Source organism: Streptomyces sp. NPDC048590 (assembly GCF_043199535.1).
GTDB lineage: Bacteria > Actinomycetota > Actinomycetes > Streptomycetales > Streptomycetaceae > Streptomyces.
In genome coordinates, this window is the sequence record NZ_JBICWC010000018.1 from 1 (window position 1) to 56737 (window position 56737).

50 protein-coding genes, 4 tRNA genes, 1 other RNA gene, 1 pseudogene and 1 riboswitch (1 of these 57 cut by a window edge) are annotated in these 56737 nt (G+C 71.8%); of the genes and pseudogenes, 24 read left to right on the top strand and 32 right to left on the bottom strand.

Going from position 1 to position 56737, the window contains the following annotated elements:
- The first annotated feature begins 158 nt into the window (after positions 1-158).
- The gene (locus ACGFNN_RS33545) at positions 159-1622 is read left to right on the top strand and encodes a sulfatase (RefSeq protein ID WP_393561686.1); all 1464 of its coding nucleotides are present in this window, start codon (positions 159-161) and stop codon (positions 1620-1622) included.
- Positions 1623-1664: 42 nt separating this feature from the next.
- On the opposite strand, the gene ACGFNN_RS33550 is transcribed toward ACGFNN_RS33545, so the two are convergent.
- From ACGFNN_RS33550 to purS, 7 genes are all read right to left on the bottom strand, one after another.
- Entirely contained in the window at positions 1665-2135 is a 471-nt protein-coding gene (locus ACGFNN_RS33550) for an META domain-containing protein (RefSeq protein ID WP_393561688.1), read from the bottom strand.
- A gap of 52 nt (positions 2136-2187) precedes the next feature.
- Positions 2188-2991: a sterol carrier family protein gene (locus tag ACGFNN_RS33555; protein ID WP_393561690.1), complete on the bottom strand. Its 804-nt coding sequence runs from the start codon at positions 2989-2991 to the stop codon at positions 2188-2190.
- A gap of 10 nt (positions 2992-3001) precedes the next feature.
- A complete protein-coding gene (locus ACGFNN_RS33560; RefSeq protein ID WP_393561692.1) occupies positions 3002-3844 on the bottom strand; it encodes a M23 family metallopeptidase in 843 nt (280 codons plus the stop codon).
- 52 nt (positions 3845-3896) lie between these two features.
- Positions 3897-4433, bottom strand: a complete 537-nt coding sequence (locus tag ACGFNN_RS33565) for an ArsR/SmtB family transcription factor (RefSeq protein ID WP_393561694.1) — start codon at positions 4431-4433, stop codon at positions 3897-3899.
- A 102-nt stretch (positions 4434-4535) separates the two neighbouring features.
- Complete coding sequence (gene purL, locus ACGFNN_RS33570; protein WP_393561696.1) at positions 4536-6785, bottom strand: phosphoribosylformylglycinamidine synthase subunit PurL; 2250 nt, start codon at positions 6783-6785, stop codon at positions 4536-4538.
- A complete protein-coding gene (gene purQ, locus ACGFNN_RS33575; RefSeq protein ID WP_362551673.1) occupies positions 6782-7462 on the bottom strand; it encodes a phosphoribosylformylglycinamidine synthase subunit PurQ in 681 nt (226 codons plus the stop codon). Before purQ ends, purL begins: the two co-directional genes overlap by 4 nt.
- On the bottom strand, positions 7459-7710 hold the full coding sequence (purS, locus tag ACGFNN_RS33580) for a phosphoribosylformylglycinamidine synthase subunit PurS (RefSeq protein ID WP_033296931.1): 252 nt from the start codon (positions 7708-7710) through the stop codon (positions 7459-7461). Before purS ends, purQ begins: the two co-directional genes overlap by 4 nt.
- Positions 7711-8097: 387 nt before the next feature.
- Between purS and ACGFNN_RS33585 the strand changes: the two genes are divergently transcribed.
- The 8 genes from ACGFNN_RS33585 to ACGFNN_RS33620 all read left to right on the top strand — a co-directional run bounded on the left by ACGFNN_RS33585 (position 8098) and on the right by ACGFNN_RS33620 (position 12830).
- On the top strand, positions 8098-8433 hold the full coding sequence (locus ACGFNN_RS33585) for an Lsr2 family protein (RefSeq protein WP_393561698.1): 336 nt from the start codon (positions 8098-8100) through the stop codon (positions 8431-8433).
- A 140-nt stretch (positions 8434-8573) separates the two neighbouring features.
- Positions 8574-8645 (top strand) — tRNA-Gly (locus tag ACGFNN_RS33590).
- Positions 8646-8724: 79 nt separating this feature from the next.
- Positions 8725-8797 (top strand) — tRNA-Gly (locus ACGFNN_RS33595).
- A 144-nt stretch (positions 8798-8941) separates the two neighbouring features.
- Positions 8942-9973 carry an ABC transporter ATP-binding protein gene (locus ACGFNN_RS33600; RefSeq protein WP_393561700.1) on the top strand — a complete coding sequence of 344 codons (1032 nt, stop codon included), beginning with the start codon at positions 8942-8944 and terminating at the stop codon, positions 9971-9973.
- A complete protein-coding gene (locus ACGFNN_RS33605; RefSeq protein ID WP_393561702.1) occupies positions 9970-10803 on the top strand; it encodes an ABC transporter permease in 834 nt (277 codons plus the stop codon). Before ACGFNN_RS33600 ends, ACGFNN_RS33605 begins: the two co-directional genes overlap by 4 nt.
- Before the next feature lie 19 nt (positions 10804-10822).
- Positions 10823-12118, top strand: coding sequence for a sensor histidine kinase (locus ACGFNN_RS33610; RefSeq protein ID WP_393561703.1), 1296 nt, complete (start codon positions 10823-10825; stop codon positions 12116-12118).
- On the top strand, positions 12115-12735 hold the full coding sequence (locus ACGFNN_RS33615; RefSeq protein ID WP_393561705.1) for a response regulator: 621 nt from the start codon (positions 12115-12117) through the stop codon (positions 12733-12735). The genes ACGFNN_RS33610 and ACGFNN_RS33615 overlap by 4 nt, the downstream gene beginning before the upstream one ends.
- Before the next feature lie 22 nt (positions 12736-12757).
- Positions 12758-12830, top strand: a tRNA-Gly gene (locus ACGFNN_RS33620).
- Positions 12831-12873: 43 nt separating this feature from the next.
- On the opposite strand, the gene ACGFNN_RS33625 is transcribed toward ACGFNN_RS33620, so the two are convergent.
- The 11 genes from ACGFNN_RS33625 to ffs all read right to left on the bottom strand — a co-directional run bounded on the left by ACGFNN_RS33625 (position 12874) and on the right by ffs (position 26587).
- The gene (locus ACGFNN_RS33625) at positions 12874-13800 is read right to left on the bottom strand and encodes a phosphoribosylaminoimidazolesuccinocarboxamide synthase (protein WP_393561707.1); all 927 of its coding nucleotides are present in this window, start codon (positions 13798-13800) and stop codon (positions 12874-12876) included.
- Positions 13801-13914: 114 nt separating this feature from the next.
- On the bottom strand, positions 13915-15096 hold the full coding sequence (locus ACGFNN_RS33630) for an ABC transporter permease (RefSeq protein ID WP_393561778.1): 1182 nt from the start codon (positions 15094-15096) through the stop codon (positions 13915-13917).
- Positions 15097-15185: 89 nt separating this feature from the next.
- Complete coding sequence (locus ACGFNN_RS33635) at positions 15186-15908, bottom strand: ABC transporter ATP-binding protein (protein ID WP_393561709.1); 723 nt, start codon at positions 15906-15908, stop codon at positions 15186-15188.
- Complete coding sequence (locus tag ACGFNN_RS33640; protein ID WP_393561711.1) at positions 15905-17284, bottom strand: peptidoglycan-binding protein; 1380 nt, start codon at positions 17282-17284, stop codon at positions 15905-15907. The genes ACGFNN_RS33635 and ACGFNN_RS33640 overlap by 4 nt, the downstream gene beginning before the upstream one ends.
- Before the next feature lie 25 nt (positions 17285-17309).
- The gene (locus ACGFNN_RS33645; protein WP_393561713.1) at positions 17310-18272 is read right to left on the bottom strand and encodes a hypothetical protein; all 963 of its coding nucleotides are present in this window, start codon (positions 18270-18272) and stop codon (positions 17310-17312) included.
- Between the two features lie 3 nt (positions 18273-18275).
- Complete coding sequence (locus tag ACGFNN_RS33650; RefSeq protein WP_393561715.1) at positions 18276-18500, bottom strand: hypothetical protein; 225 nt, start codon at positions 18498-18500, stop codon at positions 18276-18278.
- A 189-nt stretch (positions 18501-18689) separates the two neighbouring features.
- Positions 18690-20153 carry a N,N-dimethylformamidase beta subunit family domain-containing protein gene (locus ACGFNN_RS33655; protein WP_393561717.1) on the bottom strand — a complete coding sequence of 488 codons (1464 nt, stop codon included), beginning with the start codon at positions 20151-20153 and terminating at the stop codon, positions 18690-18692.
- Between the two features lie 332 nt (positions 20154-20485).
- Positions 20486-22189, bottom strand: a complete 1704-nt coding sequence (locus ACGFNN_RS33660) for a hypothetical protein (protein ID WP_393561719.1) — start codon at positions 22187-22189, stop codon at positions 20486-20488.
- A gap of 437 nt (positions 22190-22626) precedes the next feature.
- Positions 22627-23880: a phosphoribosylamine--glycine ligase gene (purD, locus tag ACGFNN_RS33665; RefSeq protein WP_393561721.1), complete on the bottom strand. Its 1254-nt coding sequence runs from the start codon at positions 23878-23880 to the stop codon at positions 22627-22629.
- A 191-nt stretch (positions 23881-24071) separates the two neighbouring features.
- On the bottom strand, positions 24072-26354 hold the full coding sequence (locus tag ACGFNN_RS33670) for a DNA polymerase III subunit gamma and tau (RefSeq protein ID WP_393561723.1): 2283 nt from the start codon (positions 26352-26354) through the stop codon (positions 24072-24074).
- 136 nt (positions 26355-26490) lie between these two features.
- Positions 26491-26587, bottom strand: an RNA gene (ffs, locus tag ACGFNN_RS33675) — signal recognition particle sRNA small type.
- A 131-nt stretch (positions 26588-26718) separates the two neighbouring features.
- Here ffs and ACGFNN_RS33680 point away from each other — a divergent pair.
- From ACGFNN_RS33680 to ACGFNN_RS33690, 3 genes are all read left to right on the top strand, one after another.
- A tRNA-Ser gene (locus tag ACGFNN_RS33680) sits at positions 26719-26806 on the top strand.
- Positions 26807-27319: 513 nt separating this feature from the next.
- Positions 27320-27535 carry a type II toxin-antitoxin system VapB family antitoxin gene (locus tag ACGFNN_RS33685; protein ID WP_099173112.1) on the top strand — a complete coding sequence of 72 codons (216 nt, stop codon included), beginning with the start codon at positions 27320-27322 and terminating at the stop codon, positions 27533-27535.
- Positions 27532-27954, top strand: coding sequence for a PIN domain nuclease (locus tag ACGFNN_RS33690; RefSeq protein ID WP_393561725.1), 423 nt, complete (start codon positions 27532-27534; stop codon positions 27952-27954). Before ACGFNN_RS33685 ends, ACGFNN_RS33690 begins: the two co-directional genes overlap by 4 nt.
- On the opposite strand, the gene ACGFNN_RS33695 is transcribed toward ACGFNN_RS33690, so the two are convergent.
- Positions 27908-28456, bottom strand: a complete 549-nt coding sequence (locus ACGFNN_RS33695) for a DUF4287 domain-containing protein (protein ID WP_393561727.1) — start codon at positions 28454-28456, stop codon at positions 27908-27910. The genes ACGFNN_RS33690 and ACGFNN_RS33695 overlap by 47 nt on opposite strands.
- Before the next feature lie 104 nt (positions 28457-28560).
- Between ACGFNN_RS33695 and ACGFNN_RS33700 the strand changes: the two genes are divergently transcribed.
- The gene (locus ACGFNN_RS33700; protein WP_393561729.1) at positions 28561-32517 is read left to right on the top strand and encodes a hypothetical protein; all 3957 of its coding nucleotides are present in this window, start codon (positions 28561-28563) and stop codon (positions 32515-32517) included.
- 179 nt (positions 32518-32696) lie between these two features.
- Here the strand turns inward: ACGFNN_RS33700 and ACGFNN_RS33705 are convergent.
- The 7 genes and pseudogenes from ACGFNN_RS33705 to ACGFNN_RS33735 all read right to left on the bottom strand — a co-directional run.
- Positions 32697-32978 (bottom strand): annotated as a pseudogene (locus tag ACGFNN_RS33705) (site-specific integrase); the annotation flags it as partial.
- A gap of 43 nt (positions 32979-33021) precedes the next feature.
- Complete coding sequence (locus tag ACGFNN_RS33710; protein ID WP_393561730.1) at positions 33022-33510, bottom strand: GNAT family N-acetyltransferase; 489 nt, start codon at positions 33508-33510, stop codon at positions 33022-33024.
- 174 nt (positions 33511-33684) lie between these two features.
- Positions 33685-34179, bottom strand: coding sequence for a DUF4234 domain-containing protein (locus tag ACGFNN_RS33715; protein ID WP_393561732.1), 495 nt, complete (start codon positions 34177-34179; stop codon positions 33685-33687).
- 419 nt (positions 34180-34598) lie between these two features.
- A complete protein-coding gene (locus ACGFNN_RS33720; protein WP_362551238.1) occupies positions 34599-35009 on the bottom strand; it encodes a VOC family protein in 411 nt (136 codons plus the stop codon).
- 10 nt (positions 35010-35019) lie between these two features.
- Positions 35020-35463, bottom strand: coding sequence for a helix-turn-helix transcriptional regulator (locus ACGFNN_RS33725; protein ID WP_362551235.1), 444 nt, complete (start codon positions 35461-35463; stop codon positions 35020-35022).
- A gap of 131 nt (positions 35464-35594) precedes the next feature.
- The gene (locus ACGFNN_RS33730; protein WP_393561734.1) at positions 35595-36206 is read right to left on the bottom strand and encodes a glyoxalase; all 612 of its coding nucleotides are present in this window, start codon (positions 36204-36206) and stop codon (positions 35595-35597) included.
- A 101-nt stretch (positions 36207-36307) separates the two neighbouring features.
- On the bottom strand, positions 36308-37231 hold the full coding sequence (locus ACGFNN_RS33735) for an SDR family oxidoreductase (protein WP_393561736.1): 924 nt from the start codon (positions 37229-37231) through the stop codon (positions 36308-36310).
- A gap of 87 nt (positions 37232-37318) precedes the next feature.
- Between ACGFNN_RS33735 and ACGFNN_RS33740 the strand changes: the two genes are divergently transcribed.
- Positions 37319-37918, top strand: coding sequence for a TetR/AcrR family transcriptional regulator (locus tag ACGFNN_RS33740; RefSeq protein ID WP_393561738.1), 600 nt, complete (start codon positions 37319-37321; stop codon positions 37916-37918).
- Positions 37919-38183: 265 nt separating this feature from the next.
- Here ACGFNN_RS33740 and ACGFNN_RS33745 read toward each other — a convergent pair whose 3' ends face one another.
- Both ACGFNN_RS33745 and cobN read right to left on the bottom strand, forming a co-directional pair.
- A complete protein-coding gene (locus tag ACGFNN_RS33745; RefSeq protein WP_393561740.1) occupies positions 38184-38936 on the bottom strand; it encodes an IclR family transcriptional regulator in 753 nt (250 codons plus the stop codon).
- Between the two features lie 98 nt (positions 38937-39034).
- Positions 39035-42634, bottom strand: a complete 3600-nt coding sequence (cobN, locus tag ACGFNN_RS33750; protein ID WP_393561742.1) for a cobaltochelatase subunit CobN — start codon at positions 42632-42634, stop codon at positions 39035-39037.
- An 83-nt stretch (positions 42635-42717) separates the two neighbouring features.
- A riboswitch (cobalamin riboswitch) is annotated at positions 42718-42792 on the bottom strand.
- A 196-nt stretch (positions 42793-42988) separates the two neighbouring features.
- Here cobN and ACGFNN_RS33755 point away from each other — a divergent pair.
- From ACGFNN_RS33755 to cobJ, 3 genes are all read left to right on the top strand, one after another.
- A complete protein-coding gene (locus ACGFNN_RS33755) occupies positions 42989-44347 on the top strand; it encodes a cobalamin biosynthesis protein CobG (RefSeq protein ID WP_393561780.1) in 1359 nt (452 codons plus the stop codon).
- Between the two features lie 65 nt (positions 44348-44412).
- Entirely contained in the window at positions 44413-45039 is a 627-nt protein-coding gene (locus ACGFNN_RS33760) for a precorrin-8X methylmutase (RefSeq protein WP_393561744.1), read from the top strand.
- Positions 45036-46562, top strand: a complete 1527-nt coding sequence (gene cobJ / locus ACGFNN_RS33765) for a precorrin-3B C(17)-methyltransferase (protein ID WP_393561746.1) — start codon at positions 45036-45038, stop codon at positions 46560-46562. The genes ACGFNN_RS33760 and cobJ overlap by 4 nt, the downstream gene beginning before the upstream one ends.
- Positions 46563-46575: 13 nt before the next feature.
- Here cobJ and ACGFNN_RS33770 read toward each other — a convergent pair whose 3' ends face one another.
- Positions 46576-47331 carry a cobalt-precorrin-6A reductase gene (locus ACGFNN_RS33770; RefSeq protein ID WP_393561748.1) on the bottom strand — a complete coding sequence of 252 codons (756 nt, stop codon included), beginning with the start codon at positions 47329-47331 and terminating at the stop codon, positions 46576-46578.
- Positions 47332-47346: 15 nt separating this feature from the next.
- Between ACGFNN_RS33770 and ACGFNN_RS33775 the strand changes: the two genes are divergently transcribed.
- Complete coding sequence (locus ACGFNN_RS33775) at positions 47347-48465, top strand: cobalt-precorrin-5B (C(1))-methyltransferase (protein ID WP_393561750.1); 1119 nt, start codon at positions 47347-47349, stop codon at positions 48463-48465.
- Positions 48466-48504: 39 nt separating this feature from the next.
- Here ACGFNN_RS33775 and cobM read toward each other — a convergent pair whose 3' ends face one another.
- Positions 48505-49254 carry a precorrin-4 C(11)-methyltransferase gene (gene cobM, locus ACGFNN_RS33780; RefSeq protein ID WP_393561752.1) on the bottom strand — a complete coding sequence of 250 codons (750 nt, stop codon included), beginning with the start codon at positions 49252-49254 and terminating at the stop codon, positions 48505-48507.
- On the bottom strand, positions 49251-50669 hold the full coding sequence (gene cbiE / locus ACGFNN_RS33785; protein ID WP_393561754.1) for a precorrin-6y C5,15-methyltransferase (decarboxylating) subunit CbiE: 1419 nt from the start codon (positions 50667-50669) through the stop codon (positions 49251-49253). Before cbiE ends, cobM begins: the two co-directional genes overlap by 4 nt.
- Before the next feature lie 186 nt (positions 50670-50855).
- Between cbiE and ACGFNN_RS33790 the strand changes: the two genes are divergently transcribed.
- The 6 genes from ACGFNN_RS33790 to ACGFNN_RS33815 all read left to right on the top strand — a co-directional run bounded on the left by ACGFNN_RS33790 (position 50856) and on the right by ACGFNN_RS33815 (position 56248).
- Positions 50856-51263 carry a YciI family protein gene (locus ACGFNN_RS33790; RefSeq protein ID WP_362551195.1) on the top strand — a complete coding sequence of 136 codons (408 nt, stop codon included), beginning with the start codon at positions 50856-50858 and terminating at the stop codon, positions 51261-51263.
- Positions 51264-51283: 20 nt separating this feature from the next.
- Entirely contained in the window at positions 51284-52570 is a 1287-nt protein-coding gene (locus ACGFNN_RS33795) for an RNA polymerase sigma factor (RefSeq protein ID WP_393561756.1), read from the top strand.
- Positions 52571-52603: 33 nt separating this feature from the next.
- Entirely contained in the window at positions 52604-53215 is a 612-nt protein-coding gene (locus ACGFNN_RS33800) for an HhH-GPD-type base excision DNA repair protein (RefSeq protein ID WP_393561758.1), read from the top strand.
- Between the two features lie 213 nt (positions 53216-53428).
- Positions 53429-54976 (top strand): M28 family metallopeptidase, encoded by a 1548-nt coding sequence (locus ACGFNN_RS33805; protein ID WP_393561760.1) that lies wholly within the window; start codon positions 53429-53431, stop codon positions 54974-54976.
- A 219-nt stretch (positions 54977-55195) separates the two neighbouring features.
- Entirely contained in the window at positions 55196-55492 is a 297-nt protein-coding gene (locus tag ACGFNN_RS33810) for a type II toxin-antitoxin system VapB family antitoxin (RefSeq protein ID WP_003955420.1), read from the top strand.
- A 159-nt stretch (positions 55493-55651) separates the two neighbouring features.
- Entirely contained in the window at positions 55652-56248 is a 597-nt protein-coding gene (locus ACGFNN_RS33815; protein ID WP_393561782.1) for a LytR C-terminal domain-containing protein, read from the top strand.
- 78 nt (positions 56249-56326) lie between these two features.
- Here the strand turns inward: ACGFNN_RS33815 and upp are convergent, their stop codons facing one another.
- On the bottom strand, positions 56327-56737 hold the 3' portion of the coding sequence (gene upp / locus ACGFNN_RS33820; protein ID WP_030929764.1) for a uracil phosphoribosyltransferase. The gene runs 225 nt beyond the window's last position; the window shows 411 of its 636 coding nt (coding positions 226-636); the start codon falls outside the window, past its right edge — the gene reads right to left on this strand; it ends in the stop codon at positions 56327-56329.

Consider the following 56737-nt stretch of genomic DNA (forward strand, 5'->3'; position numbering starts at 1 on the left):
CACCCCGTGTTTATTTCGCCTTTTTTACCCCTTTCCCCCCCCCCCCCCCCACCCGCCCCCCCCCCCCCCCCCGCCCCCCCCCCCCGGCGCCCCCCCCCCCCCCCCCCCCCCCCCCCCCCCCCCCTCGCGCCCTGGCCGAGGCATGCCCAGGAGACCTCATGACCTCCCGCAATTCGAACATTCGTTCTGACGGATCGTCCGGTGCGCCCCTGAGCCGTCGCGCGTTCACCACCGCCGTGGGCGCGACCGCCGCGACCGCCGCCGTAGGCGTCCAGACCGCGGGTCCCGCGTCCGCGGCCCCGGCGAACGGGACCACGGGCACCCACGAGCGCCCCTTCCGCGCCGCACGCGGCAGACACTCCCGCCGGCCCAACATCCTCTTCATCCTCGGCGACGACCTCGGCTGGGCCGACCTCTCCTCGTACGGGGCTCCGCACATCCGCACCCCGCACCTGGACGAGCTGGCCCGGCAGGGCGTGCGGTTCACGGACGCCTACTCCGGATCGGCCACCTGCTCCCCCACCCGCTTCAGCCTCTACACCGGGCGCTACCCGGGGCGGACCAAGGGAGGACTGGCGGAGCCGATCGCGAACAAGTCCGCGGGGCTGGAGCCCACGCACCCCACGCTCGCGTCCCTGCTGAGGGGCGCCGGTTACGCGACCGCGCTCATCGGCAAGTGGCACTGCGGCTACCTGCCCGACTACAGCCCCACCAAGTCGGGCTGGGACGAGTTCTTCGGCAACTTCGGCGGGGCGCTGGAGTACTACTCCAAGCTAGGTCTGGGCGGCGAGTACGACCTGTACGAGGGCGACGCCGAGTACAAGGACCTGCGCTACTACACGCGGATCCTGACGGAGCGGGCGAGCGAGTACGTGCAGCGCGATCACGACAAGCCGTGGCTGCTCAACCTGAACTTCACCACCCCGCACTGGCCGTGGATCGCCGACGGGGACACCGAGGCGAGCGCCGAGATCGTCCGCCGGATCAAGGCCGGGGACCCGTCCGCGCTGTGGCACGCCGACGGAGGGTCGGTCGAGAAGTACAAGGAGATGGTCGAGGACCTGGACCGCTCGGTGGGGCAGGTCCTGAAGGCGCTGAAGCGCTCGGGGCAGGAGGAGGACACCCTGGTCTTCTTCGCGAGCGACAACGGGGGCGAGCGGTTCTCCTACAACTGGCCGCTCTCCGGCAACAAGAGCTCGCTCCAGGAGGGCGGGATCCGGGTCCCCTCGGTGCTGCGCTGGCCGGCCCGGATCGACGGCCATCAGGTCAGCGACGTCCCCGTCTACTCACCCGACTGGACGGCGACCCTGCTGGAGCTCGGCGGTGCCCGGCCCGACCCCGCGTACCCGCTGGACGGCGTCAGCCTCGCCGGGTACCTGCTGCGGGACGAGGCGCCGAAGGAACGCGATCTGTTCTGGCGGGTGCGCGGGGAGCGCGCCCTGCGGCGCGGTGACTGGAAGTACTACCGGGGGAAGGGCGGCGCCGACCAGCTCTTCAACCTGGCCGACGACCGGCGCGAGCAAGCGGACCGGGCGACGGCCGAACCGGAGCGACTGGCCTCGCTGCGGGCCTCGTGGGAGCGGACGAACTCCGGACTGCTCCCCTATCCGACGGCTTCCTGAGCCCCTCCCCGTCCCACGGGCCCCCGGCCGCGTGGGACGGGGTCAGCCTGCGGCCGGGGCCGTCGCGCGCAGCCCCTTGCCGTCCTCCGCCTCGACGGACAGCGAGTTCTGCTCGATCGCGTAGCGCGTCGTGCCCTTGAGCACTCCGAGCAGCGCCCGCTCCACCTCCATCTCGGGGCCCGGGCACATCTTCTTGGTGGAGACGAGCGGACCGAAGGTGATGCCGGCGCCGGAGACCTCGGCGGTGCCGTGGAAGGAGTTGCAGCCGAGGCTGCCCTGCACCGAACCGTCCTCGCCGAAGGTGAGACGCGCCTTCTCCTCCGCGCCCGCCGGTGCGGGCGTACGTTTCCCGTCGGTGGTCAGGGCGGACACCGTCCACCTGACATCGGTCAGGGCCGGCTCGGTCCGTACGGTGCCGCTGCCGCCCTCGGAGTCGTCCCCGGATCCCGTTCCGGAACTCGTCTCCGTACCGCAGGCGGCAAGGGTGAGGAGGGTCAGGACGCTGACTGCCACACGTTGTGTACGCATGCGGATGGGACGGACCGGGTGGCCGATCCGGTTCCCCTCAGCCCATGAGCGGGAGCAGCGGGGCGAGATCGGCCCGCTCCCCGCTCGCGCTGACCTGCGCGGCGTCGAGCGCCTCCGCCCACCCCGTACGTCCGGTGGCCAGCCGGATCCAGGTGAGCGGGTCCGTCTCCACGACGTTGGGCGGGGTGCCACGGGTATGCCTGGGGCCGCCGATGCACTGGACGACGGCGAAGGGCGGGACACGCACCTCGACGGCCCCGCCGGGCGCCCGGTCCGCGAGCGCGTCGGCGAGCAGCCTGGTACAGGCGGCGAGCGCCTGCCGGTCGTACGGGATACCGAGGCCCGTCGCCCGGTTCAGATCGTCGGTGTGGACGACGAGTTCGACGGTACGGGTGACCAGGAAGTCGCCCAGCCGCATCGTGCCCGCCCGGGTGGACACCAGCCGGTCGGCCGCGGCCGTGACAGGCACCAGTTCCTCGAACCTGGCCGTCGTCTCCTCGTACAGCGCGTCGAGTCCGGGGTGGTCCGCCGCGAGCGAACGGGTGTGCGCGGCGATGTCATCGGCGCTTCCTCCGGTGGAGAACGGCCACTCCAGGAGGGTGAGCCGGGGCGCCGGTCCGCCGGCCGGTTCCGGCAGTTCCATCGACCGGCTGACCCGCTCCGGCGCCATGGTGATGTGGGCCGCGAGCTCCCGCACGCTCCACTCCCCGAGGCCCGGCAGAGCCAGCTGCTCCGCTGTCAGTGCCCTTACGGCCGACCGGACGTGGCCGAACTGGGCGAGGACCGCGGTCCTGGTACGGGACAGGTCGTAGGCGCGGGGGCGTTTCTTGGCCGGTGGCATGGAGGCGAGACTAACCGGCCCGTCCGACAGCCCCCTCCGCCATGAACACCTCGCCGTTCGCCGGTACGCCGATCCCCCGCCAGCTGAACGGGATTCCACGGGCCCTCTCCAGCTCCGGGCGGTCCATCAGCTGGAAGTGCACATGCGGCTCGGTGGAGTTGCCGGAGTTCCCGCAGCGGGCGAGCCGCTGCCCCGCCCGGACGGTGTCGCCTGCGCGCACCTCTATGGAGCCGTTCTGGAGGTGGGCGTAGGCCGCGTACGTACCGTCGCCGAGGTCGAGCACGATGCGGTTTCCGAAGACCCGGTGCGCGCCCGCCAGTCCGCGCAGCTCACCTTCGGCGAGCAGCAGATACGCGAGGCCCGGCAGGGAGTTCCGGGTGAGATGGTCGCGCTGACTGTCGTCGGTGGTGACGACCGTCGCGTCCGCGACCGCGACCACGGGTGCGCCGAAGGCGGGGAAGACCTGAGGCCGCCGGGCGAGGGGCCACAGCCAGGCGAAGCGGGGCCTCTCGGCTGCCGCTGTCCCCGTGCCCCCTTCCGCCACGATGTCGATCGCCCACGTCTGCCCGAAGGTGTGGAGTCCGTGGCTCGGCACCCGGTCGGACGGGCTGTTCAACGCGGACCAGCGCCCGGCCACCGGTGGCAGCACCTCCACGGGTTCGCGGGGAGCGGCCTTGAGGTCACGATCGGCCAGCCTGCCCCCCACGGCCCCCGTCGCCCAGGCGAGCACGACCGGGAGGAAGACCAGCCACGACGGGAACGGGTACTCGACGAAGAGACCGATGACGACGAGTGCGAAGAAGGTGAGGAGAAGCACTCGCGTGAGCAACCCGGGCCACCTGCGTGCGGACATGTCGGTCTCCTCCTCGTCGTGTCTCCGGGTCTCTCCCGGAGGCTGCCGTCTCTCAGGGCCGAGCCGCCGCGAGCACCACCAGGAGCGGCACCACCCGGGCGCCGGGCACCTCGTAGCGCCCGCGTTCCTTGGTGTGGAGCCAGCCGGCGCCGGTCAGCAGGCGCAGATGGTGGTAGATCTGGCCGGTCGTGCCCGTGTCGTCCAGCTCAGCCAGCTCGGCTGCCGTACGGCGGCCGGCGAGGATCTCGCGCAGCAGCCGCAGCCTCACCGGATGACCGAGCGCGGCCAGGGGTTCGGCGGCCTCCGCCCAGTCGGGCCGGTTCTCTTCCGTGGTCCCCAGCAGCCCGCTGGTGAGCACGCCGTACTGCCACTCGTACCGCTCACCGGCCGGCAGCTTCACCGCGCCCGTGAAGAGCACCCCGCCGTCCGCGGCGGCCTCCCCCGCTTCGTCGAGCTGCTCCTTCAGCCCGTGCAGCGCCCAGAAGTCCCCGGCGTCCAGCTCGAGCCTCGCGCCTCCGGCTTCCGCGGCGGCCGACTCCAGCGCCGCGAGGCGGCGCTCCAGGTCGGCGACCCGGTCTTCGAGCTCCATGGCATCCACCTTACGTAATTACGTAATTTTAATCAACAGGTCTCGGGAACGCAGGAGCCCCCGCCCGGTCGACCCGGGCGGGGGCTCCTGAACAGGTGGAACTCAGGCGAAGAGGCCCTTGAGGGTCCCCTCGTGCGCCGTACGCAGCTCGCTCAGCGGGATGCTGAACTCGCCCTGGATCTCGATCTCCTCGCCGTCGACGACACCGATCCGGGCGACGGGCAGACCCCGCGCACCGCACATGTCGTTGAAGCGGAGCTCCTCGCTGCGCGGAACGGACACGACCGCGCGGCCGGCCGACTCCGAGAACAGGAAGGTGAACGCGTCCAGCCCGTCCGGCACGACCAGCCGGGCACCCTTCCCGCCGCGCAGGCAGGACTCGGTGACCGCCTGGATCAGGCCGCCGTCGGAGAGGTCGTGCGCCGCGTCGATCATGCCGTCGCGGGAGGCCGAGATGAGGATCTCGGCGAGCAGCTTCTCGCGGCCCAGGTCCACCTTGGGCGGCATGCCGCCGAGGTGGTTGTGGACGACGTCGGACCAGGCCGAGCCGCCGAACTCCTCGGCGGTGTCGCCCAGGAGGTACAGCAGCTGCCCCTCCTCCGCGAACGCGACGGGCGTACGCCGGTTGACGTCGTCGATCACACCGAGGACGGCCACGACGGGCGTCGGGTGGATCGCCGTCTCACCGGTCTGGTTGTACAGCGAGACGTTGCCGCCGGTGACCGGCGTACCGAGCTCCAGGCAGCCGTCCGCGAGACCACGGGTGGCCTCGGCGAACTGCCACATGACGTCCGGGTCCTCGGGCGAACCGAAGTTGAGGCAGTCCGAGATGGCGAGCGGCTTGGCGCCGGACGCCGCGACGTTGCGGTAGGACTCGGCCAGCGCGAGCTGGGCGCCCGTGTAGGGGTCCAGCTTGGCGTAACGGCCGTTGCCGTCGGTCGCCATGGCCACGCCCAGGTTCGACTGCTCGTCGATCCGGACCATGCCGGCGTCCTCGGGCATCGCCAGCACGGTGTTGCCCTGGACGAAGCGGTCGTACTGGTCGGTGATCCAGGACTTCGACGCCTGGTTCGGGGAGCCGACCAGCTTGAGGACCTGCTCGCGCAGCTCGGCGCCGTTCGCCGGGCGGGCCAGCTTCGCGGCGTCGTCGGCCTGCAGCGCGTCCTGCCAGGAGGGGCGGGCGAACGGCCGGTGGTAGGTCGGACCCTCGTGGGCCACGGACCGCGGCGGCACGTCCACGATCTGCTCGCCGTGCCAGAAGATCTCGAGCTGCGAGCCCTCGGTCACCTCACCGATCACGGTGGCGATGACGTCCCACTTCTCGCAGATCTCCAGGAAGCGGTCCACGTGCTGCGGCTCGACGATCGCGCACATGCGCTCCTGCGACTCGCTCATGAGGATTTCCTCGGGCGAGAGGGAGGAGTCGCGCAGCGGCACCGTGTCCAGCTCGACGCGCATACCGCCGGAGCCCGCGGAGGCCAGCTCGCTCGTGGCGCAGGAGAGCCCGGCGCCGCCGAGGTCCTGGATGCCCGCGACGAGCTTCTCCTTGAAGATCTCCAGGGTGCACTCGATGAGGAGCTTCTCCTGGAACGGGTCGCCCACCTGTACGGCGGGGCGCTTCGCGGGGCCGGTCGACTCGAAGGTCTCCGAGGCGAGCACGGAGACACCGCCGATGCCGTCGCCGCCGGTGCGGGCACCGTAGAGGATCACCTTGTTGCCGGGGCCGGAGGCCTTGGCGAGGTGGATGTCCTCGTGCTTCATCACGCCGATGCAGCCGGCGTTGACGAGGGGGTTGCCCTGGTAGCAGGGGTCGAAGACGACCTCGCCGCCGATGTTCGGCAGCCCGAGGCAGTTGCCGTAGCCGCCGATGCCCGCGACGACGCCGGGCAGCACGCGCCGGGTGTCGGGGTGGTCCGCCGCGCCGAAGCGCAGGGGGTCGACGACCGCGACCGGGCGGGCGCCCATGGCGAGGATGTCGCGGACGATGCCGCCGACCCCGGTCGCCGCGCCCTGGTAGGGCTCGATGTACGAGGGGTGGTTGTGCGACTCGACCTTGAAGGTGACCGCGTAGCCCTGGCCGACGTCGACCACACCGGCGTTCTCGCCGATGCCGACGAGCATCGCGTCGTTGGCGGGGACCTTCTCGCCGAACTGCTTGAGGTGGACCTTGCTGCTCTTGTACGAGCAGTGCTCGGACCACATCACGGAGTACATGGCGAGCTCGGCGCCGGTGGGACGGCGGCCCAGGATCTCGCGGATCCGGGCGTACTCGTCCTCCTTGAGGCCGAGCTCCTTCCAGGGCTGTCCGGCGTCCGGGGTTTCGGCCGCGTGCTTGACCGTGTCCAGGCTCATGCGTTGACCAGCTTCTTGATGATCGAGGTGAAGAAACCGAGGCCGTCGGTGCGACCGGTGCCGATCAGCGGCTCGACGGCGTGCTCCGGGTGCGGCATCAGACCGACGACGTTGCCCGCCGCGTTGGTGATGCCGGCGATGTCACGGAGCGAGCCGTTGGGGTTGCCGTCCAGGTAGCGGAAGGCGACGCGCCCCTCGGCCTCCAGCTCGTCGAGCGTGCGCTCGTCGGCGGTGTACCGGCCGTCCATGTTCTTCAGCGGTACGGAGATCTCCTGGCCGGCCGTGTAGTCCGAGGTCCAGGCCGTCTCCGCGTTCTCCACCCGCAGCTTCTGGTCGCGGCAGATGAAGTGGAGGTGGTTGTTGCGCAGCATCGCGCCGGGCAGCAGGTGCGCCTCGGTCAGGACCTGGAAGCCGTTGCAGATGCCGAGGACCGGCATTCCGGCCTTCGCCTGCGCGATGACGGTCTCCATCACCGGCGAGAAACGCGAGATGGCGCCGGCGCGCAGATAGTCGCCGTAGCTGAATCCGCCCGCCAGGATGACCGCGTCAACCTGGTGGAGGTCCTTGTCGCGGTGCCAGAGCGATACGGGCTCCGCGCCCGCGATCCGCACGGCCCGCAGACCGTCCTGGTCGTCGAGCGTGCCGGGAAAAGTGACGACTCCGATACGAGTGGTCACTTCTCCTCCTCCACCTTCACGGTGAAGTCCTCGATGACTGTGTTGGCCAGGAACGTCTCGGCCATCTCGTTGATACGGGCGAGGGCGGCGTCGTCGACCGGCCCCTCGACCTCGAGCTCGAAACGCTTCCCCTGACGAACGTCCGCGATTCCGTCGAAGCCGAGACGAGGCAGCGCGCGCTGCACAGCCTGTCCCTGCGGGTCGAGGATCTCCGGCTTGAGCATGACGTCGACTACGACGCGTGCCACTGGCACTCCCGGTGGTGTGGTGCGGCTGTGTCTCCGATGGGGTTCCCCAGACCCCCACGGGTCCACTCAGCGTACCTGGCCAGAAATTCTACGCGGGTAGATATGCACTTCCCCAGATCACGGCGAGATATCGGCCCGCGCCAACCCCGGCAGAAAGTCCGCGAAAGAATCTTCACGTGGATTGACCGGTCCGGACGGCCGGGCAACACGCGGACGCAATTGGGCGGACTTCACAATGCGGCGCCTTCCGCTGTACAAATGAATACCGGGGAAAGCGTGATTGCCCCGGAACTGTCGACGCAAGTCGACCCCTATCCGCCCCGCCTCCACAAGGCCGGCATCAGCGCACGTCAGGTGCGAAGACGCCGTAGGAAAGGACCGGCATCCGTGGCTCAGCGCATCGTGGTCACACTCTCCGACGACATCGACGGCGGAGAAGCGGCGGAAACGGTTTCCTTCGCCTTGGACGGGAAGTCGTACGAGATCGACCTCAATCCCGCCAATGCGGAGAAACTACGTAAGACACTTGCCCCGTACGTCAGCGCCGGCCGAAAGCAGGCGAATAGCGGCAAGCGCGGCAAGGCTCCGGCGGCGTACCACCACACCTCGCTCGCGCCCGACCCCGCGGCGGTGCGCGCGTGGGCCCGCTCGCACCGGATGGAGGTGCCGGCCCGCGGCCGGATCCCGAAGAAGGTCTACGAGGCGTTCGCGGCGTCCAGTTGAGGCCGCTGTCCGGAATGTTCCATTCCGGTCCGACCCCCGGCGACTCCCCGGGGAGCCGACTTGCACAACACCCCTGCAGGTCGGCTAGAGTCTGGAGCACGCCGAAGGGCAAGGCCGAAAAGCCGAACCCCCAGCAGCGTGCGGGTGTAGTTCAGTAGTAGAACATCCCCCTTCCAGGGGGAAGGCGCAGTGTGCAATTCCTGTCACCCGCTCTGCATCGCCTTACCGGATCACTCAGTGGATCAGGTAGAGTGGTGAGCGCTCCACCGGTGAAAGCCGAGTGGCAGCAATGCGGACGTAGCTCAGTTGGTAGAGCGCAACCTTGCCAAGGTTGAGGTCGCCAGTTCGAACCTGGTCGTCCGCTCTTGATTCAAAGGCCCCGGTCGATTCCGACCGGGGCCTTTGTTCGTCGCCCTCCACCCTCGCCGCAAAACCTCATGACGTTTGTCATGAGGAGTGGTGACAGCGCGCACTGCTCTTCGGCATCTCCCGCCGGAAAGCTGGAAGCATGACCAGCGACGACATTCCCAGCGGCCGTGCGAACGGCCCCGTGATCGAGGTGGACGGAGTCCACCGGCGTTACGCCGGCGGCTTCGAGGCGGTGTCCGGGATCTCCTTCTCCGTGGCCCGCGGTGAACTCTTCGCCCTGCTCGGGACGAACGGCGCGGGCAAGACCTCCACCGTGGAACTGCTGGAGGGTCTGGCGCTCCCGACGTCTGGAAGCGTGAGGATCCTCGGCCACGATCCGTACCGCGAACGCGCCGCCGTCCGGCCCCGGACCGGGGTGATGCTCCAGGAAGGCGGCTTCCCCTCCGACCTGACCGTCCTGGAGACCGCGCGGATGTGGTCCGCGTGCACCACCGGCGCTCGCCCCGCGGCCGAGTCCCTGGAGATCGTCGGCCTCACCGGCCGTACGGGGGTACGGGTCAAGCAGCTGTCCGGCGGGGAGAAGCGCCGCCTGGACCTGGCGCTCGCGCTGTCCTCCCGCCCGGAGGTGCTCTTCCTCGACGAGCCGACGACGGGGCTGGACGCGGAAGGCCGGCGGGACACCTGGGAACTGATCCGGGCTCTCCGCGACGGCGGCACGACCGTCCTGCTGACGACGCACTACCTGGAGGAGGCCGAGGCGCTCGCGGACCGGCTGGCGATCATGCACCAGGGGCGGATCGTGACGGCCGGGACGACCACCGAGGTCACCGCCTCCCAGCCCGCCAGGATCAGGTTCACCTTGCCCGACGACGTGCCGGCGGGGCACCTTCCGCTCTCCCTGCGGGCGGGCGGAGAAGGGCAGCGGATCGAGATCCGTACCACCGAGCTCCAGGAGGCGCTGCACGAACTCCTGGGCTGGGCGAGGGAGTCGGGCGTACAGCTGCTCGGGCTCGACGCCCGCTCCGCCTCACTGGAGGAAGCCTTCCTCCGGATCGCGAACACCCAGCTCCGCTCCCGCGCCGACGACCCGCGGCAGACGGGGTCCGGGCGCGCCGGGACCGGCGCACCCGCGGAGGGCACCCGGAACGACACGAAGAAGGTGACGGCATGACCACGCCCACCGTCCTCCCGGACGACCGCACCGCTCCCGGCCGCTCCACCGCACCCGCGTCGAAGGCCTCCGCCTCCGCCCGGCGGCTGACCGCTCTCGCCAGGGCGGAGCTTGTGCTGCTCATCCGCAACCGGTCGGCGATCTTCATGGCACTGGTGCTTCCGGTCGTCATGGTCTTCTCGATCCGGGCCTCCCTGAAGCAGGTCGACCTCTCAGGCACCGGGCTCTCCATCGCCGGCGCCGCCCTGACCGGCGGTATCGGCATCGTGCTCGTCCAGGTCGTCTACATGAACCTCGTGACCGGGTACGTCACCCGGCGCGAGGAGCTCGTCCTCAAGCGGCTGCGCACCGGGGAGATCACCGACCGGGAGATTCTGGCCGCCACCGCGGTGCCCTCGCTCGCTCTGGCGCTCCTGCAGTGCGTGCTGCTGGTCGTGGCCGGCGCGATCGCCTTCGATCTGACGGCCCCCAAGCATCCCGCGCTGTTCCTGGTGGGTCTGGTGGTGGGCCTGCTGATGATGTCCGCCCTTGCGGCCGCGACCTCCGCGATGACCCGCACGGTCCAGACCTCGCAGCTCACCACGTTGCCGCTGTTCTTCGTCTCGCTGTTCGGCTCCGGGATCTTCGTCCCGCTGGACGTCTTCCCGGACAAGCTGGCCTCGGTGCTCGAACTGCTGCCTCTGACGGGTGTGATGACCCTCGTGCGGCACGGCTGGCTGGGCGGGGCGGAGGGCGGCGAACTGCTGACGGCCGCCGCGGCGGCGCTGGCCTGGACCGCCTTCGCGGTGTTTGCTGTGCAGCGGTGGTTCCGCTGGGACCCGCGCGGCTGACGTGAGAGGGCTGAGGGGCGTGATCGGTCGGGTACGGGCCTGGAGAAACGACTGGCACGGGCGCAGCAAGCTGCAGCGCATCGACCTCTACACCCGGGCGACCCTCTACTCCCTGGTCTGGATCTTCACCCTCTCCTGGGGGCTGCTGCCACTACGCACGACCCTGGACAGAGGGGCGGGGGCAGCGGTACTCGGCGGGGCGTTCCTCGCCGCCAACGTCGTCCAGTCCGTACTGAGCAACCGCAATCTGGCTCCGGCCTTGGCGCACTACCGCGGGACCGGTCCGTTCCCGATGCGGCGGTTGCGGCTGCCCGTCGCGGTACAGGTGGTACTGACCTGCCTCCTCGTGGCCCTCGCGGCGGTCGGCGCCGTCGAGGACGGCGGGCTGGGGCTGCTGGTGCTGAACCTGCCCGTGGCCTTCGCCATCCCGTGCACCGTGCTCGTACCGGTGCGGACGTATCTGCTCCGGGCCGGTGCCTATGCCGCGGCCGTCGTGGCGCTCCTGGCGGCTGTGGGGGTACCGGGCGGGTTGTTGCTCGGGGTGATGATCACGATTCTCTTCGGCCTCCTGTTGGTCCTCCTGTCGGCCAGACCCAGCATCTGGAGCCTGACCGTGATGTGGCAGGCCGAGGAGGCCCGGCACATGCAGGCCCGGCTGGCGGTGGCGGAGGAGCGCCTGCGGTTCGGCCGGGACATGCACGACGTGCTGGGCCGGAACCTCTCGGTGATCGCGCTCAAGAGCGAGCTGGCCGTGGAGCTGGCCCAGCGCGGCAACCCGGCGGCGGTGGACCAGATGATCGAGGTGCAGCGGATCGCGCGGGCCTCCCAGCAGGAGGTCCGCGACGTCGTACGGGGCTACCGCGAGGCGGACCTGCCCACCGAACTCATGGGAGCGCGGGGCGTGTTGCAGGCCGCCGGCATCGCCGTCACGGTCGAGGGCGCCGACGGCCCCGCGGGCATCGGGGCCCCGGCCGCCGTACAGGCCGCGCTCGGCTGGGTGGTGCGTGAGACGGCGACGAACGTGCTGCGCCACGGCGATCCGAGCCACTGCTGGATCCGGCTTTCCCACACCCGGGACGCGGTCGTGCTGGAGGTGGAGAACGACGGGGCCGGCGGCGGTCCCGGCCCGGACGGCGGCAGCGGATCCGGCCTCGCCGGGCTGAGCGAACGGCTCGGCGGGATCGGCGGCTCGGTCAGCGCCGGCCCCGCCGGGGACGACCGCTTCCGGGTGACGGCCACGGTCCCGCTCGACGCACCCGCCCCCGACGCCCCTTCGGGGCTCACCGACCCCACCGACCACACGGAGGAACGATGACCGGCGCCCAGCCGCTGAGAGTCCTGCTCGCCGACGACGAGCACCTGATCCGCGGGGCGCTCGCCGCGCTGCTCGCCCTGGAGGAGGACCTCGTCGTGGTCGCGGAGGCGGCGAGCGGCCCCGAGGCCCTGGCGATGGCACTGGCGCACCGGCCGGACGTGGCTGTCCTGGATCTCCAGATGCCGGGCGCCGACGGTGTGAAGGTCGCCACATCCCTGCGGGACGAACTACCGGGGTGCCGCACCATGATCGTGACCGGTCACGGCCGCCCCGGACACCTGAAACGGGCCCTGGCGGCCGGGGTGCGGGGGTTCGTACCCAAGACGGTCAGCGCCCGGAAGCTGGCCGAGATCATCCGCACCGTGCACGCCGGAAACCGTTACGTGGACCCGGAGTTGGCGGCCGACGCGATCTCCGCGGGTGACTCCCCGCTGACCGCGCGCGAGGCCGAGCTCCTCGAACTGGCGGCGGACGGCGCGTCGATCGCGGAGATCGCGGAGCGGGCGTCGCTGTCTCAGGGGACGGTGCGCAACTACCTGTCGGCCGCCGTCTCCAAGGTGGGCGCCGAGAACCGTCATGCGGCGGTGTGGCTCGCACGGGAGAGAGGTTGGGTATAGTAGGCATCGCGTTACGGCGCACGCGGACGTAGCTCAGTTGGTAGAGCGCAACCTTGCCAAGGTTGAGGTCGCCAGTTCGAACCTGGTCGTCCGCTCAAGTGAGAAGGCCCCGGTCCTCAGGACCGGGGCCTTCCTGCGTCACATCCCCTGGGGCGGCCAGCTCAGGCCGGTCAGGAGCTCGTACGCCTCCAGGTACTTGGCCCGGGTCGCGTCGACGATCTCCTGCGGGAGCGCGGGGGGCGGCTGCTCGCTGCGGCGGTCCCAGCCGGAGGCCGGCGAGGTCAGCCAGTCCCGCACGAACTGCTTGTCGTAGGACGGCTGGGCGCCGCCCGGCTTCCAGGCGTCGGCCGGCCAGAAGCGTGAGGAGTCGGGGGTGAGCACCTCGTCCGCGAGGATCAGTTCCTCGCCGCCGTCCGCGGTCGGCGCGAAGCCGAACTCGAACTTCGTGTCGGCGAGGATGATCCCGCGCTCGCGGGCGATGTCCCGGGCGCGGCCGTAGACGTCGAGCGTGGTGCGGCGCAGCAGGGCGGCGGTCTCGGGGCCGACCTCGCGGGCGACCTCCTCGTAGCTGACGTTCTCGTCGTGATCGCCGACGGCGGCCTTGGTGGCCGGGGTGAAGATGGGCGCCGGGAGCTCGGAGCCGTCCACCAGGCCCTCGGGCAGACCGATCCCGCAGACCGTACGGGACGCGTCGTACTCGACCAGGCCGGAGCCCGTCAGATAGCCGCGAGCCACGCACTCGACCTGGACCATCCGCAGCGAGCGGCAGACCAGGGTGCGCCCGGCCCAGTCGTCGGGGGCCCCGGCGGGGAGCTCCGTCGACAGCACGTGGTTGGGGACGAGATCGGCGAGCTGGTCGAACCACCACAGCGAGAGCTGGGTGAGCACGCGCCCCTTGTCGGGGATCTCCGTGGGCAGGACCCAGTCGTACGCGGAGATGCGGTCGCTGGCGACCATCACGAGGTCGCCCGCCTCGTTCCGGTACAGGTCGCGCACCTTGCCGGTGTGCAGATGGGTGAGCCCCGGCACCTGCACAGGCTCGGGCTTTTCTACGAAACCGGACACGCTGCCTCCGCGTAGGTTGATCCAGGAGTCGTTCCGATTGTCGCGCATGCGTCGTGGTCACGCGGACACGGGTGCCCGGAGGGGGCCCGCCCCTGCCGCCGGCCGGCACGGCTCTCAGCGGCGCAGGGCCTCCGCGGGTTCGACCCGGCTGGCCCGCCAGGCCGGGTACGCACCGGCCAGCAGCCCCGTCATCAGCCCGATCAGGGGCGCCGCCACGAGCGTGGCCGGGTGGACCACCGGGGTCCACTGCCGTGCCACGGCGACGGACACGACGGTCAGCGCACCCGCCGCCGTCCCGACCAGGCCGCCCAGGACACCGAGGGCGGCGGACTCCGCGAGGAACTGGCCGGTGATGTGCCGCCCCCTCGCTCCCAGGGCACGGCGCAGCCCGATCTCCCCGGTCCGTTCGAGGACGGCCACCAGAGTCGTGTTCGCTATGCCCACCGCTCCGATGACCAGGCAGACGACGGCGAGCAGCAGGAAGAGCTGGTTCAGGTCGGCGCCGACCGTGGTGCGCAGTGTCTTGGGGTCCGGCGGTGGAACGGACTTGAAGCGGTCGGGATGTGCCGGGTCCAGGGCGAGCGGTGCCTCGTCGGCGATCTGTGCGGCCGCGCCGAGCTCGGTGGAGACGAGCATCCTGGCGGGCGCCTCGGCCCCAGGCTCCCCCCACGCCTCTTTCGCGGCGCTGCCCGGGATCACGACGGACAGGAGGAGATCCTCCTTGCGCCGCACCTCGGCGATGATGCCGATCACCGTGAAGGGCCGCTCCCCGATGAAGACGACGGGGCGGCTCTCCAGCGTGGTGATGCCCAGCCTCCTGGCCATACCGGAACCGACGACAGCCACGGGCACGGCGCCCCGTTCGTGGTAGTCGTCGTAGAGCCGCCCCGCCCGGAGAGTCGGCTTCACCGCCTCGAGGGCCCCCGGGGTCGCCGCCACGACCTGCGACTCCTGCTCGGTGACGGACGCGCCCACCGGTGACGAGCGCACGCTCTCGGAGTCGGTGAGTCCCACGGACCAGTACACACCGGCGTGCGTCACCCCGTTCAGCGCCTCGATCCGGTCCGCGGCATCGGACGGGAAGGACATGCCGGTGAAGGACCCGTCGGCGGCCCCGACGTCCTCCACCGTCACCTCGGTGGCGGTCAGTGCGTCGAAGCGGCTGTTGACCTGGGACGAGGTGGTCGCCGTCAGACCGAGCACGGCCACGAAGGCGCCGATTCCCAGCACCGTGCCGAGCGTGGTCAGGGCAGACCTGGCGGGGCGCTGGAGCATGCCGGCCACTGCCTCCGCCATCAGGTCGCGGAAGGCGAGACGCGACACGTCCGTCCCGCCCGCCCGGTCACGCCGCTTCCTACCTCTCCGTCCGGCACGCCGGTGGGCCGTCACGATGCCGTCCGGAGATCCGAGGCGGGGGAGCCCTCCGCGAGACGGCCGTCCCTGATGGAGAGGGTGCGGCCGCCTCTGTCCGCGACGGAGGGGTCGTGAGTGATGATCAGGATGGTCATGCCGTCCCTGTGCAGGCCGTCGAGGAGTTCCAGCACCGAGTCGGCCGTCGCGGTGTCGAGATTGCCGGTGGGCTCGTCGCACAGGAGCAGCGACGGACGTGCGACCAGGGCGCGGGCGATGGCCACACGCTGTCGCTCCCCGCCGGAGAGGGTGGTCGGGGTCGCGTCGATGCGGTGCCCCAACCCGACCCTCCGCAGCGCGTCGCGGGCCCGTCCGGGCCGCAGGCGGCGCGGCACGTTGTTGTAGACCATGGCGAGGACGACGTTCTCCAGAGCGCTGCGGTGCGGCAGCAGGTGGAACGACTGGAAGACGAAGCCGATCCTGGATCCCCGCAGTCCGGCTCGCCCGGCGTCGGAGAGGTCCGTGGTGTCGGCGCCGTCCAGGAGATAGCGCCCGCACGACGGCGCGTCGACCAGACCGGCGATGTTGAGGAACGTCGACTTCCCGGACCCGGAGGGGCCCGTGATCGTCACGTACTCACCGCGGTGGACGACCAGGTCGGTGGGTTGCAGGGCGGTCACCGGAGGCGGGCCCGGGTAGGTGAGCCCGACTCCACGGAAGTCGATGACCGGGGTGCCGTGCTCGGATCCGTTGCTCACTCAGGTGTGTCCTGCCCGGAGGGACCGCCGGAGTCCGTTCCGACTATCAGACGGTCGCCTTCGGCGAGCCTGGCGTTCCCGAGTGGCGTCACCTGCACGCTGCCGTCGCCCTCGAGCCCCGGTCGCACGCGCACGCGGCGGCGTTCCCCGTCATCGGCGAGGACGGTGACCACCGTGCTGCCGTCGTCGGCGGCCGAGACGGCCGAGAAGGGGACGACGAGGACCTTCTCGTCGGAACTCTTGATCTCGACCGTCAGACGGACCTCCTGCCCCACGAGTGAGGCGTCGATCCGCTCGTCCGCCTTCACGGTGAGGACCGCGAAGCCGTCGGCGGTGCCCCCACCCGTGCCTTCCCCTTCGGCCCTCTCGGGCGTGTCCTGCTCAGCGGCCTGTTCTCTCGTCCCTTCACCGACGGAGACGGTGGTGCCGGAGAACTCGTCGCCGGTCGCTTCCGCGAGGATGCTCACCTTCTGGCCGGGGCTGATCATCTTGCGCTGACTGGGGGTGAGCGAGCCTCGCACACCCAGGTCTCCGGACGAGAGCGACATGACGCTCCCGGGAGCCCGGTCACCGACACCGGCGGTCACCGTTTCCACGCGGGCCGGAAAGCGCTCCAGAAAGACGACCTCGGACGCCGGGAGCATGGCACCCGCCTGCAGTCGCGCGTCCGCCAGATGTTCCTCGGCCAGAGCCAGATCCTCCTCGGCCCGCGCCACCGCCGTCGCCCCACCCTTGCCGGCCCGAACGTCGTGAAGAGCTCGCTCGGCGTCGGTCACGCCCGTCTCGGCGGCCTCGACCTGGGACTCCCCGTCGTCCGCGACGGGGCGGGCGTCGTATCCGATCGACCGGTAGAAGGCGCTCAGCGCGGATTGGGTCCCCGCCCCGAAGTCTCCGGCAGAGTCCGTTCCGGAACCGAAGCCCTGCTTCGCCAGCGCTTTCTGCAACTGCGTCACATCCGCGCCCCGGGCCCCGGGCTTCAGGTCGCGGTACGCGGGAAGTCCACCGGGCAGGGCGAAGACCGGACGCCCGGAGATCTCGATCAGGACGCGCCCCGGCCCTGCCTTGTCGCCCACCCGCAGGGGCGTCCTGGTGATCAGCGGGCCGCTTCCCTCCACCGCGCCACCCACGGCGGACACCGTGACGGTCCGTTCGGCCGCCACCGTTCCTCGCACGACCAGCGAGGCACGCAGTTCGCGGTACTCGACCGCCGCGGTCAGCATGTCGGGCTCCGGTGGACCAGCGTCCGCCGCGGCCTGGGCAGGCGACTTGATCACCGTGGAAAGGGCGAATCCGACGCCCACCATCACGAGCGCGCCGACCACCACCGCGACGAGCAACCGCTTGTTGCGGACCAGCGCCGAATTTGATGAGCCCACCGGTGTTCCGGCAGGCTCGCCGCGGTCACCGTGCTTCGATCGCCTTGTTCGCATTCTCGATCCACCTGGCGGTCTTGTCCTTGGCACCTTGAAGAACTTCGGCACTGTCCTCGATCACACGCTTCTCGTGGACCGACAGCACCGCGATTCCGACGCCGAGGTAGTTGACCTTCTTCTTGCATCCCATGTCCGCGACCGCCACGGCGATCTCCTTCTCACCGGCCCGGGAGGCGTCCGCCCAGCGCTTGTCGTTCCGCGCGTCACTCGGACTGTCGTAGTCGTATCCCTGCTTCTTCATGCAGTCCGACCACTCCTCGCCGACCTCGGCGAAGCGGCTGTCCCCCTGCGTCCTGGCCATGGCCTTTCCCCGCGCTGCGGAAACGACGAGTTCGGCGTACCCCTCGCTGAATCCGTCCTCACCCGCACCCGCCGCCGATCCGTCCGGGAGCTTCACCTCCTGAGCCGTCCGGGCTCCCGCGGTGATGGTGCGCAGCGCCTGGCCCTCGCACCCGCCTTTCGGAACCTTGCGGCCGTTGTAGGCGGCGGTCTTGCCGGTCAGCAGCCCGCCCTGCGTCTCGGTCACGTTCTCGCCGTAGCGCGCGTCCGTATCGGATCCGTCGCCTTTCGGGTCCGGTGCGGGCTTGTACCCGTACTGCTCCGCCTGGACGAGCGGCCTGACGAGGAACTCGGTGTGCTCCAGGTACGGCTTGTCGGTGAAGCGCCCCAGCGGCTGGGGATTCTGGGCATATCCCAGATCCCGCATGCACGCGTTGACGAGGAGTACCCGCGCCTTCTTCAGCGTGTAGTTCTCCTCCGGCGTCGGGAGGTAGGCGTCTAGGGGAGTGACCACCTGTGCCGGATCGAGGTGGCCGGGAGTGGGCACGGATCCCAACTCCGGTTCCGTGCCCTCCCCTCCGGCCGATGAACAGGCGCACAACGCCAGAGCCATCAGCAGGGACGCCCCGGCGATGTGCGAACGTGCCGTCACTTCTCAGCACCCGGTCTTCCGGAACGAGGAGAACTCGTTCTTGTCGTCGTAGAAGGTCAGGTACGTGACGTTGCTGCCGTCGAAGTGGCTCGTACCGCCGTAACCGGCGTAGATGTTGCCCGCGTCCGTGCAGTCACCGTCACCGGCCGCCTGCGCGGTCGTCGTCAGTGGCGCCGCGAGAACGCAAACGGTGGCGCCGCTCGTCCCTGTAGATCTCTTGGGCTCCATCGGTTCACTTCTCCCGTACAACCCCGCGAGGCTGTGGAATCAGACAATCGGGTGGACCAGAGATCTCTCCCCTGGATGCCGCCGACCTGCATCAACACACGTACCGGCCAGGGCAGTTGAAAGGTACATGCGCACCTGTCGCCACGGCAAGATCTTGTGAACGGAGCGTGAAGGTACGGGACCGAACGCTCAGTCGCGCTTGCAGATCCGGTCGAGGAGATTGGCCGTGGCCCGCTGGACGCGCGGGTCGACGTGGCCGGGGCGGTCGAGCGCGGGGGACCAGGCGAAGGTGCCCGAGGCGAAGACGAGCGCACCCGAGGGTGCCCGGTACAGCGAGGTCTCCTGGTGCCGGGTGACACCGTCGACGGCCGTGTAGGGGGAGTGTGCGAGCAGCATCCGGCTGTCGTGCTCCGGCAGGGCGGTGCGCGGGAAGTAGCGGTCGGCCTCACCGGCCACCAGTCCGTCGATCTCGTCGCCCTCGGCCGCGCCGGTCGCCTCCCACAGCCAGTGCCCGGCGTTCCGTACGACCAGCGGGTGCGGTTCGGGGACGCGGCCCGCGTACTGGATGCCGAGGAGTTGCTGCTCGGACCGGTCCATCTCCCGCCAGAGAGCGGGCTTCCCCGGCCCCCTGCGCTTGCGGCAGGTGAGCAGCCGGTCGGGCGCACCGGAGGCGGACGGGCCGAGACCGACCTGCCAGTACATGGTGTTGGCCGAGAGGAAGACGAGCGAGGTCCCGACGTCCCGGGCGTTCTCGGCGGCGCGGCGCATCGGCACCGACCAGTACTCGTCGTGGCCCGGGAAGACCAGGCCGCGGTAGCGGCTGGGGTCGACGCGGCCGGCGTGCAGGTCGCGGGCGTCGGCGTACGCGAGGTCGTAGCCGTAACGCTCGGCCCAGCGGATGAAGTCGTAGGCGTGGCCGACGTGCAGGGGCAGACCCGCGCCGGCGTAGGGCCGGTCGAAGGAGAGCGTGACGGCGGCGTCCTCTTCGCCCAGCAACCGGCCCTGCTCGTCCCAGGCGTGGTACAGACTCGCGCCGGTACGGCCGTCCTCCGGGTAGAGGTTGTACGCCTGCCAGGTGACGTCGGGGAGCAGGAGCAGCAGATCCGCCGGGTGCTCGTCGCGCACCGTGAAGGGGACGTGCGAGCGGTGTCCGTCGGCGGTGGTGAGCACGGCGACATAGGCACCGACCGACCAGTAGCTGGGGATCTGCAGACGCCAGGAGAGCCACCAGTGATGGCAGGAGACCGTCCGCTCCGCGGTCAGCGGGGGCGGCTGGACGATGCCCGAGAGCCGGGGACTGGTGGTGATCTTGGCGGCGCCGTCACCGCCGTAGTGCCCGATGCGGTAGACGTCGACGGAGAACTGCTGTGGAGGGTCCACGGTGATGTGGAAATCGACGGCCTCACCGGGGGCCGCGGCACCCGAGGAGACGAAGCCCTTGATCTGCTGGTGCACGTCGTCCGCGGTGCGTGTACCGCCGCCCGCCCCGCCACGGCCGAGGTCCGGGTCCGCGTACCAGGGGACGACGTGGCCGGTGTCGTCGAAGTAGTTCTCACTGCCGCGCAGCCAGGGGAGGGGTCCCTGCCCGAAGGGGTCGCTCACGGCGTGCGCGAGGGCACCCGATTCCCATCGCCGGATCTGCTCCGCCCCCATCCCGCTCCCCTCCCTCATCCCCCGGAAACCCCTGGCGGCGCCGGACGCCGACGCCACCCCCAGCACATCACATGACGCATGCGCTCCGTCACCATTCGTCGCGAATTGATGTGAACGGCGCATGATCTTCCGCGCATTGACGGCGCATTTGGGAGATTTCGCCATTCAGGTGGACGAACGGCCGTCCAGGTACCCGGAGGCCTTCCGGGCCCGGAGCGGCGCCGTCCGGCCGTAGCCCGTCGCCTGCCCTGGGCGTCCGCCGTCGACTGTCGCAGGCGTCCGCCGTCGCCCCGGATGCGCGGCGTCCGCCCGCCGGGACGCGTTCGCTCTCGTCAGTCCAGGCGTACGGGCTTGTCGGTGCGCACTCCGACCGAGGTGAGCCAGGCGCGCAAGGGCTCGGCGTCGCCGTCCTCGACGAGGCTGAGCACCGGGGCGCCGAGGTCGGACCTGCGGCCGCCGTCGACCAGCAGCGCCGGGCCGTCGAGCCAGTCCAGGCCGGGCGCGGCACCCGCAGTGTCCACGGCAGCGCAGCAGACCATGGCTACGACGTGGTCGGTGAGCAGCTCGGTGCCCGTACGGGGCGGCTGGAGCGGGAACAGCGGCAGCGGCACGGGTCCCCAGAGGTCCAGGGGGTCTCCTGCGGGGAGGCTCGCACCGGTCCGGGGCCCCGGCGCCGCCGCCTCCTCGTCGCGGGCCACCGCGGCGCCGATACCCGCCGCCAGCACCTCGCTGTCGACGTCAGGGGCGGCGAGGTGGTCGATCACCCGCGCGAGGGTGGGAACCGCGGAGCCCCCGGTCCCAGGCACATCCCGTACGCCGACCGGCACGGTCCTGGCCACCCCCATGGCGTCGAGCACCCGGTGCAGCCGGGCGGCCTCCGCGCGCCACTTCCGGTCCACGACCTCCTCCGGGTACTGCTGCCAGTCGACGGGGGCCCAGCCAGGTCCCGGCTCCGCGGGGCCGCCGTGGAACAGCCGGGCCGCCAGCAGCGAGGCCGCCTCGTCGGCCGCGCCCGGCTCCTCGATCAGATCGCAGGCGGGGCGCTCGCCCAGCCGGGAGGTGAAGCCGTCGGCGAGCCGGTCGCGCCGGGAGAGCTCCGTCAACGCGGACACCACGCCCGCGTCCAGCCGGGAAGGCCAGCGCCCCATCCGCCAGGCCGGCAGCGCGACCCGGGTGAGCAGCCGGTCCCAGCCCGCGTACGCCAGACCCACCTGCTCCTGGGCGGTGATCCGGAGGCCGTAGTCCACGTCCTGGGCGCGTCCGGAGGCCGCCGCGGCCACGGCGCGCTCCATCTCCGCCGCGTGGCCTCGGCAGCCTCGCAGCAGCATCCTGGCGATCCAGCCGGTGAAGGCCGAGGAGACCCGGCGGACGGCTCCCTGACCGGGCAGCGCGGCATCGGCGACCGCGGCGTCGAGGCCGCGCACGAAGCGGCGGGCGGCGGCTATGTCGGGGTGTGCGGAGGGTCCCGTGCCCGCGACGACGGGGGCGAGGACGGCCCGCAGCTCGGCAACCCTCATCCACCACAGGAACGGGGAGCCGATGACGAGCACGGGCGCCTCGGGGGCTCCGCGCCCTCTTCGGGGGCCGGCGCCCTTGAGTACCTTCCCCGTCGGCTGGGCGGCGGGGTGCGTGCGGTCCTCCAGCCAGCTGTCGCAGTCCGGGGTCAGCGCTATCGCCGAGGGCGCGGGGACGTCGAGCCGGTCGGCGAGGTCCCGGACCAGCCGGTAGAGATCGGGGGCGGCCGCCTCGGTCAGAGGGACGGTCGGGCTGACCGCGGGCCTCGCGCGCGCCACCGCGAGGGCGACGGCCGCGGCGGTCAGCAGCACGACGACCGCGACCGCGGTCACCACCCAACTGACCGTGGACCACGCACCAGGGCCGATGTGGCCCTGGGCTCGCGCGACGAGCAGCACGACGGACGCGGCCGCCGGCAGGATCGCCAGAGCCGTCGCCCTGCTGCGGACGCGCAGCAGAGCCGCGGCTCCGTCCCGCGCTGCGTGCGCACCCAGCTCCTCAACCGAACCGGTACCGGACACGGCTGGACGTCACCCCCTCTGCCCCCGCGACGGTGTTGGTCACTCCCCCACTGTGGCACCCGTCACCGACATCGCAATGCCGGTGGGCCAAGTGCCGGAACGCTTGCGCCGCACCCTAGTTGGGGCCTCGGCGGGCGTCATCCGGATGGCCGAGCCGTCACCCGATGGAATGGCTTTGGTCAAAGCTGCTGACGTGCGGGCCGACAGGCGTTCGTCGATACGGCGGGAGGCCCGCTCCGCCCCCGTACCGTCCGGATGCCGGGTCCCGCCGCGAGGCCCCCGTCCCGTCGTGCCGCCGGGTCCGGGGGACGCGTGCCCGGCCACCGCCAGGGGGCGCGGACACTGCGCCCGGGCCGTCAGGGCCCCCCTGGAAGCCCCCTGGCACGGCCGTGCCCGGCACCTCCGCCGGAGGTGCCGGGCACGGGTACGAACGGGTGTCAGGCCTCCTCGGCGGCCTTGCGGGCGATGTCCGTGCGGTGCTGCGAACCGTCGAGCCGGATCCGGCCGACCGCGGTGTAGGCACGCTCGCGGGCCTGCGTCAGGTCCTTGCCCGTGGCCGTGACGGAGAGCACGCGGCCTCCGGCGCTCACCACCGCGTCACCGTCCTGCCGGGTACCGGCGTGCAGGACGAACGCATGGGGCGCATCCTGTGCCTCGACGTCCGCGAGGCCCTCGATCGGGTCCCCCGTACGCGGTGTGCCCGGGTAGTTGTGCGAGGCGATGACCACGGTGACTGCGGCGTCGTCGCGCCAGTTGAGCGCGGGCACGGTGTCCAGGGTGCCGTTGGCCGCACCGAGGAGGACCCCGGCGAGCGGCGTCTGCAGACGCGCAAGGACCACCTGGGTCTCGGGGTCCCCGAAGCGGGCGTTGAACTCGATGACCCGTACACCGCGCGAGGTGATCGCGAGCCCCGCGTAGAGCAGGCCGGAGAAGGGGGTGCCACGGCGTCGGAGCTCGTCGACGGTCGGCTGCAGAACGGTCTGCATGACCTCGTCGACCAGCTTCGGCTCGGCCCACGGCAGCGGGGAGTACGCCCCCATGCCTCCGGTGTTCGGGCCCTCGTCGCCGTCGAGGGCGCGCTTGAAGTCCTGGGCCGGCTGCAGGGGGAGGACGGTGGTGCCGTCGGTGATCGCGAAGAGGCTGACCTCGGGTCCGTCGAGGAACTCCTCGATGACCACGCGGTCGCAGGCCAGGGCGTGCGCCCGGGCGGCCTCGACGTCGTCCGTGACGACGACACCCTTGCCTGCCGCCAGGCCGTCGTCCTTGACGACGTACGGGGCTCCGAAGGCGTCCAGGGCCTCGTCGATCTCGGCGGGGGTCGTGCAGACGTAGCTACGTGCGGTGGGGACGTTGGCGCCGGCCATGACGTCCTTGGCGAACGCCTTGGATCCTTCCAGCCGGGCCGCCTCCCGAGAGGGGCCGAAGCAGGGGATGCCCGCTTCACGCACGGCGTCCGCGACACCGGCGACCAGCGGCGCCTCCGGGCCGACGACCACCAACTCGGCGCCCAGATCGGTGGCGAGGCGCGCGACGGCTTCGCCGTCGAGTGCGTCGACCGGGTGCAGTTCGGCCACCTCCGCGATTCCGGCGTTGCCGGGGGCGCAGTACAGAGTGGTGACGTCGGGGTCGAGGGAGAGAGAGCGGCACAGGGCGTGTTCGCGGGCGCCGCCGCCGATGACGAGGACCTTCACGGGGTGCAGCCTAGCCGCCGGGGAGCGGGCGCCTCGACGGGCGCCGCTCCGTGGACGGCCGGGACGGGTGCGGGCCGCGGCCTGCTGGGATCTTGATTGCGGGGTGCGGGGCGGAGAGTGGGTGCGGGCGGGCGCGGCCGGATGCCGGATGCGCGCCGGTGTCCACTGCGGGTGCGGGCCGCCGCGACCCGCTACTCGTTGGTGAACTCCTCGACGACCGTGGCGCCAAGCTCGCGGACGATCAGGTCGTGGCCGGAGAGCGCGGAGTCGACGAGGTCGGGGTCGTCCGCCTCCGCCGTGTCGTCCTCGGGCGCGACCGATCTCGGCGGCTCCGGGGCCGGCCGGTCGTACCCGGACGACTGCTCGGAACGCCCGTGGCCGGGCTGGTGCTGGGGAGGAGCAGGCGCGGCCGGAGCCGGATCGGCGGGCCTCGGCTCGTACGACTGGGCAGGCGCGGCCGGCGGGGGCTGGTACGGCGCGGCAGGAGGCCTGCCGCCCCCTCCACCACCGCCGGACTGCGGGGGCTGACCACCGCCGGAAGGATCGACGACCGCGTCGACCCGCCACTGCGCGTTGAACCGCTCGGCCAGGGCCTGCCTGAGCACCTCTTCACTGCCACTGCTCGAGAACGTGTCGCGCGCACCGGCGTTGAGGAAACCGAGCTGCAGGGTGCTGCCGTCGAAGCCGGTGACCTGGGCGTTCTGGCTGAGCAGGATCCAGGTGAACCGACGCCGGCCCTTCACGGCCTCGAGAATGTCGGGCCACATGTTCCGCACCTGGGCCGCACCCTGCGCCATGTCCTGGCCGCCGGGGGCGGGGGCTTGGGCGGCGGGCGGAACCGGGGCCTGCACGGCAGGCGCCGGGGCGGGGGGCTGCGCCTGCGGTACGCCGCTGCCGGGCGTCGAGGCGGTCGGCCAGCCACCGGGCCGCCGTGCCGTCCCGGCATCGCCCGCACCGCTTCCGGGTCCGGCGGCCGTGGGCCAGGCCCCCGGGCGCTGCCCGGCGGGAGCGGGCGCCTGCGCCGGGGGCTGCTGCACCGGGGGCTGCTGGGCCTGAGGCGCGTCCTGCGGTCCTGGCTGGGACGAGGGGGGCTGGGGGTCGTACTGGTGAGGCTGTGCGGGCTGCGGCTGCTGGGCGACCGGCGGCGCCGCAGCCTCCGCGGGGACGCCCACGGGGGCGCCGCCCGGCGCCTCTCCACGGACCGCTGCCCTGGCCGCGGCCGCGCCGCCGCCGGCGGGCACACCGACTCCGGGGCCGTGCGCCTCCGGACCCGGCACGTACCCCATGGCCGGCCCGGGAGCCGGGGCCGCGAACGAGGCTCCGCGCTCCAGCCGGTCCAGCCGGGCCTGGAGCGAACGCTCGTCGTCGAAGGCGGCGGGCAGCAGCACCCGCGCGCAGATCAGCTCCACCTGGAGACGGGGCGATGTCGCGCCGCGCATCTCCGTGAGCCCTTCGTTGACCAGGTCGGCGGCGCGGCTCAGCTCGGCGGCGCCGAAGACCGACGCCTGTGCCTGCATGCGCTCCACCACATCGGCGGGGGCGTCGATCAGCCCCTTGTCCCCGGCGTCCGGCACCGCGGCCAGGATCACCAGGTCACGCAGTCGCTCCAGCAGGTCGGCGACGAAGCGCCGGGGATCGTTGCCGCCCTCGATCACCCGGTCCACGACCTCGAAGGCGGCCGCACCGTCGCCCGCCGCGAAGGCGTCCACGATGGAGTCCAGCAGGGACCCGTCCGTGTAGCCGAGGAGCGCGGTCGCCATGGCGTATGTCACACCGTCGTCGCCCGCGCCGGCCAGCAACTGGTCCATGACGGACATCGAGTCACGCACGGATCCCGCACCCGCCCGCACCACGAGCGGCAGCACTCCGTCCTCGACTGAGCTGTCCTCCTTGCCGCAGACCTCGCCCAGGTAGGAACGCAGAGTCCCGGGCGGGACCAGGCGGAAGGGGTAGTGGTGCGTACGCGACCTGATCGTGCCGATGACCTTCTCGGGCTCGGTGGTCGCGAAGATGAACTTGAGGTGCTCCGGCGGCTCCTCGACCACCTTCAGCAGGGCGTTGAACCCAGCCGGGGTGACCATGTGCGCCTCGTCGATGATGTAGATCTTGTACCGGCTCGAGGCGGGCCCGAAGAAGGCCTTCTCCCGCAGGTCACGGGCGTCGTCCACGCCACCGTGCGACGCGGCGTCGATCTCGATCACATCGATGGAGCCCGGCCCGTTCCGCGCGAGGTCCCGGCACGACTGGCACTCCCCGCAGGGGGTCGGTGTGGGCCCCTGCTCGCAGTTCAGGCAGCGGGCGAGGATGCGGGCGCTGGTCGTCTTGCCGCAGCCGCGCGGTCCGCTGAACAGATACGCGTGGTTGACCCGGTTGTTCCGCAGGGCCTGCTGCAACGGGTCAGTGACATGCTCCTGACCGATGACCTCGGCGAAGGACTCGGGGCGATAGCGGCGGTACAGCGCAAGGGACGACACACATACGAGGTTATCGGGGCGGACCGACAACCGGCCCCGCCCCGGACGGAGCGACGGCCACGAGCCGGTGCCCGGCGCGGTCGGCCGCGGAAATCCGGCCTGGCAACAGGCGCCGGAGGCCAACCCACTCCGAACACGCAAGGGCCCCCCACGCACCCGCCAGAGCCAACCTACCCTTGCTGCCTTCCGGCCCTGGGGGAGTTCAGTCAGATAGCGCCACGTGAGGGGCTGACGCCCACCTTAGCCGATCCGGGCCCCCCGCCGTCCACCCGCACCCGTCACCTCTCCCCCGCGAGGAAGGTTCGGAACGATCTCCGGGGTACATGTTCGCGAGCACCCTCCAACGTCTTGTATTGTTTGCGGCGGAGGATTCGCCTAGTGGCCTAGGGCGCACGCTTGGAAAGCGTGTTGGGGGCAACCCCTCACGAGTTCGAATCTCGTATCCTCCGCCATTGCTCTCACCGGGCAATACGTCGAAGGGCCCCACCGCTTGCGGTGGGGCCCTTCGACGTTCCTCGTCTCATCTGCAGTCTCAGAGAGATCCTTCGCGCCCTCCGGTCCGCTCCCCTCGGCGCCCTGAGCTACTTCCACCCGGTCCACTCCACGACGTCGTCGACAGCACCAGGGGCGCGCGGACTTCAAGCGGAGCACGTCCCTGAGTCCAGCAAGCAGCGATCGGACCTGAGCCGTGACCGATGGCATCGTCACCTTGTGGGCGAAGATCACAAAAGGCCTCATTCCTGACGCAGACAGCAGGCCTTCGGGCGGTGAGCATGGCGATGCACGGGGCAGCGCTCACCCTCGGCGTCACAGCGCCGCACGCGACCGGCCGCGAGGGCTACCCCGTGTTGGCGGTTCACCCCCGGGTGACGGCTGCCGTGGAGTTCGCCAGATGCTCGCCCGAGACATCGGGATATCCAGTGAGATATACTTGCTGCGCGAGCTGATATCACAGGAGGTGCTCGATGAGTCGCACAGTGATCGACCTCGACGACGAACTGCTGGCCGACGTGGCTCAAGCGCTGGGGACCGGCACCAAGAAGGAGACGGTCAACACTGCTCTGCGCGAGGTACTCGAGAACCGCCGACGGGCTCTCGCTCTGACTCGGTTGCGGGCCGCAGCGGGCGAGGGTGGCTTCGATCTGGATGTCTTCGAGGACAAGAGGGACTACCGGCGGTGAGCGCGGCACAGTTCCTGATCGACACCAGCGCCCTCGCCCGATTCTTCCGCGACGACGCCGAACAGTACGGCTGGGATCAGGCCGCCACGGCAGGGCTCATCGCGACCTGCCCTATTACCGAGCTGGAGTTCTTCTACAGCGCCCGCTCAGCCGCAGACCGTGCGCGCGGCATCGAGGACATGCGGCTGCTGTTCGGCTGGGTGCCCGTCGATGACCGCGCGTACGACCGCGCCTGGCAGGTTCAGGAGCTGCTGACCCAGCGCGGTCAGCACCGTAGTGCCGGGGCTGTTGACCTCGTCGTTGCCGCCACCGCGGAACTCCAGGGACTTACCCTCCTGCACCGCGACCACGACTTCGAATGCGTCGCCGCCATCACCGGCCAAGCCATGCAGTGGTACGGCCCCAGGGCCGGTAAATGAACGCGCGCCCGGTCTCAGTTCTGGTCTCATTCGCAGGCGTACACCACAGTTCGGCACGCCTGTAGCCGCTGGCTCCGCCACAGTCGGCACGCCCATGACCGTCCCCGAATGCCCGGACGAACATTTGGAAAGCCTGTTGGGGGCAACCCCTCACGAGTTCGAATCTCGTATCCTCCGCCATTGCTCTCACCGGGCAATACGTCGAAGGGCCCCACCGCTTGCGGTGGGGCCCTTCGACGTTCGGCGTGGCTGCGGCCCAGGCCGCGTGTTCCGTCTTGAGTGACCGGTCCATGTGCTCGGTCAGGGGCGAAGCGCGGATGAGGTCCTTCCAATCCGCGATCGGTCGGCCGTACTTCTTCTCGATCGAGGGGACGTGGCTCGCTGGGCCCTTCACGGGTTCGGCCGCGGCTGCGTTTCCGTTCGTCTGCGGCGTGATGGTGCTGCCTGTACGACCTGGCCCGAGGCACCAATACACCGGCCAGGAAGGCGAGATCCACGCCACAGTAAAGATCGAACGTCTGTCCTTGCTCCTCGTTAGAATCCACTCGCCCAAGAGCCCTCGTGAGCACCACAGGGACGGGGCCTGCGCTTTCCAGGGGGGAACGCATGCTTCACACGTCCATCAGGAAGCAACGTCGAAGACGACGCGCGCCCAGGGGGGCGGCTTCGCTTCTCGCGCTGATCGTCGCCGTCCTGGCCTCGTTCACCTCACAGAGCGGCACGGCTTCCGCCGTGGCCGTGCCGAGCCCGAAGACCACGGCCTCCGAGCCCGCGACACCGAAGTCGCCGAAGTCGCCGAAGTCCACAGAGAAGAAGGCGTCTCCCGAGGCACTGCACGCCGCCGCCGCGCGCGAGATCGGCCGTAGCGACGCGGCCGACACCTGCTCCGGGGCGATCGAGTCCGGAACGGTCTACACCTGCTCCGCCGGGCCCGAAGGCGGCGCGAGCTTCACCTTCACCCTGCCGGACCCCGACGACCTGATGTTTCTCCAGGTCGTCTCCACCGACGACCAGCCCCAGTACCCGACGCTCACCGCACCGGACGGTTCGACGGTCACCTGCGACCGGCCCGACGGCGCGTACGGGGCGGCACGGTGTCCGACGAGCCAGGCCGGCACGTACACCATGCAGGCCGGGGCACCGTCGAGTGGCTTCTCGGTGTCGTACACGGCTCTGCTGTCCGGTACTTCCTGCACCGCGGTCTCCGAGGACGACACCGCCCTCGGGACGCCGAAGGCCCTCGCCGACACGCTGACCGCCGGGTCCGCCGGCCACTGCTTCGGCCTGCCGTCCGCCGCCGGCGACGTACTGCGCAGCCATCTGTCCGCGTGGCAGGTGACCGGGACCGTCTACGACGCCACCGGCACGGAGGTCTGCACGACCCGTGAGAACAACGCCACGGACTTCGACTGCACCCTCAAGGGCAACGCGCCGTTCCGTGTGCTGACGAACCAGTCGTACGCGGCGAGCATGGACTACAGCCTCACGTCGGCCCGCCTCTCCGCTCCCGTCGGCTGCCCCGGCGTCCAGCCGCTGGCCTACGGCACGGTCCCGGACGCCACATCCACCGCGCGCTGCCGCGTTCTGCACGTACCAGCCTCCGGGCCCTATCTGTTCGACACCGTCGGCGACAGTGTCTCCGGCAGCCTCTACGGCGCCGACGGCACGCCCCGCTGCACCCCCACGCTGCTCGCCCCCTGCACCCTGACCGCAGGTGATTACACCTGGGCGCGCGACGGGCGCAGCAGCGACCCGGCCGCCTTCGGGGTCCGGCTGTACGCGACGAATCTGACGCAGGGCTGCACCGCCGTACGCGACGACGGCTTCGCCTCCGGGCCGGTGAAGGGTGCCTTCGGCGGACCGGGCGAGCAGCAGTGTCTGTCCCTCCCGACGGCCACCGGCCACGGCCTCTACCTGATCGACCGGACACCGGACGGCGGAGTCAACCCGAGCTACCGGGTGTTCGACGCCAAGGGCATCGCGCAGTGTGACGACGACGACTCCCCGGTGATCTGCAAGCTGACCGGGACCGCCCCGTTCCACGCGGTGCTTTCGGGCTCCGCCGCAGGTGAGTATCAGCTCGCCGTCCAGGACACCGGGAAGACCACGGGCTGCACGGCCTGGCCGCAGTCGGCGTTCGACGGCACCTGGGGCGTGTCGGTTCCGCTCACGAGCACGACCCAGGCCGTGTGTCTGGGCATCGCAGCCGGCCAGCACTCCACCGTCGAGATGTTCGACTACACGAACAACGCCAACAGGGTCAACGCCGCGGTGCGGGTGTACGACGGCGCCGGCAACGAAGTGTGCAGCACCGTCGGCGGCTCCACGGCCACCTGCCGGTTCACGGCCGGTGTCGGCTACACGGCCCTGCTGACAGGCACCGGCGCCACGGACACGTACAAACTGGTCCGCCGGGACATCTCCTCGACGGCGAAGTGTGCCGCTCCGGCCTCGCTCACCGTCGGTGGAGCTTCCACGTCCTTCACCTTCGGTTCCGCACTGGACAGCCGGTGTCTGCGGGTCACCGCGGCGGCCACGGACAAGCTCTGGATGTCCGCGCGAACCCCGACGGCCGCCCGGAACACGGGCGTGGTGCTGAAGGTGGTCGATGCCTCGGGCACCAGCGTGTGCCGGCAGTGGGGCGTCTCCTGCCGCGTCACCGGCTCGACCTCGTACGTTGTCATCGTCCTGGCCTCGGGGTACGACGAGACCCCCATATCCGCACACATCGACACCTGGCGCGTCGGCACTGCCTCGGGCTGGGCCCCGGAATGCACGGCCAACAAGGTGTCTCCGCAGGGCTTTTCCGTGCGGAGCGGCACGTTCACCGAGTCCGCGACCGCGTACTGCGCCGTGATCCCCATGCAGCCGTCGCAGCGCTTCCAGGTGTTCGGCACCCAGAGCAGCAGCACCGGCACCCCGTGGGTGAGCCTGCTGAGCACCACCCGCTTCGCCGGCGAGAGCGCCGACTACTCCTACCAGTGCAACGGTGACAACGCCGGTGTCTTCAGCTATTCCTGCCTCACCACCTCCAGCGCCTCCGCAGGCGACTACCTGATGCTGGTGAGCCCGTACCAGGCGGACACTCCGGTCGAGTACTCCATGCAGGGTGTCTGCAGGAGCGGCTGCACCACTCAGCCGAAGTCGGCCGACGTCACCTCGCTGGGCCCGACGAGCGGACCTGCCGGGACGTCCAACCAGGTTGTGCTTCACGGCACGAATCTGACCCTCGGCACCGAGGTGGAACTCCGGTCCGGGGACGACTCCCGCACCGCCGAGCCGGTCTCCGTCAGCGCCGATGGCACCACGCTCACCGTGCGGCTCGGTACGTACGACCTCCCTCCGGGCGCGTACGACCTGGTGATCGGCAACGTCGGGTACACATCCGGCATCCCGTCACCCGGCTACCTTCCGGGCGCCTACACCGTCACCGCCGCACCGGCGGCGACCCACAACCGCCTCGTCCCGGTCTCGCCGACGCGCTTCCTGGACACCCGCAACGGCACCGGCGCCCCCAAGGCACGGGTCGGCGCGGGCGGAACCGTCAAGCTCAAGGTCGCCGGGACACACGGCATCCCCGCCACCGGGGTCACCGCCGTCGTCATGAACGTCACCGCCGTCCGGCCCACCGGCAACGGCCACGTCGACGTGTACCCCGACGGTCAGCCGCTGCCGACCGTCTCCAGCGTCAACTACACGGCGCCGCAGACCATCGCCAACCTGGTGACGGTTCCCGTACGGAACGGATCGGTGGCCCTGCGCAACAGTGCGGGCTCCGTCGACCTCCTCGCCGACGTCACGGGCTACTACTCGGAGGGGAGTTCAGGTTCGGCCTTGACGCCGGTCTCGCCGACGCGCTTCCTGGACACCCGCAACGGCACCGGCGCCCCCAAGGCACGGGTCGGAGCGGGCGGAACCGTCAAGCTCAAGGTCGCCGGGACACACGGCATCCCCGCCACCGGGGTCACCGCCGTCGTCATGAACGTCACCGCCGTCCGGCCCACCACCGGTGGCTACATCACCGTGTACCCCGACGGACAGTCGCTGCCGGCCGTATCCAACATCAACTTCGCCGCCGACCGGACGATCCCCAACATGGTCGTCGTCCCGGTGGTGAACGGTTCGGTGGCCCTGCGCAACAGTGCGGGCTCCGTCGACCTCCTCGCCGACGTCACGGGGTACTTCTCCGCCACCGGTTCGACCTTCACCCCCGCCGGCCCGCTGCGGCTGCTGGACACACGCAGCGGACTGGGTGCCCGGCCCGGAGCCGTCGCCCCGGGCGGTCTGGTCAGCCTCCCGGTCACCGGTACGGCCGGCGTCCCCTCCTCCGGGGTCACAGCAGTGGTGCTCAACGTGACGGTCACCGCGCCTTCGGCTGGGGGATATCTGACGGTCCACCCGCACGGTCTGCCGGAGCCCCGGGTCTCGAACCTCAACTTCGGTGCAGGGCAGACCATTTCCAACATGGTCGTGGTGCCTGTGGTTGACGGACGGGTCACCTTCGCCAACCACACCGGTTCGGTCCAGGTCATCGCCGACCTGGCCGGGTACTACAGCAGCTGACCACCAGGTCGGGGGCGGGGCTCGCACCGCCCCCGACCGCCCTCTGGACGAGAACTCGGGAAGCGTGTTCGGGGCAACCCCTCACGAGTACGAATCTCGTATCCTCCGCCACAGCTCTCACCGGGCAATACGTCGAAGGGCCCCGCAGCTTGCTGCGGGGCCCTTCGACATTCGTAGTCTCAACGACACTCTTCGGAGCCCGCCGAGCCGCTGTTGTCAGCGTCGTCGGCCACTTCCCGAATGAGTCCTCCGACCCGCCGCGCGACGTCGGCCAGGATGCCACCCGTCACGAGCTGCTACCGGGCCGCCATCGCCGTGAACGACCAGCCCATGATCTGCATCACGGCCCGTTCGGGGACACCGAGGATGAGCAGAACCGTCACCGCGGTGTGCCGGGCATCGTGCAGGCGCCCGTCCCGGACCTTCGCATCGGTCAGCAGCCGCTTCCAGGCGTCGTACGGGGCAGCGGTTCTGGTCGCGCTCACCCGCGGTGGCGGCCGACGGCTACGCCAGCGTCTTCCGCATCAGCGTGCACATCGTGTCGTGGCGGCGCAGCGTCCCGTCAGGGCCCTGGACCTCCCACGAGTCCGGCCGGCGGTCGTACGCGACATAGCCCAGCCGTTCGTACAGGGCGCGGGCCCGGGGGTTGTCGTCCTCCACGCCCAGCTCCGCCTGGCGCAGCCCGCGGTCCCTGATGCGCTGTTCCGCCGCTTCCACGAGGAGGGTGCCGATGCCGCACGACTGGAGTGCGGGGTGGACCGCCAGCTGCCAGAGGGTGCCGGCGCCCAGCCTGGGCATGTAGTCGACGCCGCCCTTCGCCACGGGGACACCCGTGGCCGAGCAGACCGCGAGGTAGTCGACCTCACCTCGTCCGGCACGTTCCAACTGGACTGCCACACCAGCCAGATGATGATCGGAGCCCGCCCATCCGCAGGCCTCCAGGTCGGCATGCGTCAGATCGCGCACCGACAGACTCAGCACCACCTCGGTCATTCCGGAGCCCTCCCCATGAGCGGATCTCTCCCTGCCTCTACGCCGAGCGAGGGCCGGGCGACGCCTCTACGCCGAGCGGAGGCCGGGCGACTACCCGGCCCCCGCTGGGGACATGATGGCCCACCCGCCCTCCGCGCGCTCGCGGGTTCAGTGGCGGGTCTCCAACCGCGCGGCTCAGGCCGAGAGCGTCACCGGGGTGCCCGGCGCGGCGCCGGGAAAGGCCTCGACGACCAGGTTCAGCTGACGCTGCATGTACCAGACGTTCAGGCCGAAGACGAAGGTCAGCCACATGCTCGCGGCCGGGCTGCACGTGACGGGCAGACCCGCCGCGCGCTGGGCCGCGGCTATGGCCTTTCCGGTGTTGCGGAAGGAGATCAGCGGGGCGATGAGGGTCCAGCCCAGGAAGATCAGGACCATCAGGCTGCCGCCGGGGTTGAGCACCTGGCGGCGGTCGAACTCCTGCAGCTCCTTGTGGATCTTGTAATACCAGACCAGCTGGTAGATGCCGAAGGTGATGAGCGTCAGACCGAGCCACACGGCGACCGGGCCACGGCGCTTCATGGCCAGACCGGGCAGCTGGGTCGCGACCGGTGCGCCGGCCGCGACGACCTCGCCCGCCGGTCCGGGGACGTACGAATGGGACGCGGTACTGGGCTGGGTTTCGGACATGCGAAGTCGCTCTCCATCTGCGAAGTGGTGTCAGCCGAAGAAGCATGCCAGCAAGTGAAGGAATTATGGAGGGAATTGGGATTTCCCCGGGAGCTGTCACGTATTCGTGACCGAGGCCGGCCCGCTTCCGCTGTCGCCGCGTGAACGGTCGCCCACGGCGGCGACCCGTGGACCGAAGGCACGTACAACCATCCGGACGCGGCGTGGGTCCGGCCCCGTGGCCGGCCCGGCCGCCAGCTCGGTGTCGTCCACGTTCGGGCCTCAACTCACCATGAGGGAAGGCTCGCTGATGCCCCTTCGGCACTTCCTGCGCGCGGCGACGGCCCCGCTCGCCCCCGCCTCACCCGGGGTGCTTGCACGGCAGGCCGTGGGAGCACCCCGGGTGAGCACGCGGGGGCGAGGACGACGGCCGGGACCGGTCAGCGCACTTCCTGGATGCGGATCTGGTTGCCGGCGGGGTCGCGGAAGGCGCAGTCGCGCACACCGTACGGCTGCTGGGTCGGCTCCTGGATGACCTCGGTGTCGCCGGCCTGCACCTTCTCGAAGGTGGCGTCCAGGTCCTTGGTGGCGAGGAGGATCCACCCGTAGGTCCCCTTCGCCATCATCTCGGCGACGGTGCGGCGCTCGTCGTCCGTGATGCCCGGGTCGACGGCCGGCGGGGCAAGGAGGATGGAGGTGCCGGGCTGTCCTGCGGGGCCCACGGTGATCCAGCGCATCGCGCCGGATCCGACGTCACTGCGCACCTCGAAGCCGAGGGTGTCGCGGTAGAAGGCGAGAGCGGCTTCCGGGTCGTCCTGCGGGAGGACGCTGGTGTGAATGGTGATGTCCATGCCGTTCACGCTACGGCTGCCCCGGCGGGCGTGCTTCTCGATTCCTGACGGGTCGGGTCACCTGTTTCGCCACGCAGGCGGGCACCCCTTCCTCCCCGGCCGCGGCCTGGCGCCGGTAGGTGCTCGGCGGCATGCCGACCAGTTCGGTGAAGCGCGTGCTGAAGGTGCCGAGCGAGGAGCAGCCGACCTCGAAGCAGACCTCGGTGACACTGAGGTCACCACGCCTCAGCAGGGCCATGGCCCGCTCGATCCGGCGCGTCATCAGGTATCCGTACGGTGATTCCCCGTACGCGAGCCGGAACTGGCGGCTGAGGTGCCCGGCCGACATGTTGACGCCCCGGGCGAGGGCCTCCACGTCCAGCGGCTGCGCGTACTCCCGGTCCATCCGGTCGCGGACCCGGCGCAGCCGTGCCAGGTCACGCAGGTGCTGGGCGTCGGCGGGTCGGTTGGTCACGCGGGCGATCGTGCCACGGGCGACCAAGACACCGCAGGGTATTCGTCCGGGTGTCGCCCGGCCCTGGGACCGGCCGGCCCGGGGTGGGTACGTGTCGCGGCACGCTCGCCCCGGGCGCTGTCGGGCGGGTCTCAGTCCGACGTCTTCTCCCACTCGAATCCGTCCGGGTCGGTGAAGGGCCCGAGGTCACCGCCGAGCGCCATGCGGTGGGAGCCGGTGCCGTCGGGGCCGACCCCGGCGTCCTTGGCCAGGGCGCGACGGCCGTAGAGGGCGAGGGTGACGGGGCCCGAGGTGTCGAACTCGACGTACTTGCGGCCGAAGCTCTTGCCGACCTTCAGGCCCTGACCGACGTAGAAGCGCTTGGTCTCGAGTACGTCCTCGACGCCCAGCAGGAGCACGAAGCGGTCGATCTCCCGGGTGGCGGGACCCTTGTCCTTCTTCGCCGAGCTGGCGATCTTCCAGAGGGTGCCGTCCGGCGACCGCACCACACCGCCGTAGCCCCAGAGCGACTTCGAGGCCGGCTTCACCGTCGTGGCGCCGGCGGCGAGTGCGGAGTCGACGAGGCTGTTCACGGTGGAGGGCTGGGCGACCGTGAGCGACAGGGTGAAGCCGCGGAAGCCGGTCGTCGGAGCCTCGGAGGCCCGTACGCGCAGTTCGGGGCCCAGGCCGAAGGCCTCGGAGTAGAAGCGTTCGGCGGCGGTGGGGTCGTCCACCTCGATGGTGACGTGAGTGAGGGAAGCCATGGAACGACCGTAGGGCGGCGCCGCGGTCGCCGCTTCTCGATTCCTGACCGGTCCGGCCGTCCGGGCGGGAGGCCTCGGGGCCGCCCCCGCCCGGACGGATGTCAGCCGGTGAGGGTGGGGGTGTTGAAGTAGTACCCCTTCTCGAGGTCCTCCAGGAGTCCGAGGCCCTCCGGGCGCCAGTCCAGGAGCTCCGCTGTGAGGGCATGCGAGGCCGCGGAGTCCATGCCGACGAAGCCGGCCGCCCAGCCGAAGTGCTCCGCCGCCGTCTCCGGGGCGACCGAGGCGACCGGGACACCCAGGTGGCGGCCGATGACCTCGGCGATCGAACGAAGGGCGACGCCCTCCTCCGCGGCGCCGTGCAGGACCGACCCTGCAGGCGCGGATTCGACCGCCAGCCGGAAGAGCCGGGCGGCATCGAGGCGGTGGACCGCCGCCCAGCGGTTGTCGCCGTCGCCGATGTAGCCGGAGACGCCCCGGGCCCGGGCGATGGCCACGAGAGTCGCCACGAAGCCGGGATCCCCCTCGCCGTGGCAGGTGGGGGCGAGCCGCACCACGACGGAACGGACACCGCGCGATGCGAGTGCGAGCGCCGCCCCGGAGGTGGCGGCCCGGACCGAGGTGGGGGAGCCGTCGACCTCCGGCATGTCGCGTTCGGTAGCCGCCCGCCCGCGGGTCAGCCCCGCGAGGCCTGACGCGATGACGAGCGGGCGGTCGGTGCCCGCCAGCACGTCACCGAAGGCGTCGACAGCACGCCGGTCGGCCTCGGCGGCGCCACGGAAGTCGCCCGAGAAGGCGATGTCGTGCTTGAAGGCCAGGTGGATCACCCCGTCCGCGGAAGCGGCCGCCTCCCGGAGGACGTCGAGGTCGTCGACCGTGCCCCTGGCCACCTCGGCGCCGGCCTCGGTGAGAGCGGCGGCGGAGGACTCGGACCGGGCGAGGCCCACCACCTGGTGCCCCGCGCCGATGAGTTCGGGTACGACGGCGGAGCCGATCCAGCCGGACGCGCCGGTGACGAAGATGCGCATGGGAAACACTCCCGACTATCGATGTCAGTAACTGACATCAACGGTAACAGCTGATGTCAGGGACTGCCATCACGTAGGATCGTGCCCATGGGCAGATGGGAGCCGAACGCGCGTGGACGCCTGGCCGAGGCGGCGCTCGACCTCTACAGCGAGCGCGGGTTCGAGCAGACCACCGTGGCGGAGATCGCCAGGCGGGCAGGGCTCACCGAGCGGACCTACTTCCGGCACTACGCCGACAAGCGCGAGGTGCTCTTCGGCGGCTCCGAACTGCGCGACCTGCTCGTCGAGGCGGTCGCCGGTGCCCCGGAGGGCATCGCGACCCTCGACCTTCTGTCGCTGGGCCTGGAAGCGATGTCCACGATGTTCGACGACCGGCGGGCGTACGCCCGCAAGCGCCAGTCGGTCATCGTCGCCAACACCGAGCTCCAGGAACGTGAGCTGATCAAGCTCGCCTCGCTGTCGGCCGTGCTCGCCGAGACCCTGCGCGGACGCGGTGTACCGGAGCGGTCCGCGAGCCTGAGCGCCGAAACGGGCATCGCCGTCTTCAAGGTCGGTTTCGAGCGGTGGATCGCGGACGGCGAGGACCGCGCGATGGCCCCGGTGATGCGGGAGGTCCTGGACGAACTCACCGGTCTTGCAGCCCGTGGGGGCGGCTCCCAGGGCATGTCCGGCGCGTCCGGCGCATAGGGCCGATGGCCCGGGGAGGGCCGTCGCGGCGGACAGCCGTTGAGCGCGTCGCCCCGTGCGGCAGCCTTCGGGCGCGGCGCACCGAGGCACGGGGCACGCGCCTTCGGGCGACGCGCTCCGGGCGCGGGAGACGCCTCGGACGTGATGGGTACAGCGCCGGCCGTCGGACGCGAGGCCACAGCCGCGGCCCGACGCGGCATGCGGTGTGCGCGGGCGGTCCCCCGAGCGGCTCCGGACGGCGGTGCCGAGCCGAGGCCCTGGCCCCTCAGCCGCCCCCGAGGGCGAGGCCCCTGCTCACCCTGGCGGCCGAGTGGAGCAGGCTGTCACGGACCTGGCTGGTGCGGTACATACGGTCCGCCCGGAAGGAGACCCCCAGCGAACCCAGCATGTCCCCGCTGCGCACGGGCACCGCGACGCACACCGTGCCCAGGTCGTACTCCTCCCGGTCCATGACCACCGACGCCTGCCGCGAGGACTCCAGCTGCCGCAGCAACTCCTCACGGTGGGTGATCGTGCGGGGTGTGAGATCGGGGAGGTCGTGCCTCGACAGGTAGTCGCCGCGTGCGTCGGAGTCCATCTCACGCAGCACGCACTTGCCGAGGGCCGTGGCATGCCCGGCGTCCTGGAACCCCACCCACAGGTTGACCTTGGGAGTCTGAGGACTGTCGACGATCTCGGCGATCCGGATCTCGCCCTCCTCGTAGAAGGTGAGGTAGGCCGCGGCCGAGACGTCGTTGCGCAGGGCGGCGAGGGCGGGACGGACGCCGCTGACCAGGTCCTCGGCGGAATGGCCGCCCTGCGACCGGTCGCCGAGGACGAAGGTGCCGTCCTCCAGCGCGCGGAGGTAGCCGTCGAGGGCCAGGGACCTCAGCATCTCCAGGGCCACCCGCCGGGGCAGCGCCGCCCGGCGCGCCAGCTGGTCCGGCGGCGCGCCGCCCTCGTGTGCGGCCACGGCCTCCATCAGCCGGAACATCAGCTGCACGGACGGGGTGGACGCGTGGCCCGGTCGGTCACCCATCCCACAAGCTTGGCCCCGCCGCGCGGAGGCGGCAAGGCAGGACCACGCCGCCCGGCGGCCGCGCAGGCTTTACGTGACCGGCCGCCGGGCGCGCCCGCTCAGTCCTCGCCCTCCAGATCGCCCTCGGTCTCCAGGTACACCTGCCGGAGCGCTTCGAGCACATCGGGGTCGGGCTTGGCCCACATCCCGCGGGACTCGGCCTCCAGAAGACGCTCCGCGATGCCGTGGAGGGCCCAGGGGTTCGCCTGCTGGAGGAACTCCCGGTTCGTCTCGTCCAGGACGTACGTCTCGGTGAGCTTGTCGTACATCCAGTCCGCGACCACACCCGTCGTCGCGTCGTAGCCGAAGAGGTAGTCGACGGTCGCCGCCAGCTCGAAGGCGCCCTTGTAGCCGTGGCGGCGCATCGCCTCGATCCACTTCGGGTTGACCACCCGGGCCCGGAAGACCCGGGACGTCTCCTCGACCAGGGTGCGCGTGCGGACCGTCTCGGGGCGGGTCGAGTCGCCGATGTACGCCTCGGGGGCGGTGCCCTTCAGCGCGCGTACGGTCGCGACCATGCCGCCGTGGTACTGGAAGTAGTCGTCCGAGTCCGCGATGTCGTGCTCACGGGTGTCGGTGTTCTTCGCGGCGACCGCGATGCGCTTGTACGCGGTCTCCATCTCCTCCCGGGCCGGACGTCCGTCCAGCTCCCGGCCGTAGGCGTAGCCGCCCCACACCGTGTACACCTCGGCGAGGTCGGCGTCGGTGCGCCAGTCGCGGGAGTCGATCAGCTGGAGCAGCCCCGCGCCGTACGTACCGGGGCGTGAGCCGAAGATCCGGGTGGTGGCGCGCCGCTCGTCACCGTGTTCCGCCAGGTCGGCCCGGGTGTGGGCGCGGACGAAGTTCCGCTCGTCGGGCTCGTCCAGGGAGGCGGCCAGGCGTACGGCGTCGTCGAGGAGGCCGATGGTGTGCGGGAAGGCGTCGCGGAAAAACCCGGAGATGCGCAGCGTGACGTCGATCCGGGGGCGGCCCAGCTCCTCGTACGGGATCGGCTCCAGGCCCGTGACCCGGCGGGAGGCGTCGTCCCAGACGGGGCGGACGCCGAGCAGGGCGAAGGCCTCGGCGATGTCGTCGCCGGCGGTACGCATCGCGCTGGTGCCCCAGAGGGACAGGCCGACGGAGGTGGGCCAGTCGCCGTTGTCGGCGCGGTAGCGCTCCAGGAGCGAGTCGGCGAGGGCCTGGCCGGTCTCCCAGGCGAGGCGGGAGGGCACGGCTTTCGGGTCGACCGAGTAGAAGTTGCGGCCGGTCGGCAGGACGTTGACCAGGCCGCGCAGCGGTGATCCGGAGGGGCCGGCGGGGACGAAGCCGCCGCCGAGCGCGTGGACCACGTGGTCCAGCTCGTCGGTGGTCGCGGCGAGGCGGGGCACGACCTCGCGGGCGGCGAAGGTGAGGATGTCGGCGACGGCCCGCGGGTGGCCGGCGGCGACACCGGCGACGGCGGCCGGGTCCCATCCGGCGTCGTCCATCGCCTGCACGAGGGTGCGGGCCAGTTCCTCGGTCTCGTCGGCGGCGGTGCGGGTGGCGGCGGACTCGTCCAGGCCGAGTGCCTCGCGCAGTCCGGGCAGCGAGGCGGTACCGCCCCAGATCTGGCGGGCGCGCAGCACGGCCAGGACGAGGTTGACGCGGTCCTTGCCCGCCGGGGCGGCGCCGAGCACATGCAGACCGTCGCGGATCTGGACGTCCTTGATCTCACAGAGCCAGCCGTCGAGATGCATGATGAAGTCGTCGAAGCCCTCGTCCTCGGGGCGGTCCTCGATCCCGAGGTCGTGGTCGAGCTTCGCGGCCTGGATGAGGGTCCAGATCTGGGCGCGGACCGCCGGCAGCTTGGCGGGGTCCATCGCGGCGATCTGCGCGTGCTCGTCGAGCAGCTGCTCCAGCCGCGCGATGTCGCCGTAGCTGTCGGCGCGGGCCATCGGCGGTACGAGGTGGTCCACGAGGGTGGCGTGCACCCGGCGCTTGGCCTGGGTGCCCTCGCCCGGGTCGTTGACCAGGAACGGGTAGACCAGCGGCAGGTCGCCGAGCGCGGCGTCGGGGCCGCAGGCCGCGGAGAGACCGGCGTTCTTGCCGGGCAGCCACTCGAGATTGCCGTGCTTGCCGAGGTGGATCATCGCGTCGGCGCCGAAGCCGTTGTCGTCGGCGGAGGCGGCGATCCAGCGGTAGGCGGCCAGGTAGTGGTGCGAGGGCGGCAGATCGGGGTCGTGGTAGATCGCGATCGGGTTCTCGCCGAAGCCGCGCGGCGGCTGGATGAGGATCAGCAGGTTGCCGCGGCGCAGGGCCGCGAGCACGATGTCGCCCTCGGGGTTGCGGGACCGGTCGACGAACATCTCGCCCGGCGGCGGGCCCCAGTGCCGCTCGACGGACTCACGGAGTTCGGCGGGCAGCGTGGCGAACCAGCGGCGGTAGTCCGCGGCGGGGATACGGACGGGGTTGCGGGCCAGCTGCTCCTCGGTGAGCCACTCCTGGTCGTGGCCCCCGGCCTCGATGAGCGCGTAGATCAGCTCGTCGCCGTCGCCGGAGACGAGTCCCGGGATCTCCTCCTCCGGCCCGAAGTCGTACCCCTCCGCCCGCAGCCGGCGCAGCATGGCCACGGCGCTCGCGGGGGTGTCGAGCCCGACGGCGTTGCCGATCCGCGAGTGCTTGGTCGGGTACGCCGACAGGACCAGGGCGATCCGCTTCTCGGCGGCCGGTATGTGCCGGAGCCGTGCGTGCCGTACGGCGATCCCGGCGACCCGGGCCGCGCGCTCGGGGTCCGCGACGTACGCCGGCAGACCGTCCTCGTCGATCTCCTTGAACGAGAACGGCACGGTGATCAGGCGCCCGTCGAACTCGGGGACGGCGATCTGGGTGGCGGCGTCCAGCGGGGAGACACCCTCGTCGTTCTCCTCCCACGCACCGCGCGAGCTCGTCAGGCAGAGCGCCTGGAGCACGGGGACGTCGAGGCCGGTGAGCGCGCCCGCGTCCCAGGACTCGTCGTCGCCTCCCGCCGACGCGGTCGCCGGCTTGGTGCCGCCGGCGGCAAGGACGGTGGTCACCACGGCGTCGGCGGCGCGGAGTTCGTCGATGAGCTCGGGTTCGGGGGTGCGGAGCGAGGCCACGTACAGAGGGAGCGGGCGGGCACCCGCGTCCTCGACCGCCGAACAGAGCGCCTCCACGAAGGCTGTGTTGCCGCTCATGTGGTGGGCCCGGTAGTAGAGCACCGCGACCGTCGGGCCGGTGACGTCCCGGGCGGTCCGCTCCAGCGGGCCCCAGGCGGGCGCGGCGGCGGGCGGCTCGAAGCCGTGGCCGGTGAGCAGCACGGTGTCGGAGAGGAACCGCGCCAGCTGCTCCAGGTTGGCGGGGCCGCCGTGCGCGAGGTAGGCGTGCGCCTCCGCCGCGATACCGATGGGCACGGTCGACGCGGCCATCAGCTGGGCGTCGGGGGCCTGTTCACCGGTCAGTACGACGACGGGCCGCCCGGTCGCCAGCACCTGGTCGAGTCCCTCCTGCCAGGCGCGGACCCCGCCGAGCAGCCGTACGACGACGAGATCCGTGCCCTCCAGGAGCTGCGGGAGGTCGTCCGAGGAGAGCCGGGAAGGGTTGGCGTAGCGGTAGGTGACCGGTCCCTGCGAGGCGCGTGCGCTCAGCAGGTCGGTGTCGGACGTCGACAGGAGCAGGATCATGCGGCGTCAGCCCTCCTCGGGGTGTCCACGCCCCGGGCAGTGTCGGATCGGCTGCTCGGACGGGGCCGAGAGCCTGAGGACGGGAGTTCCTGACTCGCCCGGCCGGTGGGCCGGGCTCACAGTGGCGGGACCGCGCCGGAATCTCACCGGGCTTCCTCCCCTGTCGCCGTGTGGCGACGGCGGGCCGAACGGACCGCCGCTAGGCATAGTAGGCGGCAGGTGGGGGGCCTTGACCAGACGGCCTCGCCCCCGGCCGGCCAGGGTCACGCCGTGCCGCCCGTCACCCCGGGCGGGGAGCGCGGGGTGTCCCGTAGGTCACAGTCCGCGCAGGGGTGGGCCACGGTCACGGTCGGTATGCTCGCCGCCATGTCCGCCTTCCCCCTTCCGTCCCGGTCTCCGGCCGGCGCGCAGCCCCGGAGCAGCGGCGACGCCTGCCCGGGCGCACTGCGGTTGCACCGGGCGGACGACGGTGCGCTGGCGCGAATACGGATACCCGGCGGCATCCTGACGCCGGGTCAGGCGAAGGCTCTGGGGGATGCGGCCGGACGTCTCGGTGACGGTGAGTTGCATCTCACCTCCCGGGGCAATGTGCAGCTGCGCGGACTGGCCCCGGACGCGGGGACGGCTCTGGCCGGGTTGCTGTCCCGTGCGGGGCTGCTGCCGTCCGCACGCCATGAGCGCGTCCGCAACGTGGTGGCCTCCCCGCTCTCGGGTCTCGACGGCCGCGGAACCATGGACGTCGGACCGTGGCTGGACGAGGTGGACCGGCTCCTGTGCGGTAGCGAACGGGCCACCGCCCTTTCCGGGCGCTTCCTCGTCGCGCTCGACGACGGACGCGGGGACGTGGAGACCCTCGGCGCCGATCTCACCCTCATCGGCCACCACGCCGAGGCGCTGCTCCGTGTCGGCGACGGAGAAGCCGTCATCCGCCTCCCCGCGTCCGAGGGCCCCCGTGCCACGCTGACCGCCGTCGAGGCGTTCCTCGACGCGGCGGAAGCCTTCACCTCCGCGAACGAGGCCGTCGCGCGACGGTCCGGCGAGGGATCACGACCCGCGGGCAGCGGCGCGTGGCGGGTGAAGGACCTGCCCGGCCGGATGGCGGACGCCCTTCACGCGGAGGTCGTACGCCGGCTGCGCGAGGAGGGTCTGCCCGTCGCCCCGGCCACCCGCCCACGCCCGTCCGAGGCCTCGGCCCCGGCCGCCGGGCCGGTCGCGGGGACGGACGGCACGATCTCGCTGTCGGTCGGCGTTCCGCTCGGACGGCTGAGCCCGGATCAGTGGGCACTTCTCGCGGACGCCGGCGGACTGCGGCTCACCCCGTGGCGCGGCGCGGTCGTCACCGGACTGGCGACCGGCCGGGCGAAGGCCCTGCTGGGCGAGCTCGCGGAGGCGGGGCTGATCACCGGGCCGGACTCCCCGTGGTCCGGGGTCGGTGCCTGTGTGGGACGGCCCGGCTGTGCGAAGTCGCTGGCCGACGTACGGGCCCAGGCCGGCGCCGCCGCGGGTCGGGCGGGACGGCTCCCGGTGTACTGGTCCGGGTGCGAGCGCCGCTGCGGCCATCCGCGCGGGGAGTGGATCGATGTGGTCGCCCTCCCTGAGGGACACCGGATCTCCCATGTGCGCGGAGACGTCACCGGCCGGCCGGTGACGGTCGGGGACGACCCCGCCGCGCTCGCCGCCGCCGTGGCAGCCGCCCGGGGCACTCTCACCTGAAGACGTAGAAACCCGCCGGCCTGCCTGAGCGGGCTCCAGCAGACGACCGAGAAAGCGACAGCACTGTGCATCAGTACGAGAAGGACGGACCGGCGATCTACCGCCAGTCCTTCGCCACCATCCGCGCGGAGGCGGATCTGGCGGGACTGCCCGCGGACGTGAGCCAGGTGGCCGTCCGCATGATCCACGCCTGCGGCATGGTCGATCTCGTACGTGATCTGGCCTTCTCACCGAACGCGGTCGCCGACGCCCGCGCCGCGCTGCGCTCCGGAGCGCCGATCCTCTGCGACGTGGCGATGGTCGCCAGCGGGGTCACCCGCAAGCGGCTGCCCGCGGACAACGAGGTGATCTGCACCCTCTCCGACCCCTCCGTGCCCGGTCTGGCCGCGGAACTCGGCACCACCCGCAGCGCAGCGGCGCTCGAGCTGTGGCGGGACCGGCTGGAGGGTGCGGTCGTCGCCGTAGGCAACGCGCCCACCGCGCTCTTCCGGCTGCTGGAGATGATCGAGGAGGGCGCCCCGCGTCCCGCCGCCGTCATCGGTGTGCCGGTCGGCTTCATCGGGGCCGCGGAGTCCAAGGAAGCCCTGGCCGCCCACGCGTCCGGTCTCGAGCACCTCGTCGTACGGGGCCGTCGCGGGGGCAGCGCCATCGCCGCGGCCGCCCTCAACGCGATCGCCAGCGAGGAGGAGTGACCGTGCCCGAGCAGCAGCACACCACGGGCGGGGCCGGCCGGCTGTACGGCGTCGGCCTCGGCCCGGGCGATCCCGCGCTGATGACCGTGCGGGCCGTGGAGGTCATCGGTGAGGCGGATGTCGTCGCCTACCACTCCGCACGGCACGGACGCTCCATCGCCCGCTCGATCGCGGAGCGGTACATCCGCCCCGACCACATCGAGGAGGCGCTGGTCTACCCCGTCACGACGGAGACCACCGACCATCCCGGCGGCTACCGGGGGGCGCTGGACGAGTTCTACGCGGAGGCGGCCGCCCGGCTGGCCGCTCACCTCGACGCGGGGCGCACCGTCGCCGTGCTCGCCGAGGGCGACCCGCTCTTCTACGGCTCCTACCAGCACATGCACAAGAGGCTCGCCGACCGGTACGCCACCGAGGTCGTCCCGGGTGTCACCTCGGTCAGCGCCGCCGCCGCCCGCCTCGGCACCCCGCTGGTCGAGGCCGAGGAGGTGCTGACGATCCTGCCCGGCACGCTGCCGGAGGAGGAGCTGACGGCACGTCTGGCGGCCACCGACTCCGCCGTGGTGATGAAGCTGGGCCGGACCTTCCCCGCGGTACGCCGGGCGTTCGAGGCGTCAGGCCGGCTTCCCGAGGCGCGGTACGTCGAACGCGCCACCATGGCGGGTGAGCGGACCGGCGAACTCGCGGACACCGACCCGGAGTCCGTGCCGTACTTCGCGGTCGCCGTGCTGCCCAGCCGGATCGACGTACCCCGCCCGGAGCCGGTGCCCGGCCGGGGTGAGGTCGTCGTCGTCGGCACCGGTCCCGCCGGACCGCTCTGGCTGACGCCCGAGACACGCGGCGCCCTGGCCGCCGCCGACGACGTGGTCGGCTACACCACCTACCTGGACCGCGTGCCGGTGCGGCCGGGGCAGCGGCGCCACGGCTCCGACAACAAGGTGGAGTCGGAGCGCGCGGAGTTCGCCCTGGACCTCGCCCGCCGTGGTCACCGGGTGGCGGTGGTCTCCGGGGGCGACCCCGGGATCTTCGCGATGGCGACCGCGGTCCTGGAGGTGGCCTCCCAGGAGGCGTACACCGACATCCCGGTGCGGGTGCTTCCCGGAGTGACCGCGGCCAACGCCGCCGCCGCCCGAGCCGGTGCGCCGCTCGGGCACGACTACGCCACCATCTCTCTCTCCGACCGGCTCAAGCCGTGGGAGGTCATCGCCGAGCGGCTGCGCGCCGCGGCCTCGGCAGACCTGGTGCTCGCCCTGTACAACCCCGGTTCCCGTAGCCGGACATGGCAGGTCGGCAAGGCCCGTGACCTGCTGCTGGAACACCGCTCGCCGGACACCCCCGTGGTGCTCGGCCGCGATGTCGGCGGGCCGACGGAGAGCGTACGGACGGTACGCCTGGCCGACCTGGATCCGATGGAGGTGGACATGCGGACGGTCCTCGTCGTCGGCTCCTCGCAGACCCGTTGGGTGACCCGGCGCGACGGGCGGCAGATCGTCTGGACACCGCGCCGCTACCCGGAGGCCTGACCCGCGGGGCCTCTCACGGGAGGGCGGGCACCAGCTCCCGCAGCAGGGCGAGGGCCTCCCTCGGTGTCCCGGCCACCGGCACGCCCGGAGGAACCGGCGGCCGTCGGACCACGACCACCGGGATGCCGGCCTCACGGGCGGCGGTGAGCTTGGGCGCGGTCGCCTCGCCACCGCTGTCCTTGGTGACGAGGACGTCGATCCGGTGGCGACGGATCAGCTCCCGCTCGCCCTCCAGGCGGAACGGCCCCCGGTCCAGCAGGACCTCCATGCGGGGCGGGTACGGGGGCTCGGGTGCGTCCACCGAGCGCATCAGGAACCACGTCCGGTCCAGTGGGGCGAACGCGGCCAGCCCCATGCGTCCCGTGGTGAGGAAGACCCGCGTGCCCAGCCCCGGCAGCAGCTCCGCGGCGCCCGCGAGGGAGTCCGTCAGGTGCCACCGGTCGCCCTCGACGGAAACCCAGCCCGGCCTCCGGAGGGCGAGCAGGGGAACATGGACGGCACGGGCCGCGGCGGCCGCGTTGAAACTGATCGTTCCGGCGAAGGGATGGGTGGCGTCGATGACCGCGTCCACACGGTGGGCACGCAGCCATTCGGCCATGCCCTCGGGGCCGCCGAAGCCACCGACGCGTACCTCACCGGGCGGAAGGGCCGGGCGGGAGACACGGCCGGCCAGTGAGCTGGTGACCCTGACCCCCTCGGTGGACACCAGGGACTCCGCCAGCCGACGGGCCTCCGTCGTGCCGCCGAGGACGAGTATGTGCAAGGGCATCGGACCGGTCCATCCATGAGCAGTGAGGCGCGGGGCGGGCGCGCCGCCCAACTCAAGCACACCGGTCTGCGGCCGGGATGGACGACCGGAGCCTGCGCGACAGCGGCGACCACGGCCGCCTACACGGCGCTGCTGACCGGCGAGTTCCCCGATCCCGTGACGATCACCCTGCCCAAGGGCCAGACCCCGGCCTTCGCCCTCTCGGTGGAGGAGCTCGCCGACGGGCGGGCCACGGCGGGCGTGGTCAAGGACGCGGGCGACGACCCGGACGTCACCCACGGCGCACTGGTACGGTCCACCGTCCGCCTTCTGCCGGAGGGCTCCGGTGTGGTGTTCCGCGCCGGCCCGGGCGTGGGCACTGCGACGCTGCCGGGACTGCCGCTGGAAGTCGGGGAGCCGGCCATCAACCCCGTCCCGCGGCAGATGATGCGGGACCACATCGCCCGGGTGGCTGCGGAGCACGGTGGCACCGGCGATGCCGAGGTGACCGTCTCCGTCGACGACGGCGAGGAGATCGCACGTTTCACGTGGAACATTCGCCTGGGCATCCTCGGCGGGATCTCCATCCTGGGCACCACCGGCATCGTGGTCCCGTACTCCTGCTCGGCGTGGATCGACTCCATCCGCCGGGGCGTGGACGTGGCCCGCGCGGCCGGCCACCGGCATGTCGCCGGGTGCACGGGCTCGACCTCGGAGAAGACGGTGGTGGCCGAGTACGGGCTGCCGGAGATCGCCCTGCTGGACATGGGCGACTTCGCGGGCGCCGTACTGAAGTACGTACGGCGGCATCCGGTGGAACGGCTGACCATCTGCGGCGGCTTCGCCAAGCTGTCCAAGCTCGCCGCCGGCCATCTCGACCTGCACTCCGGCCGCTCCCAGGTGGACAAGGTGTTCCTGGCACGGCTGGCGCGGGAGGGCGGTGCGGACGAGGCTCTCGCAGCCGAGATCGAGTCCGCCAACACCGGCCTCGCCGCACTGCAGTTGTGCACCGCCGCCGGCGTCCCGCTGGGTGACCTGGTCGCGGTGACCGCCAGGGACCAGGCCCTGTCGGTGCTGCGGGGGGCGCCGGTGGCCGTGGACGTGGTCTGCATCGACCGGGCGGGAGCCGTGGTGGGGCGCAGCGAGGTGCGCTGACCGGGCGGGCGGGCGTACGCCGCGCCGCTCGCCCGGCGTTCAGCAGGTGTGGCGGTCGCGATCCGGGGAGTAGAGGTGGCTGTCGCGGAACTGCTCCGCGCCCAGCGTCCGGCCGACCATGATCACCGCGGTCCGGATCACCCCCGCCTCCTTGACCTGCCCCGCGATGGAGTCCAGCGTGCCGCGGAGGATGATCTCGTCCGGCCGCGAGGCCATGGCCACCACGGCGGCGGGGCAGTCCGCCCCGTAGTGCGGGAGCAGCTCGTCCACCACCCGGTCCACGTAGCGCGCCGCCAGATGCAGCACGATCAGCGCCCCGCTGCGGCCGAGCGTGGCGAGGTCCTCGCCCTCGGGCATCGCCGTGGCCCGCTGGGCGATCCGGGTGAGGATCACGGTCTGACCGACCGTGGGCACCGTCAGCTCCCGGTTGAGCGCGGCCGCCGCCGCGGCGAAGGCCGGAACCCCCGGCACCACCTGGTACGGCACACCGGCCTCGTCGAGCCGCTTCATCTGCTCGTTGACCGCGCTGAACACCGACGGGTCGCCCGAGTGCAGCCGGGCCACGTCGTGGCCCTCCTCGTGGGCGCGCACCAGCTCGACGGTGATCCGGTCGATGTCGAGCTGTGCCGTGTCGACGAGCCTCGCGTCCGGGGGGCATTCGGCGAGGAGTTCGCGCGGCACCAGGCTGCCCGCGTACAGGCAGACCCGGCTCGCGGCGAGGATGCGCGCGCCGCGCACCGTGATGAGGTCGGCGGCGCCCGGGCCCGCGCCGATGAAGTACACCGTCATCTGTCGTCTCCTGGAGCGTGCGAGAGGTCTGTGGCGTTCGAGGTTTCCGGGGCACCCGGGGTTTCCAGGGCGTCCGAGGCCTGCGAGAGCTCCGGTCCGTCCGGGGTTCCGGAGGCGTCCGTGGATTCGGCCGCGCCGGCCCGCCGCACATCCGGCTCCGGCTCCCGATCCGGCTTCCGTACGGACCACTGGGTGACCGGCATGGCCTGGCGCCAGCCGGTGAATCCCCCGACGGGCACCGCGTGCGCCACCGCGAGGCGCACCAGGTCGCCGCCGAGCCTGCGGTGCCAGGCGCCGAGCAGCGCCTCCGACTCCAGCGTCACCGTGTTGGCGACCAGCCGGCCGCCCGGGCGCAGCGCGTCCCAGCAGGCTTCGAGCAGTCCGGGTGCCGTCAGCCCTCCGCCGATGAACACGGCGTCGGGCACCGGGAGCCCGGCCAGGGCGTCCGGTGCGCGTCCCGTGACCACGCGCAGCCCCGGCACACCGAGCCGGTCGGCGTTGCGGACGATGCGCTCCGCGCGTACGGGGTCGCGTTCGACGGTCACCGCCCGGCAGGACGGATGGGTGCGCATCCACTCCGCGGCGATCGATCCGGAGCCGCCGCCGACGTCCCACAGGAGCTCCCCCGGAGCGGGGGCCAGCACACCGAGCGTGGCCGCCCGCACATGCCGCTTGGTCAGCTGCCCGTCGCTCTCGTACGCCTCGTCGGGGAGCCCCGGTACGGCTCCCAGGCGCAGGGTTCCGGGGGCGGTCCGGCAGTCGACGGCGATGACGTTCAGCGGGTCCCCCGGCGGGTGCGTCCAGGTGTCCGCGGTGCCGTCCAGGCACTCCTCGGCCGTCCCGCCGAGCTGTTCGAGCACCCGTACGCGGCTCGGCCCGAAACCGCGGTCCCGCAGCAGGGACGCCACGGTGGCGGGCGTCGAGGCGTCCGCCGAGAGGACCAGCACCCGGCGCCCCTCGTGCAGCGCCGCCGCGAGCCGTGCCGTGGGGCGGCCGACGAGGGTGACGACCTCGGTGTCCTCCACCGGCCAGCCGAGCCGGGCGCAGGCGTACGACACCGAGGACGGGTGCGGCAGTACCCGGAGGGAGCCCGCGCCCAGTTCCTCGGTCAGCGCCCGGCCGATGCCGTAGAACATGGGGTCCCCGCTGGCCAGCACGGCGGTCCGGCTCCCGGAGAGCCCGGCCAGCAGCCCGCGTACGGCGGGCCGCAGGGGCGAGGGCCAGGAGACCCGCCGCCCCGCGCACTCCGGCGGGAGCAGCGCCAGCTGGCGCTCACCGCCGACGATCGCCTCGGCGTCCCGGAGCGCGGCGCGCGCGGTCTCCGGCAGCCCGGCCCAGCCGTCCGCGCCGATTCCCACGACGGTCACGGCGGACGGGGGCCCGGGGACGGCGGGCGGGAGTGGTGCGGGGGACACGGCCGGTACCTCGGGTTCGGTGGGGACGACGCAGCCGAACTCTACGGGGGACCGCGCGGGACCCGCGCGGCGGAGTGATTCCGGGAAAACCCCCCGCGTGGTGTCGAGAACGGCCCGCCCGCTCCGACGTCCCCTGTGAGAGCCGCCCACAAGGGGCGGCGACCGAAAGAGACCGAGGAGTACCTCATGAAGTACCTCGTGATGGTTCTGGGCTCGCAGGCCGACTACGAGGCCATGAGCGGCAACCCGTCGGAGGGAAGCCCGGCCTGGGGCGAGAAGGACATGCGGGAGATGTTCGCCTTCATGGAGGGCGTCAACAACGATCTGGCGGAATCCGGCGAGATGGTCGAGGCCCACGGCCTGGGCGAACCCGCCCGGACCCGCGCGGTCCTGCCCGGACCGGACGGGCGTCCGGTCGTCACCGACGGCCCCTACGGAGAGACGAAGGAGCAGCTCGCCGGGTACTGGGTGCTCGACTGCGAGAGCCTGGAGAGGGTCACCGAGATCGCCGCACGCATCGGACTGTGCCCGCAGCCCGAGGGTGCGCCCGTCTACCCGGTGGTGATCCGCCCGATCATGGACGACTCCTGCTGAGCCATGGCTGAGGAGCGAGGGTGAACCCTGGACCTGCGGAGGTCGAGGACCTGCTGCGCCGACACGCGCCGCAGGTCCTCGGCGCGCTCGTACGCCGCTACGGTCACTTCGACGCGGCCGAGGACGCCGTGCAGGAGGCCCTGCTCGCGGCGTACCGGCAGTGGCCGGAGACCGGCCGGCCCGGCAACCCGCGCGGCTGGCTGATCAGGACCGCCTCCAGGCGGCTGACCGACCAGTTGCGGCAGGACTCGGCGCGGCGGCGGCGCGAGGAGAGGGCGGCGGCACTCACCCCGCGCGACGCCTTCACCTCCCCGCCCCCGGGGGAGAGCCGGGCCCCGGCCGCCGACGACACCCTCACCCTGCTGTTCCTCTGCTGCCACCCCCTGCTGTCCCCCGCCGCCCAGATCGCGCTGACCCTGCGCGCGGTCGGCGGCCTGACCACGGCCGAGATCGCGCGAGCCCATCTGGTGCCCGAGGCGACCATGGCGCAGCGGATCAGCCGGGCCAAGCACAAGGTGCGGGGTGAGCCGTTCCGTCAGCCGGGACCGGCCGACCGCGAGCAGCGGCTCGCCGTGGTGCTCCAGGTGCTCTACCTGATCTTCAACGAGGGCTACACCGCGACCTCCGGCAGCGATCTGCACCGCGCCGACCTGGCCCGGGAGGCGATCCGCCTGACCCGGGCCGTACGCGCGCTGCTGCCCCGGGACGGGCGGGTGACCGGACTGCTGGCCCTGATGGTCCTCACCGAGGCCCGAAGTGCCGCTCGGAGCGGGCCGCACGGCGAGCTGGTCCCGCTCGACGAGCAGGACCGCACCCTCTGGGACCGGGCGGCAGTCGAGGAGGGCACCGGCCTGGTCGAGGAGGCGCTGTCGCAGGGGCCTGCGGGGGCCTACCAGCTCCAGGCGGCCATCGCGGCCCTGCACGACGAGGCCGGCCGGGCCGAGGACACCGACTGGCCGCAGATCCTGGCCCTGTACGACATCCTCGTCCGACGCGCCGCCGATCCGATGGCGGAGCTGGGCAGGGCCGTGGCCCTGGCGATGGTGCGGGGTCCCCGGGCCGGGCTCTCGGCGGTCGCCGCCCTGGAGGACCGCCTCGCGGACCACCACCGGCTCGACGCCGTCCGGGCCCATCTGCTGGAGAGGGCCGGCGACCTGGACGGGGCGCGGGCGGCCTACGGCCGGGCTGCCGGCCGGACGCTCAGCACTCCGGAGGCCCGCTATCTGCGGATGCGGGCCGCCCGGCTGGGCGGGCACGCGAGCGAGGAGGCGGTGCACGAGGGGGCCGAGGACGGCCGCACCGAGTAGCCGATCGCGTGCACCCTCGCGATCATCGAATACATGACCAAGAGCGACGACGGTAAGGCCCGCACCGTGTGCATCGCCCAGGACCCCGACGCGGACGCGCTGCTGGCGAGCAGCCCGCTGGCCGCGCTCGTCGGCATGCTGCTCGACCAGCAGGTCCCGATGGAGTGGGCGTTCACCGGCCCGCTCACGCTGGCCCGGCGCATGGGATCGGACGATCTGGACGCCGGTGCCATCGCGGCGTACGACCCGGAGGCGTTCACCGGACTGTTCACCGAGAAACCCGCCCTCCACCGGTATCCCGGCTCCATGGCAAAACGGGTGCACCAGCTGTGCCAGTTCCTGGTGGCGGAGTACGACGGCCGGGCCGAGGCCGTCTGGGCGGACGCCACCACCGGGGCCGAGCTGCTGAATCGCCTCAAGGCGCTGCCCGGTTTCGGCACCCAGAAGGCGCAGATCTTCCTGGCCCTCCTGGGCAAGCAGTTCGGCGTACGGCCGAAGGGCTGGCGGGAGGCCGCCGGGGCGTACGGCGAGGAGGGCTCGCACCGGTCGGTGGCCGACATCACCGGACCCGAGTCGCTCGCCGAGGTGCGGGCCTTCAAGCAGCGGGCGAAGGCCGCGGCCAGGGCCGCGAGCCGCTCCACCTGACCGCGGACGGCCGTCGGCGCCGTCCGCCCGCCCCGCGGACGGGAGCGGGACTTCGCGGACATGGCGGCAGACGGGCGCGGCCGGGACGCCGGACCGGGCACCCGTCCGAATCCGGCCATCCGGCGGGACGGGAGCGGCCGTCCCCGTTCACAGACACCGGCCGGATCGCTAGCTTTCCCCACCCATCGGCACCCCTCCCCCGGAAGGACTCCTGTGCACGCGACCCGTCGCAGATCCCTGGCCGTCGTGGCCGCCACCGCCCTGACCGCGCCCCTTCTCCTCGGAGCCTCCCCCGACCGCGGCCACCCGCCGCACGACCCCGCCAAGGAGGCCGCGAAGCTCGCGCGGCACCTGGTCAGGGACGCGTCCGCGAAGGACGCCTACCGGCACCTGGAGCGGTTCCAGGCCATAGCCGACGCGTCGGACGGCCATCGGGCGGCCGGATCGGCCGGTCACGACGCCTCCGCCGCCTACGTCCACCGGCTGCTGCGGAAGGCCGGCTACCGGGTCGGCTACCAGTCGTTCGAGTTCGTCTACACCGAAACGCTCGCCGAGAAGCTGGCCGTGGTCTCCCCCACCCCGCGTGAGGTCTCGATCCGGGCGATGACCTACACCCCCTCCACCGCGGAGGGCGGCATCACGGCCGCCCTGACCGCCGTCCCCACCGACGACACGACGGGGTGCGAGGCCGCCGACTACGCCTCGCAGACCTACACCGGCCGGATCGCGCTGATCAAGCGGGGCGGCTGCTCCTTCGCGGAGAAGCAGGCCGCCGCCGCCACGGCCGGCGCAGCGGGCGCGGTGATCTACAACAACACCGAAGGGGCGCTCTCCGGCACCCTCGGGGATGTCGCCGCCGGCAAGATCCCCACCGGCGGGCTCACCCGGGCGGAGGGCGAGAAGCTGGTCGCGGACCTGGCCGGGGGCGAGGTGAAGGTCTCCTTCGAGATCCGCGAGCTCCAGGAGGAACGCACGACCCGCAACGTCGTCGCCGAGACGCCCGGCGGGAACCCCGCGAAGACCGTCATGCTCGGCGCACACCTCGACTCGGTCACCGACGGCCCCGGCATCAACGACAACGCCTCCGGATCCGCCGGACTCCTCGAAGTCGCCCTGGAACTCGCCGAGTCCCACCGGCCGATCGCCAACAAGGTGCGCTTCGCCTGGTGGTCGGCGGAGGAGAACGGGCTGCTGGGCTCGGAGGCGTACGTCGCGAAGCTCTCCGAGGCGCAGCGCGAGAAGATCGCGCTCTACCTCAACTTCGACATGATCGCCTCCCCGAACGGCGCGCAGTTCGTCTTCGACGGTGACGACTCCGACGGCGTCGGCGAGGGCCCCGGCCCCGAGGGATCGGCCCAACTCGAGCGGGACATCAACGCGTTCCTGGACAGCAGGGACCAGCCGCACACCGGCACAGACTTCACCGGCCGCTCCGACTACGGCCCGTTCATCGAGGTCGGCATCCCCTCCGGCGGTACGGACACGGGCGCCGAGGGGATCAAGACGGCCGAGCAGGCAAAGACGTACGGCGGAGAGGCGGGGGTCGCGTACGACCCCTGCTACCACGCGGCCTGCGACGACCTGGACAACCTCGGCATGAAGCTCTTCGACACCAACATCGACGTGATCGCCCACGCCGTGGGCACCTACGCCCAGGATCTGGGCTCCCTGACCCGTCCCGTCCCCGCCGAGTCGTCCACGGACGAGCAGCGCGGCGGCGGAGGGCTGCGCGAGGGACACGCACACGGCCTCACCGCCTGACGCGCCGGCACTCCGCGGGCCGCACCCGGGCCTCGCGGAGTGCCGCTCACCGGTGCGTCACTCCGGTGTCACCGTGCGTCCACCGGTGCACCCCTCACACACATGCGTCCCGGCACCGCCGAGCGCGCGGAAGTTCATCCCGTTTGATGGCCTTTCGTCCGCCATCCCGGTCCCCTTCCCCGGCTGCGCCGGGAGGCCCTTGCCCGGTAGGCTTTCCGTGTGATCTTCAAGCGCATCGGAAATGGGCGGCCTTATCCCGACCACGGCCGGGAAAGCACCCGACAGTGGGCGGATGTCGCGCCGCGTCCGGTCCGCCTGGACCAGCTGGTGACCACGAAGGGCCAGCTGGACCTCGAGACCCTGCTCGCCGAGGACTCCACCTTCTACGGCGACCTCTTCGCCCACGTCGTGAAGTGGCAGGGCGACCTCTACCTCGAGGACGGACTGCACCGCGCCGTGCGCGCCGCCCTGCAGCAGCGCCAGGTGCTGCACGCACGCGTGCTCGAACTGGGCTGAACGCCCGAACCGGGCCGAATCCGCCACTCCCACCCGTGGAGCATTTCGGGCCTTTCGGGTGCTTTTATGCACGGACGGGCGTCATAGGTTGATCGTTTAGTAGGCATCATCACCAGGTCGCACTACGCTTCGCCCATGAGCATGCTGACCCCTCCCGGCATGGGCGGAAAGTACCGCATCACGGGCAACACCTACCCCCGCATGCGTCGCCCCCGCCACCGCCGCAAGCTGATCCTCTCGGCGTCCGCCGCCGTGGTCGCCCTCGGCGTGGCCGGTTGGGGCACGCTCCAGCTCATCGACGTCTTCACCGGCGGCGACAAGCAGGCCAACGCGGCGGCGCACCCGAAGAACTGCCCCTCCCCGAAGGCCTCGGCGCCCGCGAAGGTGCTCCCGAAGCCCGCCGCCATCAAGGTCAACATCTACAACGCGACGCCCCGCAGCGGGCTGGCCAAGGCCGCCGCCGCCGAGCTCAAGAAGCGCGGCTTCACCATCGGCAAGGTGGACAACGCCCCGGCCGCCTACGACAAGAAGGTGCCCGGCACGGGCATGCTGCTCGGCGGCACGACCGCGATGAACGGGTCCTTCCCCGTGCTCGCGACCCAGCTCCCGGGTGCCGCGACGAAGACCGACACCCGGAGCACGGCCGACGTGGACCTGATCATCGGTACGAAGTTCAAGGCGTTCTCCACGCCCACGGCCGCCGCCTCGGCGCTCACCGCGCTGACGAAGCCCGCCCCCGCACCCTCCGGCTGCTGAGCCCGCCGGGCAAACGCTCCGGGCACCGGCCACGGCAGCCCGTCCGCCCGACGACCCCGGGCGGACGGCAGGCGCGGATCAGTCGACGGTGCCGTACATCCGGTCGCCGGCGTCGCCGAGGCCGGGCACGATGTAGCCGTTCTCGTTGAGCCGCTCGTCGACCGAGGCCGTGACCACGGTCACGGGCGTACCGGCCAGCTCACGCTCCATCACCTCGACGCCCTCGGGCGCCGCCAGCAGCACGACCGCGGTGACGTCGTCCGCACCGCGCTTGATCAGCTCCTGGATCGCGGCGACGAGTGTGCCGCCGGTCGCCAGCATCGGGTCCAGGACGTAGACCTGACGGCCCGAGAGGTCCTCGGGCATCCGGGTCGCGTACGTCTCCGCCTGGAGCGTCTCCTCGTTGCGGATCATGCCCAGGAACCCGACCTCGGCCGTCGGCAGCAGCCGCACCATGCCGTCCAGCATGCCGAGGCCGGCGCGCAGGAT

Excerpts from the sequence above, each read along its gene's own strand:
- ACGFNN_RS33615 (WP_393561705.1), top strand. The coding sequence starts at position 12,115 with ATGACCGGCGCCCAGCCGCTGAGAGTCCTGCTCGCCGACGACGAGCAC.
- ACGFNN_RS33790 (WP_362551195.1), top strand. The coding sequence starts at position 50,856 with ATGAAGTACCTCGTGATGGTTCTGGGCTCGCAGGCCGACTACGAGGCC.
- ACGFNN_RS33555 (WP_393561690.1), bottom strand. The coding sequence starts at position 2,991 with ATGCCACCGGCCAAGAAACGCCCCCGCGCCTACGACCTGTCCCGTACC.
- ACGFNN_RS33735 (WP_393561736.1), bottom strand. The coding sequence starts at position 37,231 with ATGCGCATCTTCGTCACCGGCGCGTCCGGCTGGATCGGCTCCGCCGTC.
- ACGFNN_RS33715 (WP_393561732.1), bottom strand. The coding sequence starts at position 34,179 with ATGTCCGAAACCCAGCCCAGTACCGCGTCCCATTCGTACGTCCCCGGA.
- purL (WP_393561696.1), bottom strand. The coding sequence starts at position 6,785 with ATGAGCCTGGACACGGTCAAGCACGCGGCCGAAACCCCGGACGCCGGA.
- ACGFNN_RS33710 (WP_393561730.1), bottom strand. The coding sequence starts at position 33,510 with ATGACCGAGGTGGTGCTGAGTCTGTCGGTGCGCGATCTGACGCATGCC.
- ACGFNN_RS33770 (WP_393561748.1), bottom strand. The coding sequence starts at position 47,331 with ATGCCCTTGCACATACTCGTCCTCGGCGGCACGACGGAGGCCCGTCGG.
- ACGFNN_RS33745 (WP_393561740.1), bottom strand. The coding sequence starts at position 38,936 with ATGGGTGACCGACCGGGCCACGCGTCCACCCCGTCCGTGCAGCTGATG.
- ACGFNN_RS33730 (WP_393561734.1), bottom strand. The coding sequence starts at position 36,206 with ATGGCTTCCCTCACTCACGTCACCATCGAGGTGGACGACCCCACCGCC.
- ACGFNN_RS33800 (WP_393561758.1), top strand. The coding sequence starts at position 52,604 with ATGACCAAGAGCGACGACGGTAAGGCCCGCACCGTGTGCATCGCCCAG.
- ACGFNN_RS33600 (WP_393561700.1), top strand. The coding sequence starts at position 8,942 with ATGACCAGCGACGACATTCCCAGCGGCCGTGCGAACGGCCCCGTGATC.
- cobN (WP_393561742.1), bottom strand. The coding sequence starts at position 42,634 with ATGATCCTGCTCCTGTCGACGTCCGACACCGACCTGCTGAGCGCACGC.
- ACGFNN_RS33655 (WP_393561717.1), bottom strand. The coding sequence starts at position 20,153 with ATGGGGGCGGAGCAGATCCGGCGATGGGAATCGGGTGCCCTCGCGCAC.
- ACGFNN_RS33775 (WP_393561750.1), top strand. The coding sequence starts at position 47,347 with ATGAGCAGTGAGGCGCGGGGCGGGCGCGCCGCCCAACTCAAGCACACC.
- ACGFNN_RS33560 (WP_393561692.1), bottom strand. The coding sequence starts at position 3,844 with ATGTCCGCACGCAGGTGGCCCGGGTTGCTCACGCGAGTGCTTCTCCTC.
- ACGFNN_RS33650 (WP_393561715.1), bottom strand. The coding sequence starts at position 18,500 with ATGGAGCCCAAGAGATCTACAGGGACGAGCGGCGCCACCGTTTGCGTT.
- ACGFNN_RS33630 (WP_393561778.1), bottom strand. The coding sequence starts at position 15,096 with ATGGCGGAGGCAGTGGCCGGCATGCTCCAGCGCCCCGCCAGGTCTGCC.
- ACGFNN_RS33700 (WP_393561729.1), top strand. The coding sequence starts at position 28,561 with ATGCTTCACACGTCCATCAGGAAGCAACGTCGAAGACGACGCGCGCCC.
- ACGFNN_RS33720 (WP_362551238.1), bottom strand. The coding sequence starts at position 35,009 with ATGGACATCACCATTCACACCAGCGTCCTCCCGCAGGACGACCCGGAA.
- ACGFNN_RS33740 (WP_393561738.1), top strand. The coding sequence starts at position 37,319 with ATGGGCAGATGGGAGCCGAACGCGCGTGGACGCCTGGCCGAGGCGGCG.
- ACGFNN_RS33545 (WP_393561686.1), top strand. The coding sequence starts at position 159 with ATGACCTCCCGCAATTCGAACATTCGTTCTGACGGATCGTCCGGTGCG.
- cobM (WP_393561752.1), bottom strand. The coding sequence starts at position 49,254 with ATGACGGTGTACTTCATCGGCGCGGGCCCGGGCGCCGCCGACCTCATC.
- ACGFNN_RS33685 (WP_099173112.1), top strand. The coding sequence starts at position 27,320 with ATGAGTCGCACAGTGATCGACCTCGACGACGAACTGCTGGCCGACGTG.
- ACGFNN_RS33565 (WP_393561694.1), bottom strand. The coding sequence starts at position 4,433 with ATGGAGCTCGAAGACCGGGTCGCCGACCTGGAGCGCCGCCTCGCGGCG.
- ACGFNN_RS33605 (WP_393561702.1), top strand. The coding sequence starts at position 9,970 with ATGACCACGCCCACCGTCCTCCCGGACGACCGCACCGCTCCCGGCCGC.
- ACGFNN_RS33755 (WP_393561780.1), top strand. The coding sequence starts at position 42,989 with ATGCTCGCCGCCATGTCCGCCTTCCCCCTTCCGTCCCGGTCTCCGGCC.
- ACGFNN_RS33815 (WP_393561782.1), top strand. The coding sequence starts at position 55,652 with ATGGGCGGAAAGTACCGCATCACGGGCAACACCTACCCCCGCATGCGT.